Below are 54,161 nucleotides of genomic sequence, written 5' to 3'. Positions count from 1 at the left end.
CGCTTTTCTTGCAACACCGTGCCGCAGAAAACCGAAATTATATCGCACTATCAAAGACGTGCGGATAGTTCACGGGCGACTAAACTGATGCTTCGTCGCGTTGTCGCTGACCCGCCAGGTCTTGAGTGAGAAGACGTTGAAGTCGCGTCCCTTTGTCAGCCCAGAGGCGTCGTATACCACGAGCTGCGTCTCGTCCCTAACGTCGGCAAGGCTGATTGTCCGGCCCAGCATTCCAAGGGGATGGTCCGGAGCTGCGACGGGTATCATCGCCGAATGGCCGATCCGTTCGGAAACGATCTGATGATTTCCCGTCGCCATGGAACCGCCGAAGCCGACGGTCGCCCTCCCGGTAATGACCGCATCCATCACGATCCCGAGCGTGCCGACGGTGACATTCACGGACACAGTCGGGTACAGGTTTCGGAAGGCGCGCAGCACAGCAACTACGATGTCTGAAGGCACGGCGCTGCTGATAGCGATGGGCAGCTCTCCCTCAAGGCCTTCGTTTAGCGCCTTCACCCGCGCCCGCATCAAATCGAGATCCCCGAGCAACCGGCGCGCATCCTCGAGAACGGACCTGCCAGCCTCTGTAAGTTGCGGCCGCTTCGTCCCGGAACGGCCGAAGAGTGCCACTCCTAGCTGCGCCTCGAGATTGGCGATCGTATAACTAATGACCGATTGGGTACGATTGAGCGCGCGGGACGCCGCCGAGAAACTGCCTTTCTCCACTACGGCAACGAATACCTGAAATTGATCCAAGGTTGGGTGGGGCTGCATCTCTCATCGACCATATCGATATGTTGGTTCGAATTTATGCCGATTTTCCAGATGGCCGGCAAGCCTTATGTCATTGCTAATTCACGTGGCGGATTCACTCCAAGGAACTGCATATGTCATCCATCCTGCTTCTCACCACCAGTCCGCGCCCCGGCTCCTTCTCCACCCAGATCGCCATCGAGCTTGCCGAGCGGCTACAAGCAGCCAATCCTGCCGGCGCCCTTGTTCACCGTGACCTCGCCGCCAACCCGTTGCCGCATATGGATGGTGGGTTCACGACCGGAATCCACAAACCCGCCGAAGGCCTGAACGCTGCTGAAGCGGCTGCACTCCGCCTGTCGGATGAACTGGTGGCAGAGATTCTGGCGGCAGATACGCTGGTGATTGGGACCGCCTTTATCAACTTCAACATCACCTCGAATCTGAAATCCTGGATCGACTATATCGGCCGGGCAGGCAAGACCTTCCAATATACGGCTAGCGGTCCCGAGGGACTGGCCAAAGGCAAGAAGGCTTACATCGTCTTAGCCTCGGGCGGGATCTACTCCGAAGGTCCGGCGGCAGCGCTTGATCACGCCACGCCCTACCTGAAGTCCGTGCTCGCCTTCATCGGTATCACCGATGTCGAGATGATCCGTGTCGAAGGTGTGAACCGAGGCGCCGATGGCGCCGCAAATGCCGTGACCGCCGCGCGGGCGCGGATCGCTCGTATCGCCGCCTGAAGCCGCCTTACTGAAACAGGAGCTTTCCATGCAAGCAAACACCGTCTCAACTCCCATCCAGCCAGCCGGGAAAGTACTGCAACTCAGCCTCTGGAGCGTTCAAACGCTGATGTTCGCCGCTTTCATTCTGTTTGGGTTCCAGAAGCTCTTCATGCCTGCCGAGGCGCTGGCCGCGATGTGGCAGACGCAATGGCCGGCCGAGTATCCAACGCTATTACGATTGACCGGATTGATCGATGTTGCGGGTGGGATCGGCATCCTCTTGCCTGCTCTTACCCGCATCCAGCCGCGCCTCACCGTTCTTGCGGCTCTGGGCTGCACCATCCTGCAAATCTGCGCCATCATCTTCCATGCCATGCGCGGTGAATTTGCCGCCCTTCCGCTCAACTTCATCCTGCTTCCCCTCGTGGCCTTCATCCTGTGGGGCCGCGGCAAGCGGGCGCCAGTCGCGCCGCGCTGATAAAGATCTGCGACTGTATGGGCAGCAATCGCCCAAGCAATGTCATCATCCCAACTATTCCCTCGCGGTTCCTCGGAGCTCTGCATGAAAACGTTACTACAGCCCCGGTGTTTGCTCGCTTGCCTCGCACATTGTTCTCCGCGAAGCCGGACTGCCCTTTACGCCCGTGCGTGTCGATCTGCAGCTGCACACATTCGATGGCGTTGACTACCACTCCGTCAACGCGCGTGGCTATGTTCCGCTGCTTGAACTCGATGACGGCCAGCGCCTGACCGAGGGGCCGGCGATCTTGCAGTATGTGGCCGATCAGGTGCCGGAAAAGAAGCTTGCGCCTGCTTGGGGCACGACGGAGCGTTATCGGCTGATCAAGTGGCTTGCCTTCATCAGCGGCGAATTGCATGAGAACCTTGGGCCGCTGTTCAGTCCCGTCATGTCGGGGGACGAGAAGGACTTTCACCTCATGTGTGTGCTTGACCGTTTCCAGTAAATGGAAGGCCAGATCGACGGCAAGGCCTATGTCATGGGCGACACGAACACGGTAGCCGACGCCAGCTGGGGCGAACAGGTTGGCATCGCTTTTCCGCTTTCAAGAACCAGCAGCACTACAGCCGCCTTAGCCTCTTAATCTAGACTTTGCGCTTCTGTGTAGCTCCTTTCCCAGCTCTCGCTCTACCAATCGCAGGAATCGTTGGTTGCCCGCCCCCGCAACCAAATACCAGAACCCCGGATCCCCAGGATGCCGGGGTTCTTGCGTGTCGAGGCCGCGGAAAATGCGGCCTTTCTGCCAAATCCTCGATCACCGCCTTCTGCGTAAGCGATGCGGGACCACTTTTCGTGACGAGCGCAAAGCAATTGGGCCGGCATGGTTCAGACGCGATCCAGGAACTCAAGCACTCGGATGGTGAGTAGGGCGGTCGCATCCGCGTCATAGGACGGGAGCGAGCTGTCGGCGAAGTAGTGCTGATCGCCGGGGTAGAGGAATAGCTCTGCGTCCGCGACCTTCTCGACAATCTCGCGGGCGGCATCGATGTCGCCCTCGCCGACGAAGATCGGGTCATTGTCCATACCGTGGATTTGGGCAGCCACGCCGTCCGGCCAGGGTCCGAAAGCCCATTCGCCGCTGATCGGCAGGCAAGAATGGAAGAGCAGGGCTCCGCGCGCCCCGGGTCGCGTCTGTGCAAGCTTCTGCGCCAGCAGCACGCCGAATGAGAACCCGGCGTAGACGAGCCCGTGCGGCATTTCGTCGGCGACGCGGACGCCGCGTTCGCGCATTTCGTCGAATCCGATCTCACTGATATAGGCGAGACCCTCTTCGATACTCTGGAACGTGCGTCCGTCGAACAGGTCCGGCGTGTGCACGATGTGACCGCTCGCCCGCAAATCGTCGGCGAAGGCGCGCACACCCGGGGTCAACCCCTGTGCGTGGTGGAACAGCAAGACCTCAGCCATACGGAGCCTCCGGGTAGGTTGGTCGGGTACAGGTCGATCACCCTACGGCGTCCTCGCCTCGCCGGGAAGAACGTACACACATTTCGGGAGTAACGTTTGCGCGCCTGGTGGCGGCCGTCATGGTTCTGTTCGAGTAAGCGGTGGCGCACAGCCGGCTTCGGGCGAGCGGCCAGCCGCTGTTGCAAGAACGCCGCTGGAGCCGGGGGGATGGATCATGGGCCGTTCGGCCTTGCGCTGCGGCGCATAGACATAGGCCGCCGGGGGGTGGATCGTCGCGGGCACGACCCCAGAACCGGCCTGCAGCGCGCCCCGGTCCTCAGACGCGCAAAGGTCGCTGCAGCACTTAAATTGCCGTCTTCTTGAACGAGGTCGAACAAGGAGACATGCAATAGCGACAGGTAAACAGGCGCCAGGGTGTCGTGGAGGGCTGAGGGCCACGGATGGCTCCCGGTCGAAAATGGCACCGCACCAACAGGTGCGGTACCATTCTGCGGATTACCCCTTACGTTTGCCGCGACGCCACGGAGCGTTGCTCTGGCAGTCGCCGGCCATGATGGATCCGTAGGGAACCACCTCGTCGACGACTTCGGCCAGTCCGTAATGATCGATCTGCGCCCTGACGTTCGCGGCGCTCTTGTAGGCGCTCGGAAGCTCCGACACGTCTGGCGAGCCGCAGTAGAACCGCGTGTCAAGCCCGTTCGTCTCCTTCGCCAGGATCGCCGCGATGTTGTTCGGGCTCAGGCCGCGGCTATCGGCGCCGTATTCCTCGCGAAGACGCCTGATATGCGCCGTGCGCGAGAAATTGCGACCGGCCCCATGGGGAGAGAAGCCGAGCCCGTTGTTGGCGTTCGACCCGCGCACGATCAGGATCGGCTCCGCCATGTTCAGCGGAATGATCGTGAGATCGGTCGCGTCGTCGGCCCAATTGTCGAAAGCCGGTGTTGCCCCCTTGCCGTGGTAGAAGAGACCGTCGGATTTCCGGAAGACGAAGTTGTGCTCGTTCCAGAACCGGTCGCCAACCTTGGTGGCGAGGTTCTTCGCTGCCATGTCATGGATTGCGAAATGGTTTTCCTTCGTCCATTGACGAACCGTCTGCAGGGCCGACCAATAGTTTTCTCCTTCTTCGCTCTCCGCCGGTATCCAGGCATTTTCCCTCAGCGTTTCCGGGGAGAGCAACTGGCGAAACCTGTCGGCGATCTTCATGCCCCTTTCGTATAGCCGCGCGCCGGGCGCACGCGAGCCATGATGGGTGACGAGCGCCGTCTCGCCGGTCGATTTCATCTGTCCCACATAGGCGAAGTGGTTGCCGTCGCCCTGGGTGGCAAAGTGGTCGATGCTGACGCTGACCATCTCTCTGAGAAACGGGTTCTGCTGGAACGCCGTGAGCGTCGCTTCGGAAGGCTTGATCTGCGCGCCGCGCGGACGTCCGCCCGGCCCGAAATGCGTCACCGCATGCACCCCCTCGAGCAGAGCCTGTGGCGACACGTCCGGGAAGATCGAAATCGCCATCGAGCAGCAAATGTCGGCCGAATGCATGCCGGGGTGGATAGCTTCCGAGGCGACCACACCTCCGACGGGAATCGTGCCCACCGGCCCGGAGGGGCAGGCATCGGGCATGATCGCCGCCGCGCGAACGACGGGCGTGCGCACTAGCTCCCGCATGGTGGCGCTCACCTTCTCGATGTTGTCCTGCTCATGGGCGTTTTCGGCGCGGATATTCATGTGAATGGCGACATCGTTCCCCGATCGCAGAGGAAGGGTCGGTGCGGGCTGGTGTGCGCGGGCGGCAGCCAGGGCATCGGCCGTCGAGCCGCCCTCGCTCAACACCTTGTTGGCAGCCTCGAGTGCCGCCCGGAACCAGCTGCCCTGGCTCATGCCGGCATCGATCAAGTCCTGTCCGCTCATTACTCCGGTCATATTCTTTTCTGCGTCTGCAGTCCTTCTGTTCGGTTCGCTTCTTCATTTCGTGGTCCCGGCGACGAGACTTGGCAGGACGTGTTACTGAGCTACGCGTTCCAACGGAACACGGAATGACTTGAACATCCGACCTACCCCCCCGGAAGTTCGGCGGGCCGCTCTACCTTGTAGTCTTGCCGGCATTCGCCGAGACTTTATTCATTCCGGCTCCCCGACGGGGAGAATGTTGCAGCGGCGACGAGGGTGGACGAAACCGGATGGCCCCGCTCGTGCCAGAGAGCGCCGCCAAGGGTGGGAGTCGAACCCAACCAGACCATCCGTCTGGTGAGGCTGTAGTTCCGTCCGGCATTCGCCGCTGCTTGAGACAGCCTTGCCAGGAAAACTTCCTGCCGTTCCTCCACGAACGGAGGCAGCACAGGCTAAGAACCTGCAACTCCATTCGCGGAGCACCAGCGTCGTTTTCCGGGCATGAGCTGCCCATTCCATGGCGACGAGTGTTGCGAGAAACACTTCTTCCTTGCGGAAGGGGGATGCGAACCCACGACCCTTCAGGGCTACCGATGGAGTTCCTCACGCATTCGCCATGTATTCGTCCGTGACGACGAGAGTTGGAGAAACGTCCTGCTCTATCCGCTGAGCTACGGATCCACGATGGTGGACCCGGCGGGATTCGAACCCGCGACCTGGAGGTTAACAGCCTGTAGTTTCTTCCGGCATTCGTCACGGCCGCGCCGTTTACGACGGCGCGGGGAATTGCTTCATTCGGGTCAGAGCTCGATTGCTTCGATGCTTTCGACCCAGGCCCGTGCTCCTTTCCTGTTGGCCGCAAAGGCGGCGATCACACCATAGACGGCATCGGAGAAGCCGCCGATGTTGAGCACGTCGTCACGCGTCGGCGCCTGAGACGTGGCGTGCGGCTGGATGTCGAGGCAAACCAGCTTGGCAGCCGGGTTGAACCTCTTGATCCGTGCCCACTCGGCCATCATCGCGGTCGGCTGGCCGCCGCGTCGCGCGTCCACCCAGGACTCGTTGTCCGAGATGAAGACGACGAGATCGACTTTGGCCTTCTCGTCGGCAAGCGTCCGGAGCGGCGCGGAGCAATTGGTTCCGCCGCCGCCGATCGCAGCCAGCTTGCCGGCATTTGTCATCACCGAATCCCGCCGGTTGAGCTCGATGTGCATCACTTCGTTCTCAAACGGCAGCACTCGCGCCTTCGGATTGCGCTGCAGGAAGGCCGCGGTCATCAACCCGGCGACATCGATGCAGCGCACTGCCGACGTGGAGCCCTTCCGATAACCCGTCACCGACGAGCTCATGGAGCCGGACACGTCGGGGCAGAGCACGATATTGCCTTCGATGGCCGGCACATTGGAGATCGCAATATCCATCGCGTCCTGCAGCGCGTCCCTCACGAGATTCGGAACCTGGCTATCGACCGTCCGCCACGCCATCATCAGCTGATAGGGGAAGACCTTCGCCCTGTGGATTTCCGCAGGATCGGAGAGCCTTGCTGCCAGTGCCTCCGCGAACCCACTCACCTCGAACGCACCATTGCGAGCGAAGGTGTTGAGGTTCTGACGGACCATCTGCCAGCCGCCTTGCCGGGCGATCTCGACCCAATGCTCACGGGTGAGCGGCAGGGAGGTCAGCAGCTGGAACGGCACGTCCGGAACCGAGCCACGCTGATCGCGCCGGAATGCCTCGAGCGATTTCACGGGCTTCGGCAGTGCCGCATGGTCGTACGGCTTGCCGATTGCCCAGGCGTAGAGCGACTTGCGTTCTTCCGAGGACGGCTTCGGATGGACCATACGGATCACATCGGCGAGCGATGGGTCGTTGCCGACCATCGCGCGCAGGATTTGCTCTGTGCTTGCGCGTTCGAGCCATGCCTGCACGGCCTTCTTCGGCCGCGTGCCGAGCGACTTGCGTCCCGTCACGCCCGAGCGCATGACCTGAACGAAGCCGCGCAGCATCTTGCCGCTCTTCACCACGCGCGGAAACGCGTGGGCAAAGGCATCGCTCTGAAGGCCCGCGAGCATGGCCAGCAACATCACCGGCATGTCCTTCATGTAGCCCTTCTCCGCCGCATAGATCGCCACCTTGGCCAGAAACTCCGGTTCGACCTCGAGTGCGAGCGCCTTCACCGCATCGAACTGATCGACGCCGTCCGCATAGAAGGTGCCGTTGAAAGTCCCGGTTACGGCATATTGGGCCAGTGCTTCCCGGGCCGTCAGTCGATAAGCGGGGGCGCCCTCATGGTTCGCTGCGTCCGTGCCCGGAAGCAGTTTGCCGAGGTAGGATTTGAAAATTGCCTTGTTGACCATGGCAGCACCTCTTGATCGGTTCGTGCCGGATACATTTCAAGAGGCGTGCCAATCTCGCGGACAGGTGCAGAAAAACGAAGCCTCTTTTCAGTATGTATTTGAATTCTAACGGCAAAAAATTTTTGAGACCGTCATCAATCAGAAATTGCCTGAAGGAATGCTTGAGGATTATGATATCTTATAGGATAGGAACTTATAATTTTGGATAGTCGATGAAACGACGCGTCGTCATCAGCATTCTCGGGACAACCCTCGACATGGGCAAGCGGGAAGACCGCTGGAGCCGGTGGCGGCCAAATGTCGGGCTGTGCCAGCAACGCGGCCTGTTCATCGACAGGCTGGAGCTCATTTTTGACAATCATGCTGAGGCTCTTGCCAGACGGATCATCGGCGACATCGAAACCGTATCGCCGGCGACGGAAGTGCGCAGAAACACCATCAACTTCAACGATCCCTGGGATTTCTCCGAGGTTTACACCCGTCTCAGGGACTTCGCCCGATCTTACGCGTTCGATCCGGATGAAGAGGACTATCTCGTCAACATCACCACCGGCACGCACGTCGCGCAAATCTGCTGGTTCCTGCTCACGGAAGCCCGGATCATTCCCGGTCGACTGCTGCAGCTCTCGCCGCCGCGGGAGCGGGAGCCTGGAGAGGATTTCGCCGGAACGCACCGGATCATCGATCTCGACCTCTCGCGTTACGACGAAATCGCCAAGCGCTTCGCTTCCGAACGCGAGGACGCCGCGTCCTTCCTGAAATCGGGTATTTCCACTCGCAACGCCGCTTTCAACAGGATGATCGACGAGATCGAGCGGGTGGTCATCCGCTCGAACGCACCGGTGCTCCTGACCGGGCCGACGGGCGCGGGCAAATCCCAGCTTGCGCGCCGGATCTACGAGCTCAAGAAGAACCAGCGCAAGGTGAGCGGGCAATTCATCGAGGTCAATTGCGCGACGCTGCGTGGCGACCACGCGATGTCTGCTCTGTTTGGGCATGTGAAAGGCGCCTTTACCGGGGCCGCGGGCGAACGAGCCGGCTTGCTCAAATCGGCCGATCAGGGAGCGCTGTTTCTCGATGAGATCGGCGAGCTCGGATTGGACGAGCAGGCGATGTGCCTGCGCGCCATCGAGGAGAAGCGCTTCCTGCCGGTCGGCGCCGACCGCGAGGTTTCCGCTGACTTTCAGCTGCTCGCCGGCACCAACCGCGATCTTGGCGACGAGGTACGGAAGGGCAGGTTTCGCGAGGACCTCTATGCTCGTCTGAACCTCTGGACTTTCCGGTTGCCGGCGCTGCGGGAGCGCAAGGAGGACATCGAGCCCAATATCGAATTCGAGCTGAGGCGTTACCTCGAGCGGGAGGGCCAGAGCGTTACTTTCAACAGAGAGGCGCGGGAACGGTATCTCTCTTTCGCCACGAGCCCGCAGGCGAGTTGGAGCGCGAATTTCCGCGACCTCTCCGCCTCCGTCACGCGCATGGCGACACTCGCTCCGCATGGGCGCATCACAATCGATGTCGTCAATGACGAGATCCGCAGGCTGAACGCGTTCTGGCGACCGTCGGCGGGCATGTCCGATGCGGACTCGATCGTCGAAGAGCTCCTGGGCGTCGACGCCGCCGCGCGCCTCGATCCTTTCGACGCCATCCGGTTCGCCGCGGTTCTGCGGGTCTGTCGAGAGCATGCAACAGCCAGTGCGGCTGGAAGGGCGCTGTTTGCAAGCTCTCGTTTGGAAAAGAAGAGCAGCAACGATTCCGACCGTCTCGTGAAGTACCTCGCGCGTTTTGGCTTGAAATTTGATGACGTAAGGAAGCGCAACCTGTGAGGCGTCGACCGGAACACTCGTGGACGGACCGCATCGGGTTCGGATCGCTCATTTGCCAGGAGGGGATTCGGCGCCAGAGCGAGCAATACATAGTTGACCGCGGCCGTTTCTTCATTGCAATCAGGTCACGAGCAGCAAAGGCGAACAACCTCCGATTTCGAGACGGATTTCAATGGCATTGCGGGCAATCTCACCGGACATGGCGCCGACGACGGTTTCGCATATCGACGCGCGGCTGGTCGCGATCCAGGCGGAAAACTCCGTTTCGATTCCGCTTGCCATCGAAAGCGGTAGCCGCGCGTGGGGCTTTCCGTCGCCCGACAGTGATTACGACTGCCGCTTTGTTTTCGTGCGTAGTTTGAATCAATATCTGACACCCTGGCAGCGACGAGACGTGATCGAGACGCCGCTGGAAAGCGTCTTCGATATTAACGGCTGGGACCTCGGCAAGGCCCTTAAACTCATGCTCAAGGGAAATGCCGTCATTCTCGAGTGGCTGCGCTCGCCGATCGTCTACTGTGGCGATGAAGGATTTCGGGCAGAATTCCTTGATCTGGCTCAGAGATACGCCAACCGTGACCTGGTGGCGCGCCATTATCTCCACCTCGGAGAGCGCCAGCGGAAGATCCATTTCGGTGACGGGGCCGCCGTTCCTCAGAAGAAGTTGTTCTACGCGCTCCGGCCGGCGGCGGCGTTGCGGTGGCTGCGGCTTCACCCCGGTGAGGCCGTGCCTCCCATGCACTTCCCGACCCTGATGGATCAGTGCGCCCCTTCGCAGGAAGTGCGCGACGTCATCGCGGAATTGCTGGAACGCAAGGCGTCGACGAGGGAACTCGGTTCATCGCTTCTACCCGCTTCGATCGCCGATTTCCTGGACAGCGAATTCGCTCAGGCACGCACTGCGTTTGGCACAGGCAGGGTTCAAATGCCTGCGGCAGCCGAACGCGAAGCAGAAGCGTTTTTCAGGGATGTCGTCGTCAGGTTCGCGCCGCCGGACGTCGATGCATGAGTGCCGGCAAGGGCGCCCGGCGACATTGCAGAGGCGGCCCGGGTTGCCGCCGAGACGATCAGCGGTGCCGGGGGCGTTCGAAACAAGGCCCCGTACCGTTGCGAGCAAGTTCAGAACCTGAGCACGGTATGGAATATTTCGGCCCTGGGCTGGCTGGAGGCGAGCATCGCCGTAAAACGCGGCGCTCGAGAACGGCGAGCATAAGCAGCGGAACGTCGCAGGGGGACTTGCGCTTGCCTATCGTTGCTCACTATCTTCACGCTGTTCTCAGGGCGGGGTGGAATTCCCCACCGGCGGTATCGGGAGTGATCCCGGAGCCCGCGAGCGCTTCCGGCTCCAGCCGGAAGGTCAGCAGATCCGGTGCGAGGCCGGAGCCGACGGTATAGTCCGGATGGAAGAGAGCATTGCGGATCGCGCCTTCAGGCCTGAAGGCGCCGGTTCCTTGTTCGCCCAAGGGAAAATTGTGCGCTTCATCGATCGGATGAGCGACATCAAACTCGCCGGGGAGCCGGCGTGACCCTTGAAAGGCTTGAAAACATGATTTCCAGAATTGAAGATGCGATAGCGGCAATGGCTCGCGGGGAGATGGTCGTCGTCGTTGACGACGAGGATCGCGAGAACGAGGGCGATGTCATCATCGCGTCGCAAGCGGTGACGCCTGAGGCGATAGCCTTCATGATGCGGCATGCGCGCGGCCTGATCTGCGTCGCGATCGAAGGCGAACGTCTCGACGCACTCGACATTCCATTGATGGTGCCCGACAACACCGAGTCCCACAAAACCGCTTTCACCGTTTCCGTCGACTATCGTCAAGGCACCACCACCGGCATCTCCGCCGCGGATCGCGCGGCGACCGTGCTGGCGCTCATCGACGATCGATCGCAGCCTGCCGATTTCGCGCGGCCGGGCCATATCTTCCCGCTGCGTGCGCATCCGGACGGCGTGCTCGGGCGTCCCGGACACACGGAAGCGGCGGTGACACTCGCCCGAATGGCAGGCCTCACGCCCTCCGGTGTCATTTGCGAGGTGGCGAATGATGACGGCACCATGGCCCGGCTTCCCGAACTCAAGCTCTTCGCCGAACGCCACGCCCTGCGGCTGATCACGATCGAGGACCTGATTGCCTACACAAGAAGACAGGAGTCGCTCCGCGAGCTGGCGTCTTCCGATCTGAGGACGGTGGCATAGGTCCCTGGTGGAGGCCGGCGCCGAGCGTCGCTTGAGGACACTTGACGCCGATGTCTACGGCGCCGGTCTTTTCATGAGCACGTCGCCGTCGCGTACGATCTCAAAGTCGCGGGAAGACTGGCCGAGCGCTTGAGGCACGGAGATCGTCAGCCGCTCCCCCGGTCCGAGCGTGGACATGAAGCGGATCGGCTCCCACTCGACTGCTCGCTTCCAAATTTCGGTGGGGCGGAACCGACGTAAAGCCGAAGCGCCCGACGGTTTCCGGTTGAAATCAAGGACATGTCGGTTAAGCTTGTCTGCGGCACCGAAATACGCAGATCCGACTGGGGTCGGAGATGGGGTATTCCATTGAGCAAGTGGGAAGTGTGGCGTGCCGCCGCGCGACGAGGTTGCAACGGTGGCGATCGGCGACAACGACACGCCGGCAGCTTCCTTGGACAGACGTTGACGCTCGATGAATCCGAGCCGGGACCGGAAGGCGTCGTGGTGCCGGCCCTCAACGACATGGTCTCAGCGCCCTGCATCCGCGCCGATCTTTCCGCGACGCAGCGCCTGTCGACTGCCGGTCCCGCCCGCGACAGGAGCGAGGGCGCGAAGATGCGCTTGGTGGCATCGCCCGAGACGTGGTCGTGCGGCCGCAATGACGGGAAGAGGGCACAATGCAGCATGTGAAGGCAAAGGAAGGGGTGAGCCTGCCTGCCGCGCTGGAGGTGTCGGCGGTCAGTCATTTCTACGGTGAGAAGCAGGCGCTCTCCGAAAGTTCCTTTTCGATCGCGCCGGGGCGCTTTGCCGTCCTGCTCGGCCTCAATGGCGCCGGCAAGACGACGCTGTTCTCGCTGATCAGCCGTCTCTTCGACACGCGCCACGGGACGATCCGCATCTTCGGCCACGACATCCGACGGGAACCGGGGGAGGCGCTGCGCCGGCTCGGCATCGTGTTTCAGGCGCGCACGCTCGATCTCGACCTCAGCGTCTGCCAGAATCTCTCCTATCACGCCTCGCTGCACGGCATCGGCCGGGCGGAGGCCATGTCGCGGATCAGGACGCTGCTTGCCCAGATCGACATGGGTGACCGGCTGTACGACAAGGTGCGCAGCCTGTCGGGGGGCCAGATGCGTCGCATCGAAATCGCCCGGGCGCTGTTGCACCGGCCGCCGCTCCTGCTGCTCGACGAGGCGACCGTGGGACTGGACATACGCTCGCGTGCCGAGATCCTCGCGGCCATCCGCGAGCTCGTGCACACCGAGGGCATCAGCGTCTTCTGGGCGACCCACCTCATCGATGAGGTCGAAGAGAGCGATCATGTCGTCATCCTCGACAAGGGCAGGGTGCTCGCCGACGGCAGGGTCGATGACGTCGTCCGGGCCTGCGGCGCCAACGGCATTCGAGAGGCATTCGCGACGCTGAGCGGGGTAGCGTCGGTCGCCGGTGGAGCGGCGCGATGACGTTGCAATCCGCCACAAGCCGCATTCCGGAGCCGGCCCCGCGGCAAGGCTTCGGCGCCCGCCAGTACCTCGTGTGCCTCAAGGGCATTCTCGTCCGGGAGGGACTTCGCTTTCTCAACCAGCGGGAGCGTTTCGTCTCATCGCTGGTTCGTCCGCTTCTCTGGCTTTTCGTGTTTGCCGCGGGCTTTCGCCAGGTGCTCGGCGTCTCCATCATCCCGCCCTACAAGACCTACGTGCTCTACGAAGTCTTTATCACGCCCGGCCTCTGCGGCATGATCCTGTTGTTCAGCGGCATGCAGTCCTCGCTCTCGATGGTCTATGATCGGGAGATGGGCAACATGCGGACCCTGCTGGTCAGCCCGTTTCCGCGCTGGTTCCTGCTGATCTCCAAGCTGCTCGCCGGTGTCATGGTATCGATCATGCAGGTCTATGCTTTCCTGGCGATCGCCTGGTTCTGGGATGTCAGGCCGCCCTGGACCGGCTACCTGATGATCCTGCCCGCGCTGTTCCTGTCGGGGATGATGCTCTGCTCGCTCGGCATGCTGCTGTCGTCGATGATCAAGCAGCTGGAGAATTTTGCGGGAGTCATGAACTTCGTGATCTTCCCGATGTATTTCGCCTCCCCGGCGCTCTATCCGCTCTGGCGCATTCAGGAGTCGAGCCCGCTTCTCCACAAGATCTGCCTCGCAAACCCGTTCACCTATGCGGTCGAACTGATCCGCTTCGCCCTTTACGGAGAGGTCGACCGGGGACCGCTCCTGATCGTCGTCGGCTTCACCGTGCTGTTTCTGGGCGGCGCGATCCTCGCCTATGATCCATCGATCGGCTTGCTCGGCCGCAAGCAGGACAACGGAGGAAACGCCTGATGCGGTGGCTTTCCTTGAAGTGCATCATTCCCGCCGCGGCAATCGTCGCCGCCGTCCTCGCTTCGTCCGCGGTGGCCGCGCAGGGGGACGATCCCGACTGGCCCTGTATCCAGCGCAAGGTGCCGGAGCTTTCGCTCGCCCAGATCTGGAGCGGCGCCGCACTGCCGCAATCGGCCGCCGACTGGTCCAGGGATGCGGACACATCCGCTTTGGTGGCGGAACTGGCGGCGCGCCGCGTGCCGCTGCCGGAGGCTGAGCAAAAGATAAGAGCCTATGCGGAGGGCCTGCCGAAGGACGATCGGCAACGGCGCTTGACGATGCTGCTGCAGGGGCTGTTCGACCATATGAACCGGGAGCGCGCGGATGTCATCGCCGGCATTGGGCGCTACGCCCGCACGCAGAGGGATATGGCGGAAGTGCTCAGGCGGGAGGCGTCGGCGGTCGAGGCGTTGCGGGCCAAGGCCGATGCCGATCCGAACGAGGTTGCGCTGCGCAATGATCGGCTCGTGCTCCGGACGCGCATCTTCCAGGAACGCGCGCAATCGCTGACCTTCGTCTGCGAAGTGCCGACGCTGATCGAGCAGCGCTTGTACGCACTGGCAAGGACGATCGCCGAAACCTTGAACGCGAAATGAAGACGGCGCTTCCGCGCCCCTCGAGCGTTGCGGATTAATTGACGCTTTCTGGTCGCGCGCGTATCCTCGTCGCAGGCTTTCGACTACAGCGCCGGGCGGTAGCGCAGCTTGTGAAAGCCGGCTGTCGGGTTCGCATGCGAAGCATGCCAATGAGGATACTTTCTGTGCGCCCGCGCAGGGAAAGGTGCTCCAGGTGGACCTCGTCGATCTCGTTCTGACCGTCTGCGCCTTGGGCAATCCGACCGATTGCCGCACGGAGCATCTCTATTTCGAGAGCCGCGGCTCGCTCGTCCAATGCATGGTCCTAGCCCCCGCCGAGATCGCCAAATGGTCCGAGCAGCACCGGGAACTGAAGGTTACGCGATGGACATGTGCTTTCCCCGACGAGGGCCGGGAGATTTGACGTTGCCGCCGATGCCTGTCGCCCACGGCGCCGCGCGTCCTATCAGGGCAGAACAAGGACCCATGGCCTCTGGGGAGGTGGCATCATGAACATATCGCGGCGTCTTTTTTGCGCGGTGGCCCTGCTGGCGGCGGCAAATCCCCTGGGCCCGCGGACCGTCGCAGCCCCGTCGGCGCCGAAGATCCGGGTGGGTGTCCTGAAATTCGGCACGGTCAACTGGGAACTCGACACCATCAAGCACAATCGGTTCGACGCGGCCAACGGCATCGACGTGGACGTCGTCTATTTTGCCGGTGAAGACGCCACCAACGTCGCGATCCTGGCAGGCGATCTCGACATCATCGTTTCCGACTGGTTGTGGGTATCGCGCCAGCGTTCGGACGGCGAGGACCTCACCTTCGCGCCATACTCGACCGCAGTCGGCGCGATCATGGTCAAGCAGGATGCAGCCATTCGCGGCATTCCGGACCTCGTCGGCAAGAAGATCGGCGTCGCCGGCGGAGCGCTCGACAAGAGCTGGCTCCTGATCCAGGGAATGGCGCAGCGTGACCACAAGATCGACCTGACCAGGGAGGCCGACGTCGTTTTCGGCGCGCCGCCCCTGCTGTCGGAAAAGGCCCTCTCCGGTGAGCTCGATGCCGTCCTGAACTTCTGGCACTTCTGCGCGCGGCTCGAGGCAAACGGCTTCCGCCGCCTGATCGGGGCCGACGACGCAGCCAGGGCGCTCGGCGCGTCGGGGCCGGTCTCGGCGCTCGGTTATGTCTTCCATGAGAAATGGGCGAACGAGAACCCGGAGGCGGCGATGAGCTTCGTCAAGGCAAGCGCGCAAGCCAAGGAACGTCTGGCCCAGTCCGATGCCGAATGGCAGCGCCTGGCACCCATAGTGAGGGCCGAGGGCAGGGAGCTCGAGGTGCTGCGCGACCGCTATCGCGAAGGCATTCCGAAACGGCCTCTCGCCGAGGAGGAGAGCGACGCCGGCAAGCTCTACGCAGTCCTTGCCGACCTTGGCGGCGAGCGGCTCGTCGGCGAGGCGCGGCAGATGGCTCCCGGCACGTTCTGGGCTGCATTGAAGACATGAGGGCGGGATTCGTATCTGCCGGCGCGCGCGCTCGCGCGCTTGCGCGCGGGGGCGGCATCGTCTGGCCTGCGGCAACGGTCCTCGCGTCGCTGCTGGGCCTATGCCTCGTCTGGAGTCTCGCGGCGGGGCTCTGGCCGAGCCGCGCGTTTCCGCCACCGCTCGAGGTCTGGCGGGTGCTTCTCAAGGAGGCGGGGAGCGGCGATCTCGGCTTTCATCTGGCGATGACGCTCTCGCGGGTTGCGGCCGCCTATGTCGTCGCCATGAGCATCGGGTCGGTCATCGGCGTCCTGCTCGGAACGCACCGGCGGGCGGATAGCTTCTTCAATCCGTGGCTTGTCCTCTTTCTCAACCTGCCGGCGCTGGTCGTCATCGTCCTCGCCTATATCTGGTTCGGCCTGACCGAGGCCGCGGCGGTCGGCGCCGTCGCGATCAACAAGATACCCAATGTCGTCGTCACCATGCGCGAGGGTGCGCGTGCGCTCGACCCCCGTTTCGCGGAAATGGCCACCGTCTACCGGCTGGGGCCGATCGACTATCTGCGCCACATCCTGATGCCGCAGCTGCAGCCCTATTTCGCGGCCGCGTCGCGCTCCGGTATCGCGCTGATCTGGAAGATCGTGCTCGTCGTCGAACTGCTCGGCCGCTCGAGCGGTGTCGGCTTCCAGATCTATCTCTACTTCCAGATATTCGATGTTGCTGCCATCCTTGCCTATACGCTGGCCTTCGTGGCCATCATGCTGTTGATCGAACTCCTCCTGGTGCAGCCACTTGAACGATACACAACCCGCTGGCGCCGCGGCTCCGCTTAAAGTCGACATCACCGAGAAGACGTTCCGGTCGGCCACGGGCGTCAAGATCGTTGCGCTGCGCGGACTTTCCTTCGAGGTAGGGCAGGGCGAATTCGCCTGTCTGCTGGGGCCTTCCGGCTGCGGCAAGACCACGACCCTGCGCATCCTGCTCGGTCTCGACCGGCAATTTTCGGGCAGCTATCAGTTGCCGGAAGGCGGCTCCAACCGCGTCGCTGCGGTCTTCCAGGAGCCGGTCCTTCTGCCCTGGCGGACGGTCGAGCAGAACGTCCGCCTTGCCCTGCCGCGCAACTTCAGGGACAAGGACCTCGACGGGCTCTTCGAAATTCTCGGTCTCTCCGCCATGCGGTCGCTCTATCCTTCGGAACTTTCGCTTGGCCTTGCGCGCCGCGCCGCTCTCGCGCGGGCCTTCGCCACCGAACCGGCGATATTGCTTCTGGACGAGCCTTTCGCATCGCTCGACGAACGGACCGCCGAAAGCCTGCGCCGTCTCCTGATCAGGGTATGGGCGGCGCGGCCCACCACCGTGCTGATGGTGACCCACAATCTGCGCGAGGCGCTGCTGCTTGCCGACCGCATCATCGTGCTGGCGCCGCGTCCGGCGCAGGTTCTAGGCGTCTTCGATGTGGGCCTTTCACGCGATCTGCGTGACAAGACGGCGCTCGACAGGCTCGTCCTCGACTTCCACGAGAGATTTCCCGAATCGGCGTGACCGCCGGTCGCGGGGCGGTGGGGATACTGGCCAGATGCTTGCGGGCACGCGATCAGAAGCAGCGGACGTCCGCCTCGGCCTGCGCCCGCCTCAACTCGGCGTTGGCGGATTTCGCTGGCGCGCTCTCACGGAACAGCCCGCCCCTTTCGCCGGTCAGAAGTCCCAGGCTCCTGAAGGTCTCGGCCGTCTCGTAGCGCTCGTAGGGGATGATCGAAGCGATGACATCGATGGAGCAGGAACATTTCTCGAGCACGGCCCGCGTCTCGCCATTGGCTTTCATGCAGCCGTACACATAATCGGCGACCGCAACCGTCGGGTAGCCGACAGGCGCCGCTGCGGCGGCAGAGGTGAGCGTAGCGAGGAACGCGAGCGCGGCGGTGGTTGCGGTGGTCACTTCGTATCTCCGGCAAGCATGGTCTCCATCCGCGTTTTATCGAAAGCGCGAAGTTCGCCGTTACGCTTCAAGTTAAGCTTGTCTATACTCTGTATCACGACAGCAGTGTTTGGTCTTGCTGAAATTAAACTGCAAGGTTCCGCAATATACATATTGCGAAGCAGCATTTCTTGTGTTGCGTTGCACAAGTATCGTGAGATTTAATCTTGCGTTATCTTCCCTAATCGCTTATTCTCCAACGGTTTCCGGCTTCAAGGCTTGTCTTCTGGGAGCGGCAAAGTGTCGCAGGTGGGACGGGCAAGAACGGTGCCCTCTGCCCCTTCAACAATCCGTGACGCGCTGCCGGAAGCGCATGTCCCTCGACAAGCATGACATCGCTTGAGCTGGCCTTTGTGGTACCCCGAGGATTTCGCATGGACGAACCGCGGGTGCATATCAACATCGGGAGGATTTCGCATGCGCATGCTCGGAAAATTCGCATATGTGCCGGTGGCAGCCGCTGGAATTCTGACAGCGGCCCTCGCCGGAAATGCGTTGGCCAATGACGAGCTGATGAAGCTTGCCGCCGACGCTAAGAACTGGGCGATGCCGACAGGGGATTACGCAAACACCCGCTATTCGAAACTGGACCAGATCAACAAGGACAACGTCAAGAATCTGCAGGTCAAGTGGACGTTCTCCACTGGCGTGCTGCGCGGCCATGAGGGCGGCCCGCTGGTGATCGGCGACGTGATGTACGTTCACACGCCGTTCCCGAACATCGTCTATGCGCTTGATCTCAAGAATGATGGAAAGATCCTCTGGAAATACGAACCCAAGCAGGATCCGAACGTCATTCCGATCATGTGCTGCGACACGGTCAACCGCGGCGTGGCCTATGGCGACGGCAAGATCATCCTGTCGCAGGCTGACACGATGGTCACGGCGCTCGATGCCAAGACCGGCAAGGTCGCCTGGCAGGTCCAGAATGGCGAGAAAATCGACGGAAGCCTGGCCGAGTCCAGCACGTCGGCGCCGATGGTAGTCAAGGACAAGGTCATTGTCGGCATTTCCGGCGCCGAGTTCGGTGTCCGCGGTCACATCACGGCCTACAATCTGAGCGACGGCAAGCGCGCCTGGCGGGCCTATTCGACGGGTCCGGATGCCGAAACGCTGATCGACCCGGAGAAGACCACCCATCTCGGCAAGCCGGTCGGCAAGGACTCCGGGATGAACACCTGGGAAGGCGAGCAGTGGAAGACCGGCGGCGGAACCACATGGGGATGGTACGCCTATGATCCAAAGCTCAACCTCATCTACTACGGTACGGGGAACCCCTCGACCTGGAACCCCAACCAGAGGCCGGGCGACAACCGTTGGTCGATGACGATCTTCGCGCGCGATGCCGACACGGGGATGGCCAAGTGGACCTATCAAATGACGCCCCATGACGAGTGGGACTATGACGGGGTCAACGAAATGATCCTCGTCGACGCCATGGAGATCAACGGTCAACCGAGGGACGTACTCGTGCATTTCGACCGCAACGGCTTCGGCTACACCCTTGATCGGGCGACAGGCGAGCTTCTGGTTGCCAAGAAGTACGATCCGACGGTGAACTGGGCGACCGAGGTCGTGATGGATCCGAACAGCGACCAGTATGGCCGTCCGCAGGTCGTAGCCAAGTACTCGACCGAACAGAATGGCGAGGATGTCAACACCACGGGCGTCTGCCCGGCGGCGCTCGGAACGAAGGACCAGCAACCGGCAACCTACTCGCCGAAGACGAAGCTGTTCTACGTGCCGACCAACCATGTCTGCATGGACTACGAGCCCTACAAGGTGAGCTACACGGCAGGCCAGGCCTATGTGGGCGCGACCGTGAATATGTATCCGACGCCGGACAGCCATGGCGGCATGGGCAATTTCATTGCCTGGGACGCGGCCAAGGGTGAGATCGTCTGGTCGAAGCCGGAGAAGTTCTCGGTGTGGTCAGGTGCGCTCGCAACCGCAGGCGACGTCATCTTCTATGGCACGCTCGAAGGCTACATAAAGGCGGTGGATACGGCAGGAAATGAACTCTACAAGTTCAAGACACCTTCCGGCATCATCGGCAACATCAACACCTTCGAACACGACGGCAAGCAGTACGTTGCGGTTCTTTCGGGTGTTGGCGGCTGGGCAGGCATCGGGCTTGCCGGCGGACTCCTCGGCGCCGAGGGCGCTGCAGCCTGGCAGCAGGCCGTGGCCGGCGAGAAGGCTCCGACCGACGAAAGCCAGGCCATCGCCACGGCGGGCCTGGGTGCGGTCGGCGGTTACGCCGCATTGGCCGAGTACACGACGCTCGGCGGCCAGCTGACGGTATTCGGTCTCCCGGATTGATCGCCGGAACAGGCCCCAGTTGCCGAAGCGAGAGCCCGAGCAGCAGCAATGCGACCGGGCTCTCGGTTTCACCGGACAAGAGTCTCAAGCCTGTCAGCCAAATGACCACGGCGGCTGAAAAGAGGTCATGCATGTCACCACGCCTCATCATTTCGGCGCTCGTCGTTCTCCTGCCGTTTGCAAACGGCACTGCCCGCGCCGAAGACAGCAAGGAAAAAGCGGCGAGCGTCAGGGAGGAAGACGGCAAGCACTTCGATGCGGACGGCAATCCCACCTTCAAGATCGAAAACGGCGTCGTCGACTGGTACACCTTCAGCGGGTATCGGCGTTATCACGCGGATTGTCATGTCTGCCACGGGCCCGATGGAGAAGGGTCATCCTACGCGCCGGCCCTCGCCAAGAGCATGAAGAACATCGATTACGGGACATTCCTTTCGATCGTCGCCGAAGGACGCAAGAATGTTGGCGGCGGCAAGGAAAGCGTCATGCCGGCATTCGGCGACAATAAGAACGTCTACTGCTACATGGACGATCTCTACATCTACCTGCGTGCCCGGGCCGTCGGCGCCGCGCCCCGCGGCCGCCCACCCAAGAAGGCCGATAAACCCGAAGCGGCCAAGGCCCAAGAAGCGTCGTGCATGGGGGGATAGCATGGCATGCGGCGTCCATCGGCTTTGCAGGGCAGCGCTCGCCTCCATGGTCATGGTCGCGCTGATGCCGTCGCCCGTCCGCTCCCAGAGCGCCGGGTTCGGGGCTGCCGGCGAACTGGTCGACCCGGAGACGCTGCGGGTCTGCGCCGACCCCTCCAACATGCCGTTCTCCGACAAGAGCGGCGAGGGGTTTGAGGACAAGCTCGCCAAGATGGTTGCCGCCAAGACGGGACGGAAGTCCGTCGCCTATACGTGGTATCCCTCGGTCACCGGCTTTGTGCGCAATACGCTGGGCGCCAATCGCTGCGACATCATCATGGGCTATGCCCAGGGGGACGAGCTCGTCCAGAATACCAACGCTTACTATCGCTCCTCCTATGTGCTCGTCTACGAGAAGGACGGCGAGCTTGCCGGCGTGGAAACGCTGACCGATCCGAAGCTTGCCGACAAGCGGATCGGCGTGGTCCAGGCAACGCCGCCCTCCGCCAACATGGCGGCGGCAAAACTGATGCGCAAAGCGAAGATCTATCCCCTCGTCGTCGACACGCGGGTGTCTCCGTCGATGGCTGAGGTGATGATTCGTGACCTGGAGGCAGGCGTGATCGACGCCGCCGCCGTATGGGGGCCGATGGCAGGCTATTATGCCCGCAAGTCAAAGCTCGATCTGGCGATCGTGCCGCTGACGCGGGAGAAGAGCGGTTCGCGCATGGCCTATCGGATCACGATGGGGGTGCGGCCGTTCGATCAGCACTGGAAACGCACACTCAACACCTTCATCAGGGATAATCAGGCCGACATCAACAAGCTGCTGCTCTCGTATGGTGTCCCTCTGCTCGACGAACACGACGGGAGGATCACCGAGTGACGTGCGAGTATCCGGGGGCGACTCAACCTGCGGCGGCGGACCTTAAGAGCCGGTCCGTGGCGGAGGTGAAGTTCAAGGGAGGATGAGACATGGACGTACGCGCCGCCGTTGCCACTGAGGCCGGCAAACCTCTGGAAATCATGACGGTACAGCTCGAGGGGCCGAAGGCCGGCGAGGTGCTCGTCGAGATCAAGGCGACCGGCATCTGCCATACCGACGATTTCACCCTGTCGGGCGCCGACCCGGAAGGGCTGTTTCCGGCAATCCTCGGCCATGAGGGCGCCGGCATCGTCGTCGACGTCGGCCCCGGCGTCACCTCGGTCAGGAAGGGCGACCACGTCATTCCGCTCTATACGCCGGAATGCCGCGCCTGCCCGTCCTGCCTTTCCCGCAAGACCAATCTCTGCACCGCCATCCGCGCCACCCAGGGCCAGGGACTGATGCCGGACGGCACCTCGCGCTTCTCGGTCAATGGCGGGAAGCTGCATCACTACATGGGCTGCTCGACCTTCTCCAACTTCACCGTGCTGCCGGAGATCGCCGTCGCCAAGGTCAACCCGGACGCTCCCTTCGACAAGGTCTGCTACGTCGGCTGCGGCGTCACCACCGGCATCGGTGCCGTCATCAACACCGCTAAGGTCGAGATCGGCTCGACGGCGATCGTCTTCGGTCTCGGCGGCATCGGTTTGAACGTCATCCAGGGGCTCAGGCTTGCCGGCGCCGACATGATCATCGGCGTCGATCTCAACGACGCCAAGAAGCCCTGGGGCGAGAAATTCGGCATGACCCACTTCGTCAACCCGAAGGAGGTCGGCGACGACATCGTCCCTTACCTCGTCAACATGACGAAGCGCGGCGCCGACCAGATCGGCGGCGCCGACTACACCTTCGACTGCACCGGCAACACCAAGGTGATGCGCCAGGCGCTCGAGGCCTCGCATCGCGGCTGGGGCAAGTCGGTGATCATCGGGGTCGCCGGCGCCGGCCAGGAGATAGCGACGCGGCCGTTCCAGCTCGTCACCGGCCGCACCTGGATGGGCACCGCCTTCGGCGGCGCGCGCGGCCGCACCGACGTGCCGAAGATCGTCGACTGGTACATGGAGGGCAAGATCGAGATCGATCCGATGATCACCCACACCTTGGCCCTCGAGGATATCAACAAGGGCTTCGAGCTGATGCATTCCGGCGAAAGCATCAGGAGCGTCGTGATCTACTGAGCGCCGGACGCGAACCGAGCCGAAGCGCCTCGGCATCCATGACGGGGCGAGCTTCGGCCGCAACAGGGAGGATACGCAATGAACAGTTCAATTCGCATTCACCCGGCAGTGGACGGCGGCATAAGACAGGCCAGCCCCAATTTCGCCGGCGGTACGCTCGTTTGTGCCTGCACGGACAGGCCCGTCAAGGTGAGGATCGAGGGACAGATCGCCCACAACCATGCCTGCGGCTGCACCAAATGCTGGAAACCGAACGGCGCCTATTTCTCCATTGTAGCGGTCGTTCCGCATGACAAGGTGACCGTGCTCGAAAACGGCGACAAGCTGCAGGTGGTCGATCCTGCCGCGCTGATCCAGCGCCACGCCTGCAGGGAATGCGGCGTCCACATGTATGGGCCGGTGGAGCGGGAACATGCCTTCCAGGGGCTGGACTTCATCCACCCCGAGCGCTTCCAGGAGTCGGGCTGGGCCCCGCCCGGCTTTGCCGCCTTCGTCTCCTCGATCATCGAATCGGGCGTCGATCCCAGTCAGATGGACGGCATCCGCGCCCGCCTGCGGGAGCTCGGCCTCGAGCCCTATGACTGCCTGTCGCCGGCGCTGATGGACTATGTCGCCACCTGGGTTGCGAAGAAGTCGGGCGCGCTTCCCAGTTGATCCACGAAGCCTTGGCGTCTCGTTGACGACGCGTTTGTGCCCCGGCCGGAAAGTCGGGGCACTCGCTTCTCCATCTCCCATGACGACTGGATTGAACGCTTCCGGGCAAGAGCGGCCTCACGCAACGGCGCGGCCGGCAGCCGGCACCCGGAAGGGCAAAAGCTGTGTCCTCCTCGGCACGATCGAGCTCGACGGGCGGCATTGCACGGTCTCGTCGGCGATCCGTTGATCGACGGCTGACTTCGCCCAGGGTCGCGCGGCAGTCGTGGCCGCACGCGCCCGGCGCCGTTCCCTATCGTCGTCGATCGTGCCCTCGGGAAACACTGCCCAATTTCGCCCTCCGTCCCCGCTGCATGCCCCCAGCGGGATCGACCTCGGCTGCCCGTTCGCAGGAACAAAAGCCTTGCGAGCCGCGTTCGTCTCCCGCGTGCCGACGTCGTCGGCTCCGATGCTTTCGGATGCTCTGAGCACCGGAAAGAAGTTCGGATTGGGAAATTCAGACCTATGAGCGAACCGAAATCTCATTCGACCTGGCGGGCCTATAGCTACGCGTGGATCACGCTCGCCTTCTTCCTCCTGTCGATCGCCGGTCACTGGATCTTCGCCTGGTTCGCCTATGCGCACGAGCAGGCTGCGCTCGGCCAACCGGCGGATGCCGGCGGTTACGTCGTAGAGGTGGCACGCGATACGCTGGAAAATTGGCAGTCGGAATTCCTGCAATTGCTCTGGCAGGTCGGCGGCCTTGCATTCCTGCTGTTCGTCGGGTCGCCGCAATCGAAGGAAGGCTCGGATCGGGTGGAGGCGAAGGTCGATGCGCTCTTGAAGATCGTCGACCGAGAAAAGGGCGAGGCCACGATCCGGGAACTGGACGACCGGTATGGCGGCCGCAATACCGACCAGCCTGAACAGCACATGCCTTGAGAGAGCCGCGAAAACGCGCGTCAACGAAAACGGGCCCGCTCGTTCGAACGGGCCCGCTTTCTCATGCAGCAGCTTTCCGGTGCCGGGACCGGTCAGGTCCGGGGCTTCAGGTTCTCCGGATCGTAGAGCGGCTTGTAGCCGACGGCTGCGACCTCGACCGGGTAGGTCTCGGCAAAATACTCGACCTGCAGCTTGCGGCCGACCTGGCAATGGGACCAGGGCAGGTAAGCGAGCGCGATGTTCTTGCCGATGGTCGGGCCGTAGGCGATGGAGGTGGTGTAGGAGCGGCGGCCGAGTTCGTCGACCAGCACCTCGCCGGTCGCGGGGTCCATGACCGGCAGGTTGCCGACCGGATAGCGCTTCACGCCCTTCCTGTCGGTGTTCTCCATCATGACGAGCGTGCAGAGCATGGCGGGCTGGTGCTCGCGCGCCTTGTATTCGAGATGCTTCGCCTTGCCGCGGAAGTCCGCTTCCTTGACCTTCGGACGGGCAAGGTCGGCTTCGATGAGGTTGTAATGGGTGAGAAGATCCGCGTTCTGCAGGCGCAGGCTCTTCTCCATGCGGCGCGAGTTCGCGTAGGTCTCGACGCCGAAGGCCATGACGCCCGTGGCGCGCAGCGCATCCCAGACGGCCAGGCCGTCCTCGTACTTCATGTGCAGTTCCCAACCCTGCTCGCCGACATAGGAGATGCGGAAGGCGGAGACGGACTTGCCGGCGATCTCGATCGGCTTGATCGCGGCGAAGGGGAAGTTCTCGGGATCGAGGCCGGCCGGATCGGCAACCACCTTCTTCAGCGTCTGGCGGGCATTCGGGCCCCAGATGCCGATGGTGATGAACTTCTCGGAAACGTCCGTGATGGTGACGTCGAGGCCGCGGTCTTCCGCGACGCGGCGCATGTAGTGGAAGTCGCGCGGGCCGGCATCGGCGCCGTTGACGAGACGGCAGCGGTCGGCCATGCGGAAGACGGTGAAGTCGGCCCTGACCATGCCCTCGTCATCGAGGAAGTGGGTATAGATGCCTTTGCCGATATTGCCGTCTCCGCCGATCTTGGCGGCGCAAAGCCACTCGAGAAGCTCGACATGGTCCGGGCCTTCGATGTCGACCATGTGGAAGTGCGAGAGGTTGACGATGCCGCAATCCTCGCTCATCGCCAGATGCTCGGCGTTGGAAACGCGCCAGAAATGGCGGTTATCCCACTCGTTCTCGCGCACCGGCACGCGGTCGCCGTATTTTTCCAAGAGGTGCTCGTTGGCGGCATAGCCGTGCGCGCGCTCCCAGCCGCCGAGTTCCATGAAGTAGCCGCCGAGTTCCTTCTCGCGCTCGTAGAAGGGCGAGCGCTTGATGTTGCGGCCGCCCGCATAGGGCTCGCGCGGATGCACGGCCGGGAAGTAGATCTTCTGCGCCGCCTCGAAGCAGCGGGCCTCGATGAACTTCTCTTCGAGCTGGTGGGGGTAGAAGCGGGCGTAGTCGATCGAGGCATGGTCGGTATGGGTGCGCCCATCCGTCATCCAGTCGGCGATCAGCTTGCCGTAGCCGGGGCCGTCCTTCACCCAGATGGCGACGCAGTACCAGAGGCCGCGCACCTTCTGGCTTTCGCCGCAGGAGGGGCCGCCGGCGGCCGATACCTGCAGCAGGCCGTTGAAGGAGTGGCCCTCGTTATAGCCGAGCTCGCCGAGGATCGGCGTCAGTTCCATGGCGCGTTCGAGCGGCTCGATGATCTGCTCCATCTCGAGGTCGCGCTGCGAGGGCGACAGCCGCGCCTCGTGCTTCTCGAGAATGTCGCGGGGATGGCAGAGGCGCGGATTGGTGGTCTCGTAATAGCCCCACTCGATCTGGCCGCCCTCGGTGGTCTTCGGGTCCCCGGTGTCGCGCATATAGGCCGAGTTGCCCTGGTCGCGCAGCAGCGGGAAACCGATCTCCTTGCCGGTGCCTTCGAACTCGTTGTAGGGGCCGAAGAAGGTGAGCGGATGGTCGACCGGCATGACCGGCAGGTCTTCGCCGACCATTTCGGCGATCAGGCGGCCCCAGATGCCGGCGCAGACGACGACATGGTCGGCCATGATCGTGCCGCGATGCGTGACGACGCCCTTGATGCGGCCGTTCTCGACGAGGAGCGAGGTTGCCGGCGTATTGCCGAAGGCCTTGAGCTTGCCGGACTTTTCCGCCGCATCGACCAGCTTGCCGGCAACGGTCTGCGAGCGCGGGATGACGAGGCCGGCATCCGGATCGAACATGCCGCCCATGACCTGATCTTCCTCGATCAGCGGGAACATCTTCTTGATCTCGGCCGGCGAGACATAGTGCGCGCGGGTGCCGAAGGCTTTGGCGGAGGAAAGCTTGCGCTTGATCTCTTCCATCCAGGTATCGTCGCCGGTGCGTGCGACTTCCAGGCCGCCGATGCGGGCGTAGTGGCCCATCTTCTCGAAGAAATCGATCGAATATTGCGTCGTCCAGACGGACAGATAGTCGTGGCTCGTCGTGTAGCAGAAATCCGAGGCATGTGCCGTCGAGCCGATATCCGTCGGAATACCGGACTTGTCGATGCCGACGATATCGTCCCAGCCACGCTCGATCAGGTGATGTGCGATCGATGCACCGACGATGCCACCGAGACCAACGATTACGACTCTCGCCTTTTGCGGAAACTCTGCCATTGATGCGACCCTAGTTGAGTTTTGAAGCGGGATATTAGAATTTGCAGCGACGCCAGTTGAGCCTGTCTACGACATAATCATCATGCTGCACGACTACAGCGCCGCGCATCGCATCAGGCCGAGAAAGGTCGCCCGCAGCACTGGATATCGCTGCCGCCTATTGCCGTTCTGATTTGAGGAGACGTGCAGTAGCGGCTTGAAGTGTCCGGAGCAAGATGGGGAGGCCCGGAGACCGACCTCCGCTGAAATGTTCCATGATGTCCGGCGCCTGCTGCATCTCTCCTTGAATCGACCCTCGATTCAAGAACAAAGACATGCGGCAATTCAAACCGCTGCAGCGACCTTTGCGCGTCTGAAGACGCGCGGCGGTGTAGGCGCGCTCAGCCCCCGGAGCCGAAGAAGACGAGGCGCGTGAAGAGGACGTAGTTCGACTCCCACACCATCAGCGCCACGAAGACCAGGACGAGAAGCGGCGGCAGGATGATCGCATAGATCAGCGCCAGGCGCTCCCAGGCCATGTGCATGAACACGGCGACGATCAGGCCGGCCTTCAATAGCATGAAGATCACGATCAGCGACCAGCGCAGCATTCCCTGCAGGCCGAAATAGTCGACCAGGTAGGAGAAGGCGCTGAGGACGAAGAGGAGACCCCAGACCAGGAGATAGAGCTTGATCGGGTGCTGTTGCTGTTCCGCATGCGCCCCGTGTACCGCTTGTGCCGCATGAGCCTCCGCATGAGCCATGATGCGCCTCCTCACCACAGATAGAAAAATGCGAAGATGAAGACCCAGACCAGATCGACGAAGTGCCAATAGAGCCCGGTGATCTCGACGATCTCGTAGCGGCCCTTGCGGCTGGTGAAGAAGCCCTTCCGCTCCGTGTCGAAATCACCGCGCCACACCTTGCGCGCGACGATCAGCAGGAAGATCACGCCGATCGTGACATGGGTGCCGTGAAAGCCGGTGATCATGAAGAAGGAGGAGCCGAACTGCGCCGCTCCCCAGGGATTGCCCCATGGCCGCACGCCCTCGATGATGAGTTTCGACCACTCGAAGGCCTGCATGCCGACGAAGGTGGCGCCGAAGAGGGCGGTGACGAGCATCAGAATCGCGGTCTTCTTCCGGTCGCGGCGATAGCCGCAATTCACAGCCATCGCCATGGTGCCGCTCGATGAGATCAGGACGAAGGTCATGATCGCGATCAGGATCAGCGGCATGTGCGTTCCGCCGATCTCGAGCGCGAAGACCTCGCTCGGGTTCGGCCACGGTACCGTCGTCGACATGCGCGCCGACATGTAGGCGAGCAGGAAGCAGCCGAAGATGAAGGTGTCGCTCAGGAGAAAGATCCACATCATGGCCTTTCCCCAGGAGACGTTCTTGAAGGTGCGCTGGTCCGAGGCCCAGTCGGCTGCGAGCCCGGCCAGACCGGCGGGGCGGGGAAGCGTTTCTGCTGCGGGGTTCTTGATCGGGGCAGACATTTGCGAGCGTTCCTATGTCAGCAGTTGGCGGCAGAAATCGACGACATTGCCGGCCCAGCCGGAAAAGAGGCCGAAGAGCACCAGCCAGACGAGCAGCATGAAATGCCAGTAGATGGCGCAGAGCTCGATCGAGAGGCGCATCCTGCGGTCGAGCGGTACGCTCCAGGCCCGGGCCGTCAGCCGTCCGAGCGCGAAAAGTCCGCCGACGATATGCAGGCCGTGCATGCCGGTGAGCATATAGAAGAAGCTGTTGGCGGGGTTGCCGGCGAGGAAATAACCGGCGGCCGTAAGGGCGCGCCAGGCTAAAACCTGTCCGGTGAGAAAGGCAAGCCCGGTGGCGAGTGCCGCAAGCAGGATCGTCCGGGTCGCCTCGTCGTGCCGCCGCTGCGATTCCAGCTTCGCCGCGTGCAGGGCAACGCTGCCGAGGGCAAGGATGCCCGTATTGATCCAGAGGAGTCCGGGCAGCGGCAATTGCCCCCAGTCCGACGAGGCCATGCGCATGAAGTAGGCGCTGATGGCAAGCGAAAAGAGCGAGCCGACGACGGCGAGGAAGACCGCAAGTCCGATCTTCGCCGGGGGCATCGGCTCGCGACGCCGGTCGTAGGCATGCCCGACCTCGAGCCACGGCTTCGACAGCAATTGCTGGTGCGCCAGCCACCAGACGATGACGGCGGCGACCGCCGCCAGAAAGACGGTCGCGATGGTCATGAGGCACCCTCATGGCTGAGCCGTCCGGGCGTCGGATGGTTCTGCGGGATGAAATCCTCGGGCGCGCCGGGCACGCTGTAGTCATAGGCCCAGCGATAGACCACCGGCAGTTCCTTGCCCCAGTTGCCGTGCGGCGGCGGCGTCTCGGGCGTCTGCCATTCGAGCGTCGTCGCCCGCCAGGGGTTGCCGCCCGCCTCTCGGCCGTGACGCAGGCTCCAGGCGAGGTTGAAAAGGAAGACGATCTGCGCCGCCCCGACGATCAGCGCTGCGACCGTGATGAAGGCGTTGAGGTCGTGGACGGATTCCGGCACGAACGTGGTCTCGCCGAGCTCGTAATAGCGGCGCGGCACGCCGACGAGGCCGACATAGTGCATCGGGAAGAAGATCGCATAGGCGCCGATGAAGGTGACCCAGAAATGGATATGGCCGAGCACCTCGTTGAGCATGCGGCCGGTGATCTTCGGGTACCAATGATAGATCGCGCCGAAGATGACCATGATCGGCGCCACGCCCATGACCATGTGGAAATGCGCGACGACGAACATCGTGTCGGAGAGCGGCACGTCGACGACGACGTTGCCGAGGAAAAGGCCGGTCAACCCGCCATTGACGAAGGTGACGATGAAAGCGAGGGCGAAGAGCATCGGCAAGGTCAGGTGGATGTTGCCGCGCCAGAGCGTCAGCACCCAGTTATAGACCTTGATCGCCGTCGGCACCGCGATGATCAGCGTGGTCGTGGCGAAGAAGAACCCGAAATAGGGGTTCATCCCGCTCACATACATATGATGCGCCCAGACGATGAAGGAGAGGCCGCCGATGATGACGATCGCCCAGACCATCATCCGGTAGCCGAAGATGTTCTTGCGCGCATGCGTGCTGATGAGATCGGAAACGATGCCGAAGGCGGGCAGCGCGACGATATAGACCTCCGGATGGCCGAAGAACCAGAACAGGTGCTGGAACAGGATCGGGCTGCCGCCGCCATATTGCAGCTGCTCGCCCATCTCGATGATCGCCGGCATGAAGAAGCTGGTGCCGAGCAGCCGGTCGAACAGCATCATGACGCAGGCGACGAAGAGGGCGGGGAAGGCGAGGAGCGCCATCACGGTCGCGGTGAAGATGCCCCAGACGGTGAGCGGCATGCGCATCAGCGTCATGCCGCGGGCGCGGCCCTGGAGAACGGTGACGACATAGTTGAGGCCGCCCATGGTGAAGCCGATGATGAAGATGATCAGCGAGGACAGCATCAGGATGATGCCCCAGTCCTTGCCGCCCGGCGTGCCGGACAGCACCGCCTGAGGCGGATAGAGCGTCCAGCCGGCGCCGGTCGGTCCGCCGGGGGCGAAGAAGCTCGCGACGAGCACCAGCACGGCGAGCAGGTAGATCCAGTAGCTCAGCATGTTGGCATAGGGGAACACCATGTCGCGCGCCCCGACCATCAGCGGGATCAGGTAGTTGCCGAAGCCGCCGAGGAAGAGCGCGGTCAGGAGGTAGATCACCATGATCATGCCGTGCATGGTGATGAACTGATAATAGGCATCGGCATCGATCAGCTCGAAAGTGCCGGGGAAGCCGAGCTGCAGGCGGATCAGCCAGGAGAGCGCCAGCGCCACCATGCCGATGGCGGTCGCCGTCGTCCCGTACTGGATGGCGATGACCTTTGCGTCCTGGCTGAATACGTAGCGTGTCCACCAGCTGTGCGGATGATAAAGCTCAACATCCTCGACTTCGGGAGGCGGGAGCGCCTCGCCAATACCGGACCGGACGTCGACCATTCCTGTATCCTCCCTCTTGCGCGGCGCCTCCTATTGCGCCGTTGCCGCGGCAACAGCGGTTGCCTTGCTTGCCCCCGAAGAAGCCGAAGCCGAAAGTTGCGAAAAGGTCTGCTGCTCGGAAAGCCAGGTGCGATAGTCCTCCTCGGTGTCGACCACGACGGTGCCGCGCATCTGCGGATGACCGGTGCCGCAGAGCTCGGCGCAGAGGATCTCGAACGTGCCGGTCCGCGTCGGGGTGAGCCAGAAATAGGTGACCATCCCGGGGACCATGTCCATCTTGGCGCGGAATTCCGGCACATAGAAATCGTGCAGCACGTCGACGGACCGGAGCAGGATCTTCACCGGCTTGCCGACCGGCAGATGCAGTTCGCCGCCCTCGATGATGAGGTCGTCCAGGCCCGCGGCGTCGTTGCGATTGAGCCCGAGCGTGTTTTCCGGCGTGACGTCGCGCGCTTCGGTCGTGCCGAGCTTTCCGTCTGCGCCGGAAAGCCGGAAGCTCCACAGCCATTGCTGGCCGACCACTTCCACTTCGGTGGCGCCTTCGGGGACGGTGATGAACTGGTGCCAGACGAAGAGGCCGGGGGTCAGCATTGCCGCGACGCCGAGCGTCGTGCCGGTGGCGAGCCAACTTTCCAGTCGCCGGTTTTCGGGCTCGTAGTCCGCAGTGGCGCCGGGCCGATGACGAAAGCGCAGCACGCAATAGGCCATGAAGAGCACGACGGCGACAAAGGCGAAGCCGGTTATCCAGAAGGTGATGATGATGGTATTGTCGATGTAATTCCAATTGGAGGCGATCGGCGTCCACCACCAAGGACTGAGCACATGGAACAAGACCGACCCGAGGGCCAATAGAACCAGAATTACTACCACGGCCATTTCCTGTCCCTCCTCGCCATGATCGGCCGTGAGACGAATGCTAAATCCGCAGCGTTCCGATCACAATTATTGCACGAACGGATAATACTGGCAATCGCCCGGAATGTGCGGTTCTATGCTCCTCCGAGGTGCATTCCTATTTGGAATGTTGCTTGAGGTAGGCGATGAGGTTGTTGATGTCTTCGTCCTTCTTCAGGCCCGCGAAGACCATCTTGGTTCCCTTCACCTTGGCCTTCGGATTTTCGAGATACTCGTGCAATGTCGCCTCATCCCAGACGAGGCCGCCCTTGCCCGCCTCGATCATGGCTTGCGAATATTTGTAGTCCGGGTGGGTACCGGCCGTTCTGCCGATCACGCCCATGAGCGAGGGGCCGACCCTGTTCTGATCCTTGTCCACGACGTGGCAGGCGGCGCATTTCTTGAAGACGGTGGCGCCGGCCTCGGCGTCGCCCTCCTGGGCCTGGCCGGCGACCGGACAGAGAAGGAGTGCCGAAAAAGACAGGGCAACAGCTGCAATTCGCATGATACTTCCCCAATTTCGCCCGGCGCTGGCAAAGAAGAGTATCGTCAGGATTTGGCGGTGCTTGGTCTCTCTAGGAATGCGCGCCGGAGCGGTTGATACTTGCGACAGAAAGAAGCTAGTCCTCACGGGAAAGAAGTCAATTGCTTCTTCGGGATAGCCGGCCAGGAGTAGGCCGTCAGACGCGGCTCCCCTCGCTGTCGAAGAAGTGCAGGCTGTGCGCCGGGAAGTGGACGGGGATGGTGCCCGAGGCCGTCAGGAAGGAGCGATCGTTTGTGAAGGCCTTGAAGCCGGATCGCCCGAGCGAGAGATGCAAGATGATGCCGAAGCCGGTCGGCTCGACGAGGTCGACGGTGGCGAGCAGCGTCTCCGGTCCGTGGCCGGCAAGCACGATGTGCTCCGGGCGGATGCCGAGCGTTGCCTTGGCGTCGTTCGCAAGCGGGGGAGACGCGTCGAGGGGAATTGCGATGTCGCCGGCGATGTGAAACATGGGCCTTTCGCCAGCGCGACAGGTGCCCTCGAAGAAGTTCATGCCGGGCGAGCCGATGAAGCCGGCGACGAAGAGATTGGCGGGGCGGTCGTAGAGGTCGAGCGGGCTTCCCACCTGCTGGACCACGCCGCCATTCATAGCGACGATGCGGTCGGCGAGCGTCATCGCCTCGATCTGGTCATGCGTGACGTAGATCGACGTCGCTCGGAGATCCCTGTGCAGCTTCTTGATTTCGGCGCGCATCTGTTCGCGCAGCCTCGCGTCGAGGTTCGAGAGCGGCTCGTCGAAGAGGAAGGCCTTCGGCTGCCGGACGATGGCGCGGCCCATGGCGACGCGCTGGCGCTGGCCGCCGGAGAGCGCGCGCGGGCGGCGCTCCATGAGCGGTTCGAGACCGAGCTTGGCGGCGGCGCCGGCCACGATGGTCGTGATCCTGTCCTTGGCCGTCTTGCGGAGCCTGAGGCTGTAGCTCATGTTCCTGGCGACCGACATATGCGGATAAAGCGCATAGGACTGGAACACCATCGCGATGTCGCGGTCCTTCGGCGCGAGCTCGTTGACGCGCTTGCCGGCGATGCGGATCTCGCCGGCGGTGACGCTTTCGAGCCCGGCGATCATCCGCAGGAGGGTGGACTTGCCGCAGCCGGAAGGGCCGACGAGCACGACGAATTCGCCGTCGCGGATCTTCAGGTCGACGTCGTGCAGCACCGGGTGGATGCCGTAGGATTTCTGGATATTGGCGATGTCGATGGAAGCCATTGGGGATCAGCCTTTGACCGCGCCGGCCGTGAGGCCCTGCACGAGATAGCGTTGAATGAGCAGGAAGAAGAGGCAGGCCGGGATCAGGGCCAGCACGCCGGCGGCCATCATCTGCCCGAAGTCGACCGAGAATTTCGAGACGAAGGACAAAAGCCCGACCGGGAAGGTCGCCTGCTCATTGCCGGAGATCAGCATCAGCGAGAAGAGCAGTTCGCTCCAGGCGGCGGTGAAGACGAAGCCGAGCGTGGCCGCGATGCCGGGCAGCGTCAGCGGCAGGATGATCTGGCGGAAGGCGACGAATTGCGTGGCGCCGTCGATCATCGCCGCCTCTTCCAGATCTTTCGGAATGCCGTCGAAGAAGGACTGCATCAGGAAGGTGGCAAAGGGCACGTTGAAGGCGGTGTAGACGATGACGAGGCCGGTGAGGCTGTTGGTCAGCCCCAGGGGCGAGAGGATCTTGAAGATCGGCGCCACCAGCATGACGAGCGGGAACATCTGGGTGAGCAGCATCAGGGTCACCAGCCAGTATTTGCCGCGGAAGCGGAAGCGCGACAGCGCGTAACCGGAGAGCGACGAGAGGATGGTGACGACCACCGCGGTCGAGCCGGAGACGATCAGGCTGTTGCGGAAGAAGACGGGGAAGGCGCTATGCCTGAGCACGAAGTCGAAATGCTCGAGGCTCGCCCGGGACGGCCAGAGCCGGACGCCTTCGGTGTAGAGCAGGTCGTTCGGCGTGACCGCCACCTTGAGCAGCCAGAAGAGCGGAAAGAGCGCGAAGGCGATATAGGCGAGGATCGCCAGACGGTGCGCAACGTTGAGGAGAGCGGGTCTTGTGCGCATCGGTTCAATCCTTGCTCAGGAGCCATTGTCTGAGGATGACGATCAGCAGCGAATAGGCGAGAAGGAGAGCGAGCAGCACGAGCGCGATCGCGGAGGCGTAGCCGAAGTCCAGCCGCTTGAATGCCTGGGTGAAGATGTAGCTCGCGACGATTTGCGTCCTGTCGGCTGGGCCGCCGCCGGTCATGACGATGATGAGGTCGGCGAAATTCGAGATCCACACGGTGCGCAACAGGATGGTGATCGCGATCGTCGGAGCGAGAAAGGGAAGGGTGATCGACAGGAAGCGCTGGAAGGCGCCGGCGCCGTCGATGCTCGCCGCCTCGTAGAGATCGCGCGGGATCGCCTGGAGCGCCGCGAGCAAGGTGATCGCGAAGAAGGGAATGCCCCACCAGATATTGGCGACGATCGGTCCCCACATGGCGAGCCCGGGATCGGAAAGGATATTGGCCGGCTGGCTCATCAACCCGAGCGCATGGAGCCAGTGCGGCAGCGGCCCGACGACGGGGTTGAACAGCCAGGCCCAGTTGAGGCCGGCAAGGAAGCTCGGCACCGCCCAGGGCAGGAAGACGAGCGCCTGCGCGAGGGCGCGGCCGCGGAACGGCTTGTCGAGCAGAAGCGCCAGGATCAGGCCGAAGGTGAACTGCAGGAAGACGGAAGCACCGGTCCACCACAGCGTGTTGCGGAGCGAGCGGAAGAAGGCTTCGTCCCGGGCGAGCGCGCGGAAGTGATCGAGCCCGATGAAGCCGCCGGAAAAGGGGTTGAGGAGCTGGACGTCGCGGAAGGCATAGGAGACGCCGAGCACCAGCGGCACCAGCATCACCGTGACGATCAGGATCAATGCCGGCGCGCTATAGAGATAGGGCGCCGAGGCATCCGCGAGGCGCTTCATCAGCGGCGGGCGGATTGCGGAACGGCCCTGGCGTACGGCATAGTCCATCGATCAGCGTTCCCGTTCTTGGCCGCTTTCCGGCGTTTCCTGTTCTGCCGCGAGGCGCGGGCGGCGTGCGTGGCGCCGCCCCCGGCTTCCGTTACTTCTTGTTCGCCAGATACTTCTGCTGAGCCTTGGTCAGGTACTCGGCCCATTGGTCGGCGAGTTCTTCCGGCGTGATGTCGCCGAGGAGCGCTTCCTGGGTCGTCTTGATCGCGAGCGAATCCTTGAAGAAGGCGAATTCCTCGAGGTAGGTCGGCATCACGGTCAGCACGACGTCCTTGTCGGCGAGTTCGTCGAACCAGCCCTTGAATTGCGGGCTCGCATAGAAGGGGTCCTTCTCGGCCGACTTGTGAACCGGCAGGGCGCCGGTGCGCTTGTTCCACTCGATATTGCCTTCCGGCCCCTCGAGCGTTTCGATCAGTTTCCAGGAAAGGTCCTTGTTCTGGCTTGCCGAGAGCATCGACCAGCCGGCAAAGCCGATCGTCGTGAAGGCCTTGCCGCTCGGCCCCTTGGGCATTGTGGTGACGCCGAAATCCTCGGGCTTCATGCGCTGCGCGATGGCGATCAGTGCGTCCGGGTCCTGGTCGAGGAAGGCGCAGGTGCCGCTATAGAAGCCGGCGACGATTTCGTTGAAGCCCCAGTTGACGCTGTCCTTCGGCGCGAGACCCTTCTTGTAGAGGTCGATGACCCAGGTGAGGCCCTTGACCCAGCCTTCGCTGTTCATCGTCGAGGTGCCGTCCTCGTTGAAGAACTTGTTGTCGCCGGCCATGGTGGCGCCAAACATCACCCAGCCATTGAGGCCGCCCGGACCGCCGCGCAGGCAGTAGCCGGACTTGCCGGGCAGCTTGGAGACCGCCTCGGACGCCTTGACGAAGTCGTCCATGGTCTTCGGCGGCTCGGAAACGCCGGCCTCCGAGAGCAGCTTCTTGTTGTAGAACATCGCCCGGAGATAGAAGCCGTAGGGCAGCATATAGGCGGTGTCGTTGACGTCGCGGCCGAGCTCGAGCGCCCGCTCGGTGAGGCCTTCAGTATGCTCCCATTTGGCGAGATAGGGCTCGAGGCTTTCGAGCATGCCGTTATTGGCATAGAGCGACAGCCAGGTGTCCGGCATCTCCATCACGTCGGGGATTTCGCCGGCCGACACCATGGTGGCGAATTTCTGGAACGCCTCGCCCCAGGGGAGCGAGATGATGTCGACGGTCGTGCCGGGGTTCGCCGCCTCGAATTTGGCGACGATCGATTTCAGCGTTTCGGTGCGTTCGGGGCTGGTGATGACCTCGACGAGCTTCAGTTTCGTATCGGCAAGAGCACTGCCGGCCATCAGCGTGGCGAGCAGGGTAGCGGTGATCAGTTTCCTCATTCTCGGTTCCCCTTTTCTCAAGGTGTGGCGTCAGCCTTCATGAAGCGGCGGCGATCGCCGCTTCGAGATCGCTCCAGAGGGCCTCCGTTCCCTCCAGGCCGACATGGAGCCGTACCGACCGCGGGGAAATGCCGAAGGCGACCGCGGAATTGGGTTGAGCTTTCTGCGCCAGGACGACTTCGCCCGGCACGATGAGGCTTTCGTGACCGCCCCAGGAAACGCCGAGCTTAAACAGCTGCAGGTGATCGGCGAAGCGGCGCACGTTGAAGCCTTCGCGGAAGATGAAGGAGAAGAGCCCGGACGTGCCGGAGAGGCCCGGCGGCAGATGGTTGCCGAGCCCGGGATGGCTGACGGTTTCGACCGCCGGGTGCTCAGCCAGGCGGCGGGCGATGGCAAGAGCCGAGCGCTCATGCGCCTTCATCCGGATCGGCAGGGTGCGCAGGCCCCGGATCAGCAGCCAGGCGTCGAAGGGCGAAAGCTTGCCGCCGAGATAGGGATAGGCCTCGGAGCGGATGCGGCCGATGAGTTCCGCCGAGCCGGCGACGACGCCGGCGACGACATCGCTGTGGCCGCTCAGATATTTCGAGGCGGAATGGATGACGAGATCGACGCCGAGCGCAACCGGCTGCTGGAACACCGGGCTTGCCCAGCTGTTGTCGATGACGGTGACGATGCCCTGCGCCCTCGCCAGCGCCGCGAGCGCCGCCACGTCGTGCGTGTGCATCACCCAGCTCGTCGGGCTTTCCATGTAGAAGAGCCTGGCGCCGGGGAGCGCCCTTCGAACCGCTTCCTCGTCGCGTCCGTCGACATAGGTGACCTCGATGCGCATGCGCTTCAGATGCGTGCCGAACAGGCGGAAGGCATCCGGATAGACGTGCTGCACGGCGACGATGCGGTCGCCCGGCTCGGCGAAGGAAAGGACGGTCGAGGAAATCGCCGACATGCCGCTCGCGAAACCGATCGCATCCTCCGCGCCTTCGAGCTTCGCCAGCATCTCTTCGAACATGCGCACCGTCGGGTTGAGGCCGCGGGTGTAGATCGGCCGGACGCGTTCGCCGCGATAGCAGGCGACCATCTCGTCATAGTCCTTGAAGGTGAAGAGCGAGGTCTGCACGATCGGCGGCACGACGGCGTCGAAGGCGTTGCCTTCGTCATGCGCGACGATCAGCGAGGCGCTGTCGAACGGATCGAGGCCGTCGTTCATCTGGACATTTCCTTGATGTCTTCCTCGACGATCGCGAGGATTTTCAGTGTTTCCATGCGGGCGGCGTCGGGATCCTGCGCCGCGATCGCGTTGAAGAGCGTGCGGTGGAAGGGAAAGGAGCGCCGGGCGAAATCCGGCCGGTCGAAGGGTTTCTCCCAGAAGCGCTCGAAACCCTCGCGCATCTGCTCGAGCAACTGCCGGAACAGCGGGTTGTGGGTCGCGTCGTAGATCGCGAGATGAAAGGCGAGGTCCTCGGGGCCGGAAGTGCCCTTGGCGAGATGGATGCGCTCCATCTCATCGAGCTTCGTCTCGATGGTGACGAGGTCTGCGTCGGTACGGCGGCGCGCAGCCGCCATGCCGGCCTCGACCTCGATGCCGCGCCGGACTTCCAGCGTCTGCAAGAGCGCGTCGCGCAGATGCTGGGTGTCCAGCGTCAGCGGCATGTGGATGGTGGCGCCGGAAATCGCGCGCCGGAGATAGGTGCCGCTGCCCTTGCGCGCCTCGACCACGCCGAGCGCCTGGAAATGGCTGATGACCTCGCGAACCGTGGAGCGTCCGACGGCGAGCGCCGCCATCAATTCGCGTTCGGCCGGCAGACGATCGCCGGGCTTCAGCCCGGATCGCTCCACGTAGTCGGCAAGCGCGGCTATCACCTGCTGCGCCCGGTCCACCGGCGGCAGGGGGAGCAGTGTCGCTTTGTCCCGCTGAGACATCCGGTCCTCCGGCCGAATTGGTCTGACATCTGAGCAATATGTCGCCGGGCCGCGCCGTGGTCAAGGGGCAAGTTTTGCGATATGCCTCCTGCTGCCGACTTGCGCGGCAAGCCCGTTCCCTGATGTGAAGCAGCACCGATGGTGAAGGTCACGAACGCCTATGCCGGCGACGGCAGCTATCCGACGAGCTATTACGCGGCGTCGCGCAACATCATCCGCACGCCGGTCAGGCTCGAAGGCCGGATCGAGGCCGACATCTGCGTCGTCGGTGCCGGCTATACGGGGCTCGCGACGGCCATTCACCTTGCCGAAAAAGGCTACAGGGTCACCGTGGTCGAGGGGGCGCAGGTGGGTTGGGGCGCCTCGGGGCGCAATGGCGGCCAGATCGTCAACGGCCTCAATGCGAGCCTCTCGACGATCGAGCGCCGCTTCGGCGAGGGTGCGGCCCGTTTCATCGGCGGCCTCGTGCAGGAGGGCGGGCGGATCATCCGCCGGCTCGTCAAAGCGTATCGGATCGATTGCGACCTGAAGCCCGGCAACATCTATGCTGCCTATACCGCTGCACACATGAAGGAGCTCGAGGCCAAGCAGGCGCTCTGGCGCAGGTACGGCATGGACGATCACCAGCTCCTCGACCGCGAGGCGCTGCAGAACCTCGTCGATTCCGAGGCCTATTGCGGCGGCATGCTCGACACCACCGGCGGGCACATTCATCCGCTCAACCTGGTGCTGGGCGAGGCCCGCGCCTTCGAGAGCCTCGGCGGTGTCATATACGAGATGTCTCCGGTGACGCGTGTCGACCATGCGGCCGTACGGCCGACCGTCTACACGGAGAGGGGCGAGGTCTGCGCCCGGATCGTCGTGCTCTGCGGCAATGCCTATCTCGGCGATGCCGTGCCGGCGCTGGTGTCGCGCGTCATGCCCGTTTCGACCCAGATGATCGCGACGGCTCCGCTCGGCGAGGCGCTTGCCCACTCGCTGATCCCGAGCGACATGTGCGTCGAGGACGTGCGCTACATCCTCGACTATTTCCGGCTCTCCGCCGACAAGCGGATGATCTTCGGCGGCGGCACCGTCTATGGCGGCACCGATCCGGCGGATGTCGCGGCGAAGCTGCGGCCCAATCTCGAAAGGGTCTTCCCGCGCCTCAAGGGCGTGAAGATCGACTATGCCTGGAGCGGCAACTTCGCGCTTTCGTTCACGCGCGTGCCGCAGATGGGCCGGATCGGCAGCAACACCTATTTCGCCCATGGCTACAGCGGCCACGGCGTCACCGGCTCGCATCTCTTCGGCCGCACCCTCGCCGAGGCGATCGACGGCGACACATCGCGCTTCGACGTTTTCGAAAAGCTGCCCTGGTATCCCTTTCCCGGCGGGCGCATGTTCCGCGCCCAATATTCGACGATCGGCTCCTGGTGGTACATGTTCAAGGATGCCGTCGGCTTGTAGGCGCTGGTCGCGCGGGCTTCAGGCGCGCGGGCGGAACCATTGGCCGCGGCGTAAACGGATTTTTCACCTCCCGGCCGATCCGCGGAAAAAGATATCTATAAACTCAATCGAGAATATAGGAGAACATGGGTACACGAACCTGAAACAGCGGAGAGACGAGATTGAACGCGAGCAAGGCGATGACCCGATCCCGCTACACGGCTTATTCCTCGCGGGGCGCGCGCAATCTCATTCCCCACTCGATTGCGATCGCGGCCGCTTTCGCCTTCGTCTCGGCGCTGGTGCTCGGGGCGCTCTGATCCTTCGAAGCCGCCATCGCTGCCTCTGCGAGGAAGAAGCCCGTGCCCGGCTCGCGCTGCAACCTGATCCTGGCGGCACATTCCGAAAAGGCTGGACGGCGATCGCGATTGCCGCCGAGGTGAAGACCTTCCATCTGCCGGACGCGGCCTGATTTCCCCCTCGAGGGAGAGGTTCAGCCAAATCGCAACCGGTGAGGGCGCCAAAGTCGTTGTCGTACGTCACGCGCCGAGTGAAGCGAACGCAGCATGTGGTCGTTTTTCGCCTATCGGGCGATTTCGACTGTCGTTCGTCACCGGGTTCTGATAGCTGGCCTGCTGGCGCCACCGGCGCCAGTTTTCAGCCTCGGACATCGCCGTGACCCAAGCCGTCAGTACCGCTCCCTCCCGCAATTCACTTGCCATGGCCGCCCTGCTCCTCGGCGGCGTTGCCATTGGCGGTTCGCCGATCTTCGTGCGGCTTTCGGAGGTGGGCCCGATGGCGACGGCGTTCTGGCGCGTGGCGCTGGCGCTGATTCCACTCGTCGCCTGGTCGCAGCTCCGCAACGGTGCCGTCGTCGACCGGCGGCCCGAGGGATTGTCCGACTACGCCCTGCTCGTCCTGCCGGGCGTCTTTCTCGCCGTCGACCTCGGGGCGTGGCACCTGTCGCTCACCATGACCTCGGTCGCCAACGCGACGCTGCTTGCCAATCTCGCGCCGGTCTTCGTGACGCTGGCGAGCTGGGTGCTGTTCCGCTCGCGCGTGAGCCCGCTCTTCCTCGCCGGTCTCGTCACGGCGGTTGCCGGCGTCGTCGTCCTGAAGGGGGGACCGGCCGCACTTGGCGGCGGCGACCTCGCCGGCGATTCGATCGCCATCGTCGCGGCGATGTTCTATGCGGGCTACATCCTCGCCATCGGCCGATTGCGAAGCCGCTTCAGCACCAACCGCATCATGATCTGGAGCACGGCCTCGGCGGCGGTCTGCATATTGCCGATGACGCTGTTGGCCGAGCCGTCGCTGTTGCCGCCGAGCGCCTTCGGCTGGGCGATGCTCCTTGGTCTCGCCTTGGTCAGCCATGCCGGCGGGCAGGTGGCGATCACCTATGCGCTCGCCTATCTGCCCCCGGCCTTCTCGTCGCTGACGCTGCTCCTGCAGCCGGTCGTGGCGGCGATGCTTGCCTGGGGGCTGCTGAGCGAGCCTGTCGGTCTCCTGCAGGCGATCGGCGGGACGGTCGTGTTGATCGGCATCCTGATCGCCCGCCGGGGCTGAAGCGGCTCAAAGCGCGGCCGACATCCCTTAGATTCCCGGCAGCGCGAAACCTGCGAGCCGCTCCTCGAGTTTCAGGATCGTCGGCACGTCGGCATTGGCGAAGGCGAAGCGCAGGTAGTTTTCCTGGCCTTCGCCGAAATAATCGCCCGGCAGGCAGACGATGCCGGCGAGCTTCGCCAGTTTCTCGGCGACGAACTGCGAGTCGATATCGGGGAAGGGGTGGCGGATATAGGCGAAATAGGCGCCGATTGCCTTCAGCTTCCATTGCGGCAGGCGGTCCATAACGTCCTTCAGCGCATTCGCACGGGTGGCGATTTCGGCGCGGTTGGCGAGCCGCCAGTCGGCAAGCGCCGGAATGGCCCTTGCGACGGCGGCCTGGGCCGAGCGCGGCGCGCAGATCTGCAGATTGTCCATGATCTTGGTGATTTGCCTGATCATCGCAGGCCCGGCGGTGATTGCGCCGAGGCGGTGGCCCGGAATGCAGAAGGATTTCGAGAAGCTGTAGAGGCTGATGAAGCCATCCTGCCAGCCCTGCGTCTTGAACAGCCCGTGCGGCGCTGCGGTCGCGTCCGGCACGAAGTCGCGATAGGTTTCGTCGAGGATCAGCCAGGTGCCGTTTCTCCGGCAGAGCTCGAAGATGCGCTGGAGCAGATCCGGCGGGTAGACTGCCCCGGTCGGATTGTTCGGCGAAACGAGGGCGAGCGCCCGGATGCCCGGCCGCAGCGCGGAGGCGATCGTCTCGACCTCGGGCAGGAAGCCGGCGCCGGCATCGAGAGGTGCGAGTTCGACATTGATGCCGAGCATCGCCAGCGTCGTTTCCTGGTTGAAGTAATAGGGATTGGTCATCAGCACGGTATCGCCGGCGCCGGCAACCGCCATGGCGGCCGCGATGAAGGCCTGGTTGCAGCCGGAGGTGATGTGGACGTTGTCGGCGGCGACCGCCGCACCGTAGAGCGTTGCCAGATGGTCGGCATAGGCCTTGCGCAATTCCGCCTCGCCCTCGATCGCGCCATAACCGATGTAATCCGCCGACGCTGCGGCTTCGCCCAGCCATTTCAGCATGTCGGGATGGGCGGGATAGCCGGGCACGGCCTGCGAGAGATCGATGAGCGGCCCCCTTGCCCCGTCATAGGCCTTCGCCCAGGCGAGCACGGAAGGCACCGGCGGCGGCGAGAGTTTTTCGACGAGGGGATTGAAATGCGGCATGTCGGGCTTCCTGCTGTTGATAGTAGTCGGGGCGAGGCGGAGCGCTCGTCCCGCCTTATGACTTGATCCTGCGCTTCTGCGGCCGCTCGGGACGCCGTCCGCGTGGCGACGAGATGGGCTGGAAACTCTCCGCTGCCGCCGCGCGACCTTGGGTTTCCGGCTTCGGCATGCGGGAGCGGATGATCGTGCGGGCGGACGTCTGCAGCTCCGGCAGCGGCTCGCTTTCAAGCGCCGCAAAGAGCCAGTCGATGAAGACGCGCACGATCGGCGCGGCGCGGACCTCGCTGCGGCAGGCCGCATAGAAGGCATCATTGGCCGGAACGGTCAGATCGAAAGGGGCGATCAGCTCGCCGCGCGCGATCAGGCTGCCGGCCGTGATCGTGTCGCCGAGCGCCACACCCTGGTTGTGCAGCGCGGCCTCGGTCGAAAGCCGGGCGTCGCTCATGAAATGCTGACGACTTCGCGGAAGGTCGATCGCGTCGGCGGCGGCGAGCCAGGTGTTCCACTCGCGGCCGTCGTCGCCATGCAGCATCACATGGTCGCGCAGATCGCGGATGGAGCGAAGCGGCCGCGTGTTGAGGAGTGTCGGGCTGACGACGGGAAAGAGCTCGAGCCGGCTCCACAGCCGCGTCCAGCAGTCCTGCCAACTCCCGTCGCCATAGAGCAGGCAGACGTCGACATCCGGGGAATGGAGGTTCGCCGCGTCGTTGGAGGCGATCAGCTTCAGCCGGACATCGGGAAACTGCTCGGTGAACAGATGCAGGCGCGGGATCATCCAGAAGGAGAGCAGCGCCGGTACGCAGGTGACCCGGAGCTCCCCGCTCGTCGCCGGCCGGGTCATTGCCGCCGTCGCCGCGGCGATCTCGGCGAAGGCCTGGGTGACCGCGGGCAAGAGCAGCGCGCCCTGGGGCGTCAGTCTCAGCCGCTTGCCGCCGCGCTCGAAGAGGGGCGCGTTGAAGGATTGTTCGAGTGCCCGGATCTGATGGCTGATGGCGCCATGAGTGACGTTGAGCTCGCGCGCCGCGGCGGAAACGGAGCCTCGCCGGGCGGTCGCCTCGAAGGCGCGCAGCGGATTGAGGGGCGGCAGGCGGCTCGACAAGCAAGAACTCCGGAGGCGGTAGTAATGTGAGTTTTTCTCACATGAAACGCTATAACAATGTCAATTGATTTTCCAGCAGAATTGTCTCCTAATGAGCGGAAATAAAGGCAAAAGCCGGGGAACCATGATTGCGCCGTTTCAATCGGCAAAGGCTGCAAAGCCGATCTTGCGGCGCGTCGCGTGCCTGCCCCGGCCTGGAAATCGCGAGAGCGGGACGCTGGCGGAAAGCGCTTGCTTTGCCATCAGCCCGCTCCGGAGAGAGGGAGGGTCCGGTGCATGGCCTGGGATGACAAGAAGCTCGATGAATTGAAAGCGAAGTATGGCGAGAGCCATGGCGGCGAGCTTTTCGATCCGGCCTTCCGCAAGGTCGCGGACAAGATCTTCACCAAAGGCGGCACGCGGCTTGCGCCCTATTCCGGGATCCCGACCTTTCTGACGGCGCCCTATATGCCGGTCGATGCGGACAGTCCCGATTTCGGCAATCTTCAGGTGGCACTGGTCGGGATGCCCATGGACCTCGGCGTCACCAACCGCCCGGGTTCGCGCTTCGGGCCGCGGGCGCTGCGCGCGATCGAACGCATCGGTCCCTACAATCATGTGCTCGGCTGCGCGCCGGTGCATGATCTTCGCGTCGCCGACATCGGCGACGTCTCCTTCCGCAGCCGCTACCGGCTTGAACTCAGCCACGAGGATATCGAGAAGCGCATCAACCAGGTCGTCGATGCGGGTGTCCTGCCGCTCTCCGTCGGCGGCGATCATTCGATCACCCATCCGATCCTGAAGGCGGTCGGCAAGAAGCGGCCCGTCGGCCTGATCCATATCGACGCCCATTGCGACACCGGCGGCGCCTTTGATCACACCAAGTTCCACCATGGCGGCCCGTTCCGCAACGCCGTGCTCGATGGCGTGCTCGACCCGACCCGCGTCGTCCAGATCGGCATTCGCGGCTCGGCGGAGTACCTGTGGGAGTTCTCCTACGAATCCGGCATGACCGTGATCCACGCCGAAGAGGTGACCGGCCTCGGCATTCCCGCCATCATCGCGAAGGCAAGGGAGATCGTCGGCGACGGCCCGACCTATCTCTCCTTCGATGTCGACAGCCTCGACCCGGCCTTCGCGCCGGGGACCGGGACGCCGGAGGTCGGCGGGCTCACGACCCGCGAGGTGCTGGAATTGATCCGCGGCCTCAAGGGCATCAATCTCGTCGGCGGCGATGTCGTCGAGGTGGCGCCGCAATACGACGCGACCACCAATACGGCGCATGCCGGCGCCCAGGTGCTTTTCGAGATCCTGAGCCTCATGGTCTTCAGCCCGGCGGTTGCCGCCGGCGGCTGAGACGTGCTCGCCGCGCCAAAGAGTGCAGCAAGGGATATGATGTCGAATGCCATCCGGCATCGGAGCAAGCAAGATCGAAAAGCCTGAAGAATCAGGCAGAACAGGGAACGCGGCGAGCGCCGCAAAGTCAGAGGAGACAGGCAATGAAAATCAATTCCATCAAGCGCCGCACGTTGCTTGGCGCGGGGCTTGCCGGCGCGTCGATGCTGGCGATGCCGGCGGTGCTGAGAGCCCAGGACAGGTCGCTGAAGGTCGGCGTCTATGGCGGCTATTTCAAGGATTCCTTCGACAAGAACATCTTCCCGGAATTCACCAAGGCGACGGGCATCTCTGTCGAATCCGTCGCCGAGCCGACCGGCGAGGCCTGGCTCGTCCAGCTCGAGCAGGCCGCCCGTGCGGGCCAGGCTCCGGCCGACCTCTCGATGATGTCGCAGGTCGCCATGCTGAAGGGCCAGGCGACGGACCTCTGGACGCCGATCGACATGGCGAAGATCAAGGACGCATCAAACCTGCTCGACCGCTTCATCAACAAATATCCGGACGGCCGCGTTGCCGGCGTCGGGGCGGTTTCCTGGTACATCACGCTGGTGACAAACACCAACGTCTACAAGGAGCCGCCGACCTCCTGGGAGGCGCTGTGGGACCCCGCGAATGCCGACAAGCTCGGCCTCCTGGCGCTCGTCTCCAACTCCTTCCTGCTCGAAGTGACCGCCAAGACCTTCATGGGCGGCACCAATGCGCTCGATACCGAGGAGGGCATCCTCAAGGCGTTCGAGAAGCTCGCCGAGGTGAAGCCGAACGTCCGGCTCTGGTACCGCGACGAGGCGCAGTTCGAGCAGGCGCTGAAATCCGGCGAAATCCCGATGGGCCAGTACTATCACGACGTCACCGGGCTCGCGGCGGCCGACGGTCATCCGGTCCGCTCCACCTTCCCGAAGGAAGGCGGCATCCAGGATTCCGGCTGCTGGGCCTTGTCCCGCGCCTCGCAGAAGGTCGAGGAAGCGCATGTCTTTATCGATTACATGTGCCAGCCGGCGATCCAGGCGACGCTCTCGCGCAAGGTCGGCACCGCGCCGACGGTCAAGCGCGAGTCGACCGACCTGACGGACAAGGAATTCGCGGCGGTGTCTTCCGACATCGAACCGATCATTCCGCGCTACGACCTCTACCAGACGAAGTCGGACTGGTTGAACCAGAAGTGGACCGAACTGATCGTCGGCTGAGGCCGGTCGCTTTCGCGATGATCCTCTCGCCCCGGCTGCGAGGACGGGGAGCAAAGGCTCGTTGCGTAATCCCTTAAACCGCGAGCGGTTTGGGGATAATCTGATGCGAAACCAATGGATGCCGCCGGCCGTTGCGCCTCCGGTGGGGCGCCGGCGCTTGCCCCTCATGCGCGAAACATGGCGCGCGCCGCTCTAGAACTGGGAAACATATGTCGGGACTTGCCCTGCAGAACGTCGTCAAGGAGTTCGGAACCTTCCGGGCCGTCAACGACGTCGACCTCACGGTGCCGCACGGCACCTTCGTCTGCATGCTCGGGCCGTCGGGCTGCGGCAAGACCACGCTGCTGCGCATGATCGCCGGGCTGGACCTGCCGACCTCCGGAGCGATCAGGCTCGACGGCGAGGACATCACCCGGGTGCCGACGCACAAGCGCGATCTCGGCATGGTGTTCCAGTCGCTGGCTCTGTTCCCGCATCTGACCGTCGGCGAGAACATCGCCTATCCCTTGCGCATCCGCAACGCGCCCAAGGAGGATCAGCAGCGGCGGGTCGACGAGCTTCTGGCGATGATCCATCTGCAGGGCTATGCCGACCGGCCGGTCTCCAAGCTCTCCGGCGGCCAGCGCCAGCGGGTCGCGATCGCCCGGGCGCTCTCGATCTCGCCGAAGCTCTTCCTGCTCGACGAGCCGCTGTCGGCGCTCGATGCGAAGCTGCGCGAGGCGATGCAGGTGGAGCTCAGGCAATTGCAGCAGAAGCTCGGCATCACCACCATCGTCGTCACCCACGACCAGCGCGAGGCGATGACCATGGCCGATACGGTCGTCGTCATGAGCGGCGGCGAAATCCGCCAGGCGGCCCCGCCGGTCGAGATCTATCGCCGGCCGGCCGACAGCTTCGTCGCCGACTTCATCGGGCAGACCAATCTGATCGAAGCGGAGTCGGACACGCTGGGACATGTGCGGGTGCTCGGCCAGCCGGTGCCAGGACTGTCGCTCCTTCCCGGGGCGGCAAAGGCGACGCTCTCGATCCGCCCGGAGGATGTGCGTCTGACCGCGCCCGGCGCCGGGGCGCTTTCCGGCACGGTCACCTTCATCCGCGATCTCGGCGGCACGATCGAGACCTTCGTCGACGTCGCCGGCCGCCAGATCGTCGCGGTCTCGACGCCGCGGGCCCGGCCGGAGGTCACGGTCGGCCAGCGGGTCGGCGTCGCGCTCACGCCCGATTGCTGCGTGGTGCTGCGCAAATGAGACGCGAACCGGCCCAGACCCTCGGCGACTACACGCCGCTTCTCTTCCCGGCGGCGATGCTCACCATCTTCTTCGTCGTCCCCTTCGGCACGATGATCGCGGTCAGCTTCTTCCAGCGCCAGCAGGGCGGCTTCTATACGCCGGCCTTCGTCTATGACAATTATGCGCGGTTCCTTTCGGCCTTCTTCGGCGGCGTGCTCGGCTTCTCGCTGATGCTGGCGATCGCCGTCGCCGTCTGCTGCGTCGTGCTGGCGCTGCCTTTCACCTATCTGCTGACCCGCATGGCGCGCAGCGTCCAGGTCCTGTGGCTGGTGGCGCTGCTCTCGGTGCTTTCCCTCTCCGAGGTCATCATCGGCTTTGCCTGGTCGACGCTCTTCTCGCGCACCGCCGGCATCACCAACATCCTCGTCGCCCTCGGCCTGATGGGCGAGGCGCAGGCATTGACGCCGAGTTTCGGGGCGGTGCTGACCGGCATGGTCTATCAGGCCTTTCCCTATACGGTGCTCGTGCTCTTCCCGGCGCTCGTTCGCCTCGATCCGACGCTGACGGAGGCTGCCCGCACGCTCGGCGCCTCGCCCCTCAAGGCCTTCTTCACGGTGGTGGTGCCGGCGCTCAGGAACACCATCGTCGCGACGCTGATCATGGTCTTCATCTTCGCGCTCGGCTCCTACCTCTTGCCGCAGCTCCTCGGCCGGCCGCAGCACTGGACGCTTTCGGTGCTCATCACCGACCAGGCGATCTACCAGTCCAACATGCCCTTCGCCGCGGCGATGGCGGTCTTCCTCGTACTGGTGACGCTCGGGCTGGTGGCCCTGACGGTGATCGCCGGGCGGAAGGGAGAAGCGGCATGAGCTCGATCTTCCGCCAGTTCTATTTCTTCCTGATCGCGCTTTTCCTCGCCCTGCCGCTGATCGTCGTCGCCGGCGTCTCGATCAACCAGAAGCAGACGCTCGCCTTTCCGCCGGAGGGCTTCTCGGTCTCCTGGTACGGGGAGATCTTCCTGAACCCCGAGTGGCGGAACGCGCTTCTCGCATCGATCACGCTCGCGGTTCTCTCCGCCGCGCTGGCCGTCGCCATCGCGCTGCCGCTTGCCTGGTTTCTCTGGCGGCGGGTGGCGCCCTGGGCGAACATCTTCCAGCTCCTGGGGGTCGCCCCCTTCACGCTGCCGCCGGTCATCACGGCACTGGGGATGCTCACCTTCTGGGCGACCGCCGGCTTTTACGGACAGCCCTGGACCGCGGTCGTCAGCCACGCGATCTTCTTCGTCACCCTGCCGCTGGTGACGCTGTCGCTCGGCTTCACCTCGATCGACCGGTCGCTGGTCGAGGCGGCCGCGACGATGGGAGCCGATGACAGAAAGATCTTCCGCACCGTCGTGCTGCCCTTGATCCTGCCCTATATCGTCTCCGGCTACGCCTTCGCCTTCGTGCTCTCGCTCAACGAATATATCGTCGCCTACATGACCGTCGGCTTCACGATGGAGACGCTGCCGATCAAGATCTTCAATGCGCTGCGCTACGGCTACACGCCGACCATGGCGTCGGTGACGATCCTCTTCGTCTTGACCGCCGCGATCATCTTCGGTCTCGTCGCCCGCTTCGGCGACCTGCCGAAGCTGCTCGGCGCCATGGCATCGGAGGGGAAGTGATGAAGCTCGCCGGCCTTCAGATGAGGAGCATCGGCGGCGACGTCGCCGCCAATCTCGCCCGCATCGAAGGGGCGGCGGTCGAGGCCGCGGGGAAGGGCGCGACAATGCTCGTGACGCCCGAGCTCGGCATCACCGGCTATGGCAGCGGGGAGGCGATCCGCGCGCTCGCCGAGCCGGCGGACGGACCGATCGTCGAGGCGCTGCAGCGCATCTCGCGCAAGGCCGCCATTTCCATCGTCGCCGGCTTCGCCGAACGGGCCGGCGAAGCCGTCTACAACAGCGCCGCCCATGTCGACGGCGATGCCGCGCCAACCGTCTATCGCAAGTCGCATCTCTACGGCGACTACGAGCGTTCGCTGTTCACGGCCGCCGAACCGTCGACGCCGCTCTTCGCGCACCGGGGCATCACCTGCGGCATGCTGATCTGCTACGATGTCGAGTTCCCGGAAAACGTACGCCGGCTGGCGCTTGCCGGCGCCGAGGCGGTGCTGGTTCCGACGGCGCTGCCGGCCGGCTGGTCGGGCAGCTTCATCACCGACCACATGATCCAGACGCGGGCCTTCGAGAACCAGGTCTTCGTCGCCTATGTCAACCATTGCGGCTCCGACGCGATGTTCTCCTTTGCCGGGCTGTCGCTGATTGCATCGCCGGACGGACAGGTGCTCGCCAGCGCGAATTCCGCCGACGAAACCCTTCTCATCGCCGAAATCGACCCAGGGGCGTTTGCCATTTCCCGTTCGGAGAATACCTATCTCGGGGACTTGAACCGCGTCTGAGGGCGGAACGAGGAAAACCGCATGCGGTTTTCCGTCCGCATCCGCTCCGAACATCAAGGTTGGGCAATCATGACCTTGCAACTGACAGGCATCCATCATCTGACGGCGATCACAGCGAACGCGCCCCAGAACCTGCGCTTCTACACGAAGACGCTCGGTCTTCGCCTCGTCAAGAAGACAGTCAACCAGGACGACACCAGCGCCTACCATCTCTTCTATGCCGACGGGCAGGCGACGCCCGGCACCGACCTGACCTTCTTCGACTGGCCGGTCGGGCCGGAGGCGCGCGGCACCCGCAGCATCTCGCGGACCGGCCTTCGCGTCGGCAGCGCCGAAAGCGTCCGGTGGTGGAAGCGCCGTTTCGAAGACCTCCGGGTGACCTCCGGCGACGTCATCGATATCGACGGCCGGACTTCGCTCGATTTCGAGGACGGCGAAGGCCAACGCTTCCGGCTTGTCGATGACGGCGGGCTCCAGCCGTCCTATCCGTGGGAAAAGAGCCCGGTTCCCGCCGAGCATCAGATCAAGGGCCTCGGGCCGATCATCATCAGCGTGCCGGATGTCACCAACACGGCGCTGGTGCTGACGGTCGTGATGAACATGGCCGAGTTGCGTCGCTATCCGTCACCCGGCGTCCGCGAGACGTATGTGTTCTCGATGGGCGCGGGCGGGCCGGCCGCGGAAGTGCATGTGGCGGTCCAGCCCAGCCTGCCGACCGCCCGCCAGGGCGCGGGCGGCGTCCATCATGTCGCCTTCCGGGTGCCGGACGTCGAGACGCTGCACCAATGGACCGGCAGCTCGGTGAGTTCCGCGTCCCGTCGAGCGGCGAGGTCGAGCGCTTCTATTTCCGCTCGCTCTATTTCCGCGAACCGAACGGCATCCTGTTCGAGATCGCCACCGACGGGCCGGGCTTTGCCGTCGACGAGCCGATGGAGACGCTTGGCGAGGGCCTGTCGCTGCCGCCCTTCCTCGAACCGCGACGAGCCCAGATCGAGGCCGGGCTGAAGCCCCTGAACCAGCCACAGTAGGGACTGCCTGGGTCTCGCGGGGGCGCGCAAACGCCGACGTTGCCGGCTTTCCTTTTGCCCTTTTCTCCCTAATTTTCCCAGTGAATTCTCTCATGCGGGAGCGGAAGGATGCCTTATCCATGACCAAACTTCTCGGCATTTCGGGCAGCCTGCGGAAAGCCTCGTTCAACACCGGGTTGCTCGATGCGGCAAAAGCGGTCACGCCCGAGGGCGTCGAACTCGAGACCGCGACCCTGCACGGCATTCCGCTCTATGATGGCGACGTGGAGGCCGAAAGCGGCGTCCCGGCCACCGTCGAAGCGCTCAAGCGTAGGGTCGCCGCCGCCGATGGCGTGATCCTCTTCACGCCGGAATACAACAATTCCATACCGGGCGTGTTCAAGAACGCCATCGACTGGATGAGCCGCCCGCCGGCGGACATCCGGACGGTCTTCCGCGGCCGGCCCTTCGCGCTCGCCGGCGCCTCCTCGGGCAGTTTCGGGACGATCCTCAGCCAGAATGCCTGGCTTTCGGTGATGCGGACGCTCGGCGCCGACCTTTGGTCCGGCAAGCGGCTGATGGTCCCGAAGGCGGGCACGCTGTTCGACGGCGAAGGCCGATTGACCGATGACGCCACACGGGAGCGGCTGCGCGGCTTCGTTCTGGCTTTCGCCGAGTATGTGGCGATCGCGAAGCAGCGCGAAAGCCAGTCTTCCCCGGGATAGCCAGGCTGCAAAATGCTCCAACGCGCGTCCGACAAATGCATTTATGCGACGCGCTCCAGGGTCTTATTTCATGGATGTCGTTACCCATAACCGCTGCACAGTTCCGGGCGACATGCATTACAGCGCCGCGCGTCTTTTCAGACGCGCAAAGGCCGCTCTAAGGCCTTGAATGTACGCACCGTGCTTTCCGAAAATCGAATTCGATTTTCGGGCCGATGCGCTAGATGAGCAGGAAATCACCGGCATTAAAGGCGACGAGATTTCCGAGCTGCGCGATGCTGTCGAGTTCGGCGACGAGCACCGCACCCCCGGCGACGCTCGGTTTGGAGTCGTAGTAAACCGCAGCGTGGCCCAGATCCGTATTGTGGAAGACGAAGAACGCTCCCGTCGCGATGTTGCCGTAGCCGTTGATCGTGCTCTGGACCGTCGCATTGGTGACGCTGGCATCCGTTTTCACGGCAACTTCGGTGCCGGCGACGTTGATCGCTGCGTTGTTCCCCGTCTTGAAAACGATGAGCGCATCATTGTTGCCAACCGAGAAATCGTTTGCTCCAGGCCCGACCTCAAAACATAAGATGTCAACGTCCGTCGAGCTTGTGCCCGGATTGAGATCGATGATGTGATTTGTCGTGCTAGCAAAGTTCCGGAAGACGAACGTGTCGCCGCCAGTTCCCCCGGTGAGCATGTTGTGGCCACCGCCGGCATCAAGGGTGTCATTGCCGGCACCGCCGACGAATACGTCGTTCCCTTGCGTTCCGGTAAGCGCCAGGTTTGCAGTAAGGCTATCGCCATTGGCCTGACCATCGACGTACGAATAGTTGTAGGTCAGTAGGCCCAGGTCGATGTCATTTGCTCCGCTGTTGGACTGCGTGGAGGGTGTTCGGATGGTGAATTGGGCGGTCGACGTGTGTCCCTCTCCATCGTCGATGGTGTAGGACAGGGTGGCTGTTTGGTTGACAGTGCCTGTGCTCACGTTGAAACCGGTGACGACCCCGCCCGCAGTCACCGGCGTGATTGTCCAGCCGTTCGGCAGCGAGCCGACGATGCTCGACGCGGAGATTGAGAGAGCGTCTCCGTCGGCATCCATGTCATTGTTGAGCAACCATGCGGCCGGGAGGAAAACCGACGTCCCGGTTGATATGACGATAGCGTCATCGGATGCCGCGGGCGCCGCATTGGCCGGCGGATCGACCGTGATCGCCATCGTGTCCGTATCGCTCGCGAAACCGTCCGACGTGACCATGGTCAACGTATCGGTGCCGCTGTAGTTGGCATTGCCGAGATAGCTTAGGGCGGCCAGAGCGGCATTCACCTGGGCCAGTGTCCCACTTACCGTCACCGCATCGGTGCCATTGTTGCTGACCGTCACACCGCCGCTCGTTCCAACCGTCAGCTTGCCGTTGGAAACGGAGACGGTCGTGGTGACATTGGCGCTGTCCACGTCGGCAACTGAAACACCGCTGATGGCGGTCGCTGTGTTCGATGCGGTCGACTGGGAGCCCGGCAACGTGTTGACGGGCGCGTCGTTGACCGGGTTGAGGTCGAGACTGGCTGCGCCGGGGACGCTGCCGCCCTGGCCGTCGGTGATGGTGTAGCCGAACGACACTGCCGTGTCGTCGTCGAGCGCCGGCGTATAGGTCCAGGTGCCGTCCCCATTGGCGACCAGCGTGCCGTTGCCGGCGGTGATCTGCAGGTCCGTCGCCGTCAGGCCGTCCCCGTCGACATCGGCGGCGTTGGCCAGCAGTTCCGCCTGGGTGATGAGGCGGGCGCCGCTGTCCTCGGCTATAGGCGCCAGCGTCGCCGCCTCCGTCGTCGGCTGGTCGTTGCTGCCGGTGATGGTGATGGTGGCGGTCTGGGCGACCGAACCGCCATGGCCGTCGACGATGTTGTAGCTGTAGCTGATCACCGCGCTTTCGCCGAC

General features: G+C 63.4%; 51 protein-coding genes, 3 pseudogenes and 1 riboswitch. Of the genes and pseudogenes, 32 read left to right on the top strand and 22 right to left on the bottom strand.

Features of this window, described 5'->3' with window-relative positions; translation table 11 throughout:
• Positions 1 to 84: 84 nt before the first annotated feature.
• A pseudogene (locus ATB98_RS17155) lies at positions 85 to 777 on the bottom strand (LysR family transcriptional regulator); the annotation flags it as partial.
• A gap of 113 nt (positions 778 to 890) precedes the next feature.
• Between ATB98_RS17155 and ATB98_RS17150 the strand changes: the two are divergent.
• From ATB98_RS17150 to ATB98_RS17140, 3 genes and pseudogenes are all read left to right on the top strand, one after another.
• Complete coding sequence (locus ATB98_RS17150; RefSeq protein ID WP_066875708.1) at positions 891 to 1,499, top strand: FMN-dependent NADH-azoreductase; 609 nt, start codon at positions 891 to 893, stop codon at positions 1,497 to 1,499.
• Positions 1,500 to 1,527: 28 nt separating this feature from the next.
• Entirely contained in the window at positions 1,528 to 1,959 is a 432-nt protein-coding gene (locus ATB98_RS17145; RefSeq protein ID WP_066875707.1) for a DoxX family protein, read from the top strand.
• Between the two features lie 124 nt (positions 1,960 to 2,083).
• Positions 2,084 to 2,446 (top strand): annotated as a pseudogene (locus tag ATB98_RS17140) (glutathione S-transferase N-terminal domain-containing protein); the annotation flags it as partial.
• A gap of 380 nt (positions 2,447 to 2,826) precedes the next feature.
• Here ATB98_RS17140 and ATB98_RS17135 read toward each other — a convergent pair.
• The 3 genes from ATB98_RS17135 to ATB98_RS17125 all read right to left on the bottom strand — a co-directional run bounded on the left by ATB98_RS17135 (position 2,827) and on the right by ATB98_RS17125 (position 7,649).
• Positions 2,827 to 3,408 carry a dienelactone hydrolase family protein gene (locus ATB98_RS17135; protein WP_066875705.1) on the bottom strand — a complete coding sequence of 194 codons (582 nt, stop codon included), beginning with the start codon at positions 3,406 to 3,408 and terminating at the stop codon, positions 2,827 to 2,829.
• 495 nt (positions 3,409 to 3,903) lie between these two features.
• Positions 3,904 to 5,313 (bottom strand): RtcB family protein, encoded by a 1,410-nt coding sequence (locus tag ATB98_RS17130; protein ID WP_066875704.1) that lies wholly within the window; start codon positions 5,311 to 5,313, stop codon positions 3,904 to 3,906.
• A 779-nt stretch (positions 5,314 to 6,092) separates the two neighbouring features.
• On the bottom strand, positions 6,093 to 7,649 hold the full coding sequence (locus ATB98_RS17125; RefSeq protein WP_066875703.1) for an RNA-binding protein: 1,557 nt from the start codon (positions 7,647 to 7,649) through the stop codon (positions 6,093 to 6,095).
• Positions 7,650 to 7,861: 212 nt separating this feature from the next.
• Here ATB98_RS17125 and rtcR point away from each other — a divergent pair, with 212 nt between their 5' ends.
• The 4 genes from rtcR to ribB all read left to right on the top strand — a co-directional run bounded on the left by rtcR (position 7,862) and on the right by ribB (position 11,669).
• The gene (gene rtcR, locus ATB98_RS17120) at positions 7,862 to 9,472 is read left to right on the top strand and encodes an RNA repair transcriptional activator RtcR (RefSeq protein ID WP_066875702.1); all 1,611 of its coding nucleotides are present in this window, start codon (positions 7,862 to 7,864) and stop codon (positions 9,470 to 9,472) included.
• Between the two features lie 172 nt (positions 9,473 to 9,644).
• On the top strand, positions 9,645 to 10,481 hold the full coding sequence (locus ATB98_RS17115; RefSeq protein WP_153435514.1) for a nucleotidyltransferase domain-containing protein: 837 nt from the start codon (positions 9,645 to 9,647) through the stop codon (positions 10,479 to 10,481).
• Positions 10,482 to 10,740: 259 nt separating this feature from the next.
• Positions 10,741 to 10,888, top strand: a riboswitch (FMN riboswitch).
• Positions 10,873 to 10,998: a hypothetical protein gene (locus ATB98_RS30365; RefSeq protein WP_268801792.1), complete on the top strand. Its 126-nt coding sequence runs from the start codon at positions 10,873 to 10,875 to the stop codon at positions 10,996 to 10,998. It overlaps the preceding riboswitch by 16 nt.
• Positions 10,999 to 11,018: 20 nt before the next feature.
• Positions 11,019 to 11,669: a 3,4-dihydroxy-2-butanone-4-phosphate synthase gene (gene ribB / locus ATB98_RS17110; protein WP_066875700.1), complete on the top strand. Its 651-nt coding sequence runs from the start codon at positions 11,019 to 11,021 to the stop codon at positions 11,667 to 11,669.
• A 54-nt stretch (positions 11,670 to 11,723) separates the two neighbouring features.
• Here ribB and ATB98_RS30360 read toward each other — a convergent pair whose 3' ends face one another.
• The gene (locus tag ATB98_RS30360) at positions 11,724 to 11,846 is read right to left on the bottom strand and encodes a hypothetical protein (RefSeq protein ID WP_268801791.1); all 123 of its coding nucleotides are present in this window, start codon (positions 11,844 to 11,846) and stop codon (positions 11,724 to 11,726) included.
• Positions 11,847 to 12,113: 267 nt separating this feature from the next.
• On the opposite strand from ATB98_RS30360, the gene ATB98_RS17105 reads away from it, so the two are divergent.
• From ATB98_RS17105 to ATB98_RS17070, 8 genes are all read left to right on the top strand, one after another.
• Positions 12,114 to 12,341, top strand: a complete 228-nt coding sequence (locus ATB98_RS17105; protein ID WP_066875699.1) for a hypothetical protein — start codon at positions 12,114 to 12,116, stop codon at positions 12,339 to 12,341.
• Positions 12,329 to 13,114: an ABC transporter ATP-binding protein gene (locus tag ATB98_RS17100; protein ID WP_153435515.1), complete on the top strand. Its 786-nt coding sequence runs from the start codon at positions 12,329 to 12,331 to the stop codon at positions 13,112 to 13,114. Before ATB98_RS17105 ends, ATB98_RS17100 begins: the two co-directional genes overlap by 13 nt.
• Positions 13,115 to 13,116: 2 nt before the next feature.
• Positions 13,117 to 13,980, top strand: coding sequence for an ABC transporter permease (locus ATB98_RS17095; protein WP_066875711.1), 864 nt, complete (start codon positions 13,117 to 13,119; stop codon positions 13,978 to 13,980).
• Positions 13,980 to 14,615, top strand: coding sequence for a hypothetical protein (locus ATB98_RS17090; RefSeq protein WP_084435512.1), 636 nt, complete (start codon positions 13,980 to 13,982; stop codon positions 14,613 to 14,615). The genes ATB98_RS17095 and ATB98_RS17090 overlap by 1 nt, the downstream gene beginning before the upstream one ends.
• A gap of 184 nt (positions 14,616 to 14,799) precedes the next feature.
• Positions 14,800 to 15,018: a hypothetical protein gene (locus ATB98_RS17085; protein ID WP_234781926.1), complete on the top strand. Its 219-nt coding sequence runs from the start codon at positions 14,800 to 14,802 to the stop codon at positions 15,016 to 15,018.
• Positions 15,019 to 15,103: 85 nt separating this feature from the next.
• Complete coding sequence (locus ATB98_RS17080; protein WP_066875696.1) at positions 15,104 to 16,096, top strand: ABC transporter substrate-binding protein; 993 nt, start codon at positions 15,104 to 15,106, stop codon at positions 16,094 to 16,096.
• Complete coding sequence (locus ATB98_RS17075; protein ID WP_234781925.1) at positions 16,093 to 16,905, top strand: ABC transporter permease; 813 nt, start codon at positions 16,093 to 16,095, stop codon at positions 16,903 to 16,905. Before ATB98_RS17080 ends, ATB98_RS17075 begins: the two co-directional genes overlap by 4 nt.
• Complete coding sequence (locus tag ATB98_RS17070) at positions 16,865 to 17,614, top strand: ABC transporter ATP-binding protein (RefSeq protein ID WP_066875695.1); 750 nt, start codon at positions 16,865 to 16,867, stop codon at positions 17,612 to 17,614. The genes ATB98_RS17075 and ATB98_RS17070 overlap by 41 nt, the downstream gene beginning before the upstream one ends.
• A gap of 52 nt (positions 17,615 to 17,666) precedes the next feature.
• Here the strand turns inward: ATB98_RS17070 and ATB98_RS17065 are convergent, their stop codons facing one another.
• Entirely contained in the window at positions 17,667 to 18,008 is a 342-nt protein-coding gene (locus tag ATB98_RS17065; protein ID WP_066875694.1) for a hypothetical protein, read from the bottom strand.
• A gap of 462 nt (positions 18,009 to 18,470) precedes the next feature.
• Between ATB98_RS17065 and ATB98_RS17060 the strand changes: the two genes are divergently transcribed.
• From ATB98_RS17060 to ATB98_RS17030, 6 genes are all read left to right on the top strand, one after another.
• Positions 18,471 to 20,369, top strand: a complete 1,899-nt coding sequence (locus ATB98_RS17060; RefSeq protein ID WP_234781927.1) for a methanol/ethanol family PQQ-dependent dehydrogenase — start codon at positions 18,471 to 18,473, stop codon at positions 20,367 to 20,369.
• Positions 20,370 to 20,500: 131 nt separating this feature from the next.
• Complete coding sequence (locus tag ATB98_RS17055; protein WP_066875693.1) at positions 20,501 to 21,019, top strand: c-type cytochrome, methanol metabolism-related; 519 nt, start codon at positions 20,501 to 20,503, stop codon at positions 21,017 to 21,019.
• 1 nt (position 21,020) lies between these two features.
• Positions 21,021 to 21,884 (top strand): substrate-binding domain-containing protein, encoded by an 864-nt coding sequence (locus ATB98_RS17050; protein ID WP_066875692.1) that lies wholly within the window; start codon positions 21,021 to 21,023, stop codon positions 21,882 to 21,884.
• 89 nt (positions 21,885 to 21,973) lie between these two features.
• On the top strand, positions 21,974 to 23,101 hold the full coding sequence (locus tag ATB98_RS17045) for an S-(hydroxymethyl)glutathione dehydrogenase/class III alcohol dehydrogenase (RefSeq protein ID WP_066875691.1): 1,128 nt from the start codon (positions 21,974 to 21,976) through the stop codon (positions 23,099 to 23,101).
• A gap of 78 nt (positions 23,102 to 23,179) precedes the next feature.
• A complete protein-coding gene (gene gfa / locus ATB98_RS17040) occupies positions 23,180 to 23,755 on the top strand; it encodes an S-(hydroxymethyl)glutathione synthase (protein WP_066875690.1) in 576 nt (191 codons plus the stop codon).
• Between the two features lie 504 nt (positions 23,756 to 24,259).
• Entirely contained in the window at positions 24,260 to 24,676 is a 417-nt protein-coding gene (locus ATB98_RS17030) for a DUF6766 family protein (protein ID WP_066875688.1), read from the top strand.
• Between the two features lie 92 nt (positions 24,677 to 24,768).
• On the opposite strand, the gene ATB98_RS17025 is transcribed toward ATB98_RS17030, so the two are convergent.
• The 13 genes from ATB98_RS17025 to ATB98_RS16965 all read right to left on the bottom strand — a co-directional run bounded on the left by ATB98_RS17025 (position 24,769) and on the right by ATB98_RS16965 (position 38,980).
• Positions 24,769 to 27,330, bottom strand: a complete 2,562-nt coding sequence (locus ATB98_RS17025; protein ID WP_066875687.1) for a GcvT family protein — start codon at positions 27,328 to 27,330, stop codon at positions 24,769 to 24,771.
• A 380-nt stretch (positions 27,331 to 27,710) separates the two neighbouring features.
• On the bottom strand, positions 27,711 to 28,073 hold the full coding sequence (locus tag ATB98_RS17020) for a cytochrome C oxidase subunit IV family protein (protein WP_066875686.1): 363 nt from the start codon (positions 28,071 to 28,073) through the stop codon (positions 27,711 to 27,713).
• 11 nt (positions 28,074 to 28,084) lie between these two features.
• Positions 28,085 to 28,807: a heme-copper oxidase subunit III family protein gene (locus ATB98_RS17015; RefSeq protein ID WP_066875685.1), complete on the bottom strand. Its 723-nt coding sequence runs from the start codon at positions 28,805 to 28,807 to the stop codon at positions 28,085 to 28,087.
• A 12-nt stretch (positions 28,808 to 28,819) separates the two neighbouring features.
• Positions 28,820 to 29,515, bottom strand: coding sequence for a cytochrome c oxidase subunit 3 (locus ATB98_RS17010; RefSeq protein ID WP_066875684.1), 696 nt, complete (start codon positions 29,513 to 29,515; stop codon positions 28,820 to 28,822).
• Positions 29,512 to 31,290 (bottom strand): cytochrome c oxidase subunit I, encoded by a 1,779-nt coding sequence (gene ctaD / locus ATB98_RS17005; RefSeq protein WP_066875683.1) that lies wholly within the window; start codon positions 31,288 to 31,290, stop codon positions 29,512 to 29,514. Before ctaD ends, ATB98_RS17010 begins: the two co-directional genes overlap by 4 nt.
• Positions 31,291 to 31,320: 30 nt before the next feature.
• A complete protein-coding gene (locus tag ATB98_RS17000; protein ID WP_066875682.1) occupies positions 31,321 to 32,166 on the bottom strand; it encodes a cytochrome c oxidase subunit II in 846 nt (281 codons plus the stop codon).
• 136 nt (positions 32,167 to 32,302) lie between these two features.
• Positions 32,303 to 32,689, bottom strand: coding sequence for a c-type cytochrome (locus ATB98_RS16995; RefSeq protein WP_066875681.1), 387 nt, complete (start codon positions 32,687 to 32,689; stop codon positions 32,303 to 32,305).
• Positions 32,690 to 32,864: 175 nt separating this feature from the next.
• Positions 32,865 to 33,932, bottom strand: coding sequence for an ABC transporter ATP-binding protein (locus tag ATB98_RS16990; protein WP_066875680.1), 1,068 nt, complete (start codon positions 33,930 to 33,932; stop codon positions 32,865 to 32,867).
• Positions 33,933 to 33,938: 6 nt separating this feature from the next.
• A complete protein-coding gene (locus ATB98_RS16985; protein ID WP_066875679.1) occupies positions 33,939 to 34,772 on the bottom strand; it encodes a carbohydrate ABC transporter permease in 834 nt (277 codons plus the stop codon).
• Between the two features lie 4 nt (positions 34,773 to 34,776).
• Complete coding sequence (locus ATB98_RS16980; protein ID WP_066875678.1) at positions 34,777 to 35,709, bottom strand: carbohydrate ABC transporter permease; 933 nt, start codon at positions 35,707 to 35,709, stop codon at positions 34,777 to 34,779.
• Positions 35,710 to 35,800: 91 nt separating this feature from the next.
• Positions 35,801 to 37,063 (bottom strand): ABC transporter substrate-binding protein, encoded by a 1,263-nt coding sequence (locus ATB98_RS16975; RefSeq protein ID WP_066875677.1) that lies wholly within the window; start codon positions 37,061 to 37,063, stop codon positions 35,801 to 35,803.
• Positions 37,064 to 37,100: 37 nt separating this feature from the next.
• A complete protein-coding gene (locus ATB98_RS16970) occupies positions 37,101 to 38,267 on the bottom strand; it encodes a PLP-dependent transferase (RefSeq protein WP_066875676.1) in 1,167 nt (388 codons plus the stop codon).
• Positions 38,264 to 38,980 (bottom strand): FadR/GntR family transcriptional regulator, encoded by a 717-nt coding sequence (locus tag ATB98_RS16965; RefSeq protein ID WP_066875675.1) that lies wholly within the window; start codon positions 38,978 to 38,980, stop codon positions 38,264 to 38,266. Before ATB98_RS16965 ends, ATB98_RS16970 begins: the two co-directional genes overlap by 4 nt.
• A gap of 138 nt (positions 38,981 to 39,118) precedes the next feature.
• Between ATB98_RS16965 and ATB98_RS16960 the strand changes: the two genes are divergently transcribed.
• The 3 genes from ATB98_RS16960 (at position 39,119) to ATB98_RS16950 (ending at position 41,974) form a co-directional block, all read left to right on the top strand.
• Positions 39,119 to 40,429, top strand: coding sequence for an NAD(P)/FAD-dependent oxidoreductase (locus ATB98_RS16960; RefSeq protein WP_066875674.1), 1,311 nt, complete (start codon positions 39,119 to 39,121; stop codon positions 40,427 to 40,429).
• A 161-nt stretch (positions 40,430 to 40,590) separates the two neighbouring features.
• Entirely contained in the window at positions 40,591 to 40,728 is a 138-nt protein-coding gene (locus tag ATB98_RS29530; protein ID WP_167354085.1) for a hypothetical protein, read from the top strand.
• Between the two features lie 355 nt (positions 40,729 to 41,083).
• Positions 41,084 to 41,974, top strand: coding sequence for a DMT family transporter (locus ATB98_RS16950; protein ID WP_066875672.1), 891 nt, complete (start codon positions 41,084 to 41,086; stop codon positions 41,972 to 41,974).
• Positions 41,975 to 42,001: 27 nt separating this feature from the next.
• On the opposite strand, the gene ATB98_RS16945 is transcribed toward ATB98_RS16950, so the two are convergent.
• Both ATB98_RS16945 and ATB98_RS16940 read right to left on the bottom strand, forming a co-directional pair.
• Positions 42,002 to 43,180 (bottom strand): aminotransferase, encoded by a 1,179-nt coding sequence (locus ATB98_RS16945; RefSeq protein ID WP_066875671.1) that lies wholly within the window; start codon positions 43,178 to 43,180, stop codon positions 42,002 to 42,004.
• A 55-nt stretch (positions 43,181 to 43,235) separates the two neighbouring features.
• Entirely contained in the window at positions 43,236 to 44,279 is a 1,044-nt protein-coding gene (locus ATB98_RS16940) for a LysR substrate-binding domain-containing protein (RefSeq protein WP_066875670.1), read from the bottom strand.
• 276 nt (positions 44,280 to 44,555) lie between these two features.
• Here ATB98_RS16940 and speB point away from each other — a divergent pair, with 276 nt between their 5' ends.
• From speB to ATB98_RS16900, 8 genes and pseudogenes are all read left to right on the top strand, one after another.
• Positions 44,556 to 45,614, top strand: coding sequence for an agmatinase (gene speB, locus ATB98_RS16935; RefSeq protein WP_066875669.1), 1,059 nt, complete (start codon positions 44,556 to 44,558; stop codon positions 45,612 to 45,614).
• 143 nt (positions 45,615 to 45,757) lie between these two features.
• Entirely contained in the window at positions 45,758 to 46,837 is a 1,080-nt protein-coding gene (locus ATB98_RS16930; protein WP_066875668.1) for an ABC transporter substrate-binding protein, read from the top strand.
• Between the two features lie 209 nt (positions 46,838 to 47,046).
• Positions 47,047 to 48,084, top strand: coding sequence for an ABC transporter ATP-binding protein (locus ATB98_RS16925; protein WP_066875667.1), 1,038 nt, complete (start codon positions 47,047 to 47,049; stop codon positions 48,082 to 48,084).
• A complete protein-coding gene (locus ATB98_RS16920) occupies positions 48,081 to 48,935 on the top strand; it encodes an ABC transporter permease (protein ID WP_066875666.1) in 855 nt (284 codons plus the stop codon). Before ATB98_RS16925 ends, ATB98_RS16920 begins: the two co-directional genes overlap by 4 nt.
• Positions 48,932 to 49,732, top strand: coding sequence for an ABC transporter permease (locus tag ATB98_RS16915; RefSeq protein WP_066875665.1), 801 nt, complete (start codon positions 48,932 to 48,934; stop codon positions 49,730 to 49,732). The genes ATB98_RS16920 and ATB98_RS16915 overlap by 4 nt, the downstream gene beginning before the upstream one ends.
• The gene (locus tag ATB98_RS16910; protein ID WP_066875664.1) at positions 49,729 to 50,508 is read left to right on the top strand and encodes a carbon-nitrogen hydrolase family protein; all 780 of its coding nucleotides are present in this window, start codon (positions 49,729 to 49,731) and stop codon (positions 50,506 to 50,508) included. The genes ATB98_RS16915 and ATB98_RS16910 overlap by 4 nt, the downstream gene beginning before the upstream one ends.
• A 69-nt stretch (positions 50,509 to 50,577) precedes the next feature.
• A pseudogene (locus ATB98_RS16905) lies at positions 50,578 to 51,536 on the top strand (ring-cleaving dioxygenase).
• A gap of 119 nt (positions 51,537 to 51,655) precedes the next feature.
• Positions 51,656 to 52,240, top strand: coding sequence for an NADPH-dependent FMN reductase (locus tag ATB98_RS16900; RefSeq protein ID WP_066875663.1), 585 nt, complete (start codon positions 51,656 to 51,658; stop codon positions 52,238 to 52,240).
• Positions 52,241 to 52,460: 220 nt separating this feature from the next.
• Here ATB98_RS16900 and ATB98_RS16895 read toward each other — a convergent pair.
• A partial coding sequence (locus tag ATB98_RS16895; protein WP_066875662.1) for a cadherin-like domain-containing protein occupies positions 52,461 to 54,161 on the bottom strand: 1,701 nt, incomplete at its 5' end.

It is taken from the genome of Sinorhizobium saheli, assembly GCF_001651875.1.
In the GTDB taxonomy this organism is placed as follows: domain Bacteria; phylum Pseudomonadota; class Alphaproteobacteria; order Rhizobiales; family Rhizobiaceae; genus Sinorhizobium; species Sinorhizobium saheli.
The sequence above is the reverse complement of the archived record's forward strand: the minus strand, read 5'-3'. Positions and strand labels throughout refer to the sequence as shown.

Excerpts from the sequence above, each read along its gene's own strand:
- ATB98_RS17150 (WP_066875708.1), top strand. The coding sequence starts at position 891 with ATGTCATCCATCCTGCTTCTCACCACCAGTCCGCGCCCCGGCTCCTTC.
- ATB98_RS17145 (WP_066875707.1), top strand. The coding sequence starts at position 1,528 with ATGCAAGCAAACACCGTCTCAACTCCCATCCAGCCAGCCGGGAAAGTA.
- ATB98_RS17135 (WP_066875705.1), bottom strand. The coding sequence starts at position 3,408 with ATGGCTGAGGTCTTGCTGTTCCACCACGCACAGGGGTTGACCCCGGGT.
- ATB98_RS17130 (WP_066875704.1), bottom strand. The coding sequence starts at position 5,313 with ATGAGCGGACAGGACTTGATCGATGCCGGCATGAGCCAGGGCAGCTGG.
- ATB98_RS17125 (WP_066875703.1), bottom strand. The coding sequence starts at position 7,649 with ATGGTCAACAAGGCAATTTTCAAATCCTACCTCGGCAAACTGCTTCCG.
- rtcR (WP_066875702.1), top strand. The coding sequence starts at position 7,862 with ATGAAACGACGCGTCGTCATCAGCATTCTCGGGACAACCCTCGACATG.
- ATB98_RS17115 (WP_153435514.1), top strand. The coding sequence starts at position 9,645 with ATGGCATTGCGGGCAATCTCACCGGACATGGCGCCGACGACGGTTTCG.
- ATB98_RS30365 (WP_268801792.1), top strand. The coding sequence starts at position 10,873 with ATGGAAGAGAGCATTGCGGATCGCGCCTTCAGGCCTGAAGGCGCCGGT.
- ribB (WP_066875700.1), top strand. The coding sequence starts at position 11,019 with ATGATTTCCAGAATTGAAGATGCGATAGCGGCAATGGCTCGCGGGGAG.
- ATB98_RS30360 (WP_268801791.1), bottom strand. The coding sequence starts at position 11,846 with ATGTCCACGCTCGGACCGGGGGAGCGGCTGACGATCTCCGTGCCTCAA.
- ATB98_RS17100 (WP_153435515.1), top strand. The coding sequence starts at position 12,329 with ATGCAGCATGTGAAGGCAAAGGAAGGGGTGAGCCTGCCTGCCGCGCTG.
- ATB98_RS17090 (WP_084435512.1), top strand. The coding sequence starts at position 13,980 with ATGCGGTGGCTTTCCTTGAAGTGCATCATTCCCGCCGCGGCAATCGTC.
- ATB98_RS17080 (WP_066875696.1), top strand. The coding sequence starts at position 15,104 with ATGAACATATCGCGGCGTCTTTTTTGCGCGGTGGCCCTGCTGGCGGCG.
- ATB98_RS17075 (WP_234781925.1), top strand. The coding sequence starts at position 16,093 with ATGAGGGCGGGATTCGTATCTGCCGGCGCGCGCGCTCGCGCGCTTGCG.
- ATB98_RS17060 (WP_234781927.1), top strand. The coding sequence starts at position 18,471 with ATGCTCGGAAAATTCGCATATGTGCCGGTGGCAGCCGCTGGAATTCTG.
- ATB98_RS17055 (WP_066875693.1), top strand. The coding sequence starts at position 20,501 with ATGTCACCACGCCTCATCATTTCGGCGCTCGTCGTTCTCCTGCCGTTT.
- ATB98_RS17050 (WP_066875692.1), top strand. The coding sequence starts at position 21,021 with ATGGCATGCGGCGTCCATCGGCTTTGCAGGGCAGCGCTCGCCTCCATG.
- ATB98_RS17045 (WP_066875691.1), top strand. The coding sequence starts at position 21,974 with ATGGACGTACGCGCCGCCGTTGCCACTGAGGCCGGCAAACCTCTGGAA.
- gfa (WP_066875690.1), top strand. The coding sequence starts at position 23,180 with ATGAACAGTTCAATTCGCATTCACCCGGCAGTGGACGGCGGCATAAGA.
- ATB98_RS17030 (WP_066875688.1), top strand. The coding sequence starts at position 24,260 with ATGAGCGAACCGAAATCTCATTCGACCTGGCGGGCCTATAGCTACGCG.
- ATB98_RS17025 (WP_066875687.1), bottom strand. The coding sequence starts at position 27,330 with ATGGCAGAGTTTCCGCAAAAGGCGAGAGTCGTAATCGTTGGTCTCGGT.
- ATB98_RS17020 (WP_066875686.1), bottom strand. The coding sequence starts at position 28,073 with ATGGCTCATGCGGAGGCTCATGCGGCACAAGCGGTACACGGGGCGCAT.
- ATB98_RS17015 (WP_066875685.1), bottom strand. The coding sequence starts at position 28,807 with ATGTCTGCCCCGATCAAGAACCCCGCAGCAGAAACGCTTCCCCGCCCC.
- ATB98_RS17010 (WP_066875684.1), bottom strand. The coding sequence starts at position 29,515 with ATGACCATCGCGACCGTCTTTCTGGCGGCGGTCGCCGCCGTCATCGTC.
- ctaD (WP_066875683.1), bottom strand. The coding sequence starts at position 31,290 with ATGGTCGACGTCCGGTCCGGTATTGGCGAGGCGCTCCCGCCTCCCGAA.
- ATB98_RS17000 (WP_066875682.1), bottom strand. The coding sequence starts at position 32,166 with ATGGCCGTGGTAGTAATTCTGGTTCTATTGGCCCTCGGGTCGGTCTTG.
- ATB98_RS16995 (WP_066875681.1), bottom strand. The coding sequence starts at position 32,689 with ATGCGAATTGCAGCTGTTGCCCTGTCTTTTTCGGCACTCCTTCTCTGT.
- ATB98_RS16990 (WP_066875680.1), bottom strand. The coding sequence starts at position 33,932 with ATGGCTTCCATCGACATCGCCAATATCCAGAAATCCTACGGCATCCAC.
- ATB98_RS16985 (WP_066875679.1), bottom strand. The coding sequence starts at position 34,772 with ATGCGCACAAGACCCGCTCTCCTCAACGTTGCGCACCGTCTGGCGATC.
- ATB98_RS16980 (WP_066875678.1), bottom strand. The coding sequence starts at position 35,709 with ATGGACTATGCCGTACGCCAGGGCCGTTCCGCAATCCGCCCGCCGCTG.
- ATB98_RS16975 (WP_066875677.1), bottom strand. The coding sequence starts at position 37,063 with ATGAGGAAACTGATCACCGCTACCCTGCTCGCCACGCTGATGGCCGGC.
- ATB98_RS16970 (WP_066875676.1), bottom strand. The coding sequence starts at position 38,267 with ATGAACGACGGCCTCGATCCGTTCGACAGCGCCTCGCTGATCGTCGCG.
- ATB98_RS16965 (WP_066875675.1), bottom strand. The coding sequence starts at position 38,980 with ATGTCTCAGCGGGACAAAGCGACACTGCTCCCCCTGCCGCCGGTGGAC.
- ATB98_RS16960 (WP_066875674.1), top strand. The coding sequence starts at position 39,119 with ATGGTGAAGGTCACGAACGCCTATGCCGGCGACGGCAGCTATCCGACG.
- ATB98_RS16945 (WP_066875671.1), bottom strand. The coding sequence starts at position 43,180 with ATGCCGCATTTCAATCCCCTCGTCGAAAAACTCTCGCCGCCGCCGGTG.
- speB (WP_066875669.1), top strand. The coding sequence starts at position 44,556 with ATGGCCTGGGATGACAAGAAGCTCGATGAATTGAAAGCGAAGTATGGC.
- ATB98_RS16930 (WP_066875668.1), top strand. The coding sequence starts at position 45,758 with ATGAAAATCAATTCCATCAAGCGCCGCACGTTGCTTGGCGCGGGGCTT.
- ATB98_RS16925 (WP_066875667.1), top strand. The coding sequence starts at position 47,047 with ATGTCGGGACTTGCCCTGCAGAACGTCGTCAAGGAGTTCGGAACCTTC.
- ATB98_RS16920 (WP_066875666.1), top strand. The coding sequence starts at position 48,081 with ATGAGACGCGAACCGGCCCAGACCCTCGGCGACTACACGCCGCTTCTC.
- ATB98_RS16915 (WP_066875665.1), top strand. The coding sequence starts at position 48,932 with ATGAGCTCGATCTTCCGCCAGTTCTATTTCTTCCTGATCGCGCTTTTC.
- ATB98_RS16900 (WP_066875663.1), top strand. The coding sequence starts at position 51,656 with ATGACCAAACTTCTCGGCATTTCGGGCAGCCTGCGGAAAGCCTCGTTC.